Origin of the sequence: Bdellovibrio bacteriovorus, assembly GCF_048286975.1 — a bacterium.
In the GTDB taxonomy this organism is placed as follows: Bacteria; Bdellovibrionota; Bdellovibrionia; order Bdellovibrionales; family Bdellovibrionaceae; genus Bdellovibrio; species Bdellovibrio bacteriovorus_H.
Genome location: NZ_JBLVRT010000004.1, coordinates 55,655 through 113,325, shown reverse-complemented (window position 1 = coordinate 113,325; position 57,671 = coordinate 55,655). Strand labels below are relative to the sequence as shown.

Below are 57,671 nucleotides of genomic sequence, written 5' to 3'. Positions count from 1 at the left end.
TTCCGTGTTCACTGAGCTGGGTGTTTGGTATGTCCTGGTGCTGGAGCTGGGATTTATTTTTTTGCTGTTTGCAAAAAGCAATCGGTGGTTCTATTTCCTTTTTGCGCAGCTGGTGATTTTTCACCTCTATTCGTGGCATCTGACCAGATTCTTTTATCCTTCCGTGATGTTGCTGCTCTTAGGGACTCTACTGGTCACGCGGCCTTTGATTTCTGACTGGAACATCAAAGCCACATTCCAAAAAGTCTTTGCCTTGCGAAGTGCTGTCATTCTGACTGCGATCTTCCTTGCTTTGCAGCTGCCTCAGTACTATCTGCCCGGCGATGCCGCTTTAACGGGTGAAGGACGCATGTATGCGCTGATCATGTATGACGGCCGGGTCCAGTGTGAACCGCATGTGACCCTGTGGAAAAAAGACCAAAGCAAAGAAACCGTGCCACTCCTGCCACCATGGCTGATGACTCGTACGGCTTGTGATCCGTTGGTTTATATGCGGTTGGCTGAACATATCTGCCAGTGGACGGACAGAGATCCAGCGGTTCTTCAGGCGGATCTGACTGTGCCCGTGCGCTATCAAGGCGACAGCGACTGGCAGCCTCTGGTGACCGCCACAAACATTTGCAAAAGGCCACTGAGTTACTCCAGCTTCTTCCCGAACCCGTGGATCGCAAAGTCCCGAAAGGACTTTCAGACAATTGGATCAAAGTGATACACGCCCTCTGAAAAATCACTCAGATCACAACGATATACATTAATCGAAATTGTTAAAAAACCGATAAAGATGTGATGCTTCATGGACGTCTATCTTCAGCATATCTCGGCCTTGTATTGGGAATTACATTCCTGCTGGCCGGCTGTAATCTTACGGCCAACCTTGAAAGTCTCAGCTCACCTTCGGTGGCTTTGGAAGTCAGTCCAAAAATCAAAGGTGGTGAGATTCACCCGATCAAACTGAACATTGGCGGCACCTCCAATTATCAAACTGCAAAGATCTATTACACTCTGGATGGCACAACTTGGAGCCTTTTGGCAGAACTTCCCAAAGGCACCATCGAATACGCGTGGAATGTTCCTGCCGGTGATTATCCTCTGGCCGCCCTTCGCGCCATGCTGACTGACGAGGCCGGCAAAACCATTGAATCCGAAAGTCCCCTGGCTATCGACTCGACTCCTCCGGTTATTCCGCTGATCACAGATGAAACTGCGGCTTTGTCCCGAGATACTATGGCGCTGTTCACTTTGGCTGACTGCAGTGACGCAAAATTCGTAAAAATTACGGACAGTGCCACTGTGCCAGCCTTTGATTCCACCTGGGCAACTTGCTCTACAGCGGCTTCGGCCCTGGCAGCAGCCATGGATACGGACCGTGTTTATCCTTTCCACCTGTGGTTTGCCGATGATGTGGGAAATATCAACACCGCGATTTCCGCTTACAGTAAAACCCGCGACCGCTCGGCACCGGAAGTGGAGCTGACAAGCTTTCTTTCGGCGCAAAACATCAACGGCGGCAGCACTCAGGATATCAGCTGGACCTACACAGATGCACACCCGGCAGCCAATCCTGTTTCGTTTTATTATTCTGTGAACAATGGAAGCACGTGGACCGCGATTGCCGAAGATCAACTCAACACCAGCCCCTATTCCTGGGCTACCGGCGCACTGAATTCAAATCAGCTGCGCATCAAAGTTGTAGGTGAAGATGCATTGGGCAATATCTCTGAAGATATTTCTCCGGTTTCACATTTGATCGACAGCCTGGATCCTGTTGCCAGTCTGACAATCACTCCCGATCACACCGTCGCTCATAAAGGTGGCGATGTTCTTGTCTTTAACTGGCTTGCCACAGATGCCAATTTCGGGACCAATCCTGTCGAGATTGCTTATTCCATCGATGGTGTGATCTGGACCTATGTTGAGTCCGTGATCAGTCACCCCTCCAGCGGAACCATGAACGTGACAGTTCCGCTGGCGATGAACACCTCCACTTTGGTTTTTGCCATCAGAGCCACTGACAAAGTGGGCAGAAATGCGATCATTTACAGTCAGCCCTTCACTATCGATAACACCAACCCGGCGCTGGCCTGGGGCACTCCGGCTGCTGGAGCCAACGGCATCAACGGCCTGACCGTGACAGGAACCTGCGGCGGCCTGACCGGTGATGGTGCCAACGTAGTGCTTACAGGCGACATCAGCGGAGCACCTGTAACCACGGCATGTACGGCTGGATCCTGGAGTACGGCAGTTACCTTCACTTCAGGTTTTGGTGCAAAATCCATCACTGCCACACAAACCGATCACGCCGGAAATTCCACAGCGGTCAGCCGCGCCTTTACACGCAATCAACTGGCGGCAAAAAACTATGACTTGAGCTTTATTGATCCCGTGTACCGCAAATCCGGCGACGTTGTGGCCTTTGACTTCAGCAGCCTTGCTTTGGATTCAGAAGTCGCCTCGTGGAAAGTCTATTTCGTGGATGATGCGGATTCGGCCACCGAGGTTCAGTCTTTGACGGCGCCGACCAACAGCTACAACTACACCTTTACTTCCGGATCACAAAGACATGCCAAAATGCGTGTCACAGTGACAGATGTCCAAGGCAATGTCACAACAACAACCTCCAACCCGTTCCAGGTTCTGACTGAAGTTGTGACCGTTATTGGACAGGAACCGGTCAATGGCAATGCGGCGGATGGTCTGCCGGGAATTGCCAGACTGGATGCCCCTTATGCCTTGACCCGCCTGGGTTCAAATCTAATTCTGGCGGATCGTTATTATATTCGCAGTATCGACACAACGGTTCCGGCAATGCCCATAGTCAGCACTCTGGTGGGTTCCGGTTACACTACGGCAAGCGCAGGTCCGGGCCGTGAGGTTTCCATCGGACATGCTGTTGGCATTGCCACCGATGGCACCTATGTTTATTTCTCCGATCATACGCGCCACTGCATTCTGCGCTACAATCCAAGCCCCATGGTAAAAACCGTGGAGGTTTTGCTGGGTGCCTGTGGAACTGCGGGCCGCCCCGCCGCCAACGAAGACCAAACCAAAGCCACCTCCCGCTTCAGCAGTCCGGGTGACATCAAATACCACAACGGTGCCTTGTACATTTCTGACACCGTCAACAGCTGTATTCGTCGGTTTGACATGAACGACACCGTTTCGGTTATCGCAGGCTTGTGCGGAACTGGCGGTTACACCCTGGGAAATCTGGGGACTAACCGTATCCGAAATATCGGTATTGATATCGATAACTCAGGAAATCTATGGATTGCGGGTAACACCAATGGCACTCTCAGCTATATCTCCCTGACCGCCCCGTACGAAATGAAGTCTTTTGCAGCAGGTCCGATGGTCGGCGCCGACGTTCTGCAACTGGGCACTCCATCACAAACCTCCATTCGATCTCCTTACGGAGTCAAAGCCTACAACAATGGCGCACGAAACAGTCTGTTTGTGTCGGATCAGTATTCCCAGGTCGTCGTTGAGATTCCGTATGACCCCGCGAATCCTCAAAGCTTCATCGGATCCTCGGTCATTGTTGCGGGCCAACCGGGCCTGGCCGGAAATCAAGCCGGAGCTTTGGGCAACAACAAGTTGTTTGTGCCTTCCATGCTCTATATGGAAGGCAACGAATTGTATATATCAAGCACCCTCGGCAGTCAGATCATGAAACTGAATGTGGACACCTATAATCTGACCACGTGGTTCGGCATTCCAGCTGAAGTCACAGACTTCAGAACAGCCGGAGGCATGCCAAGAATATCCAATCCCCGCTTCATGACCTCGGATGGTACCAATATCTATTTATCCTCTGCCAATTCTCTCCGGCAGGTGCACCTGGCAAATCAAACCGTCACGACAATTGCCGGTAACGGCAGCCTGGGCGGTATCACCGACGGGCCCATGGGCACATCGCGCTTTTCGCAGCCTTGGGGCGTTTACAAAGTCCCGGGTGGAATTTACAGCATTGATCGCTCTGCCGCGACCATTCGCTTTACCACCAATGCAGGTGTGACCCGCACTGTGGCGGGAACACCTAATGTGCATGGCTTTATCGAAGCGGCTTCCCCAGGAGACATCTCCAGATTCAACGGTCCGACGGACCTGTGTGCCATCGGAAACTCAATTTATCTGGTGGACAACGACAACGCTCGGGTTCGCCGATTGGACGTGATCGACATCAATGATCCGGTTACAAATCCCGCGACGGCATCCATTGCGGGCGGTACCGTCGGATATCAGGATGGTGCCGGGGCCGCCGCACAATTCACAGAACCCATCGGAATTGGCTGCATCACGGGTGGAGCTCATGAAGGCGTTTACGTCAACGACACCCGCGCTGTTCGCAAAGTCACTCTGGCCGGAAACGTGACAACCATTGCAGGCAGTCTGACCCTGACAGGCGGCAGCGATGGCGTGGGCACCGCATCCCGCTTTGATTCTCTGGTCGGAATGGATGTTGTCGGCAACACTTTGTATCTTGCGGAAAACACGGGCCGCCTGCGAATGATGGATCTGGACTCTGGAGCGGTGACGTCAGTTATCAACAAAGATTTCGCCACTTCAACCCGGGCCGGGCGCATGTGGACTTATGTGAACAAAAGCGGCTTCTATGATGTCGTTATTATTGGGACTTCAGCGTATGTCACGCAGATCAACTTAAACACCCTTCTGCGTATCAGCCTGGTCAATGAAGAGATTGAACAGATGGTCGGCTATGGCCAGATTCGTGACAACTATAAGGCGGACAATGACGGATCCTATGCACGCAATATCGCCTATGCCCGCGGCACCAATCAGGTGAAAGTGGGCGACGATCTTTATGTTGTGGGCTTCTACGACTCTGCTGTTTATAAGGTCGACATCAATGGCGTCGTCAGTCTGTTTGCCGGAAAACCCGGCACCCCCGGCAGCATTGATGGCCCTCGCTTGAGTGCTCGCTTCCACTCGTCTCATTACATCACTCACTACAATGGCAGTCTGATCGTTTCCGACTATGAATTGGGCATCCTGCGCAAAATTGACCTGACCTCGGGAGTTGTTTCCACTCTGGCCGGCACCCTGGGTGAGTCCGGCAGCGTTGACGGGGATGCTTTGACAGTCGCGAGATTGAATCAACCCTATGGAATAGCTGTGCAGGGGAATTATTTGTATTTCGCGGAAAGAACAGCGTCTTTAGTGCGTGCCATGAACCTGACGACAAATGAAATTTTCACAGTGATGGGGACGGCAAATACCAGCGGTGCTGACGATGGCGACAAAACCACGGGACGACTGAACGATCCTTACGCTTTGACTGCGCTTGGCAACTATCTGTATGTCACTAGCAACGATTCAGGAACTTTAAGAAAGATCGATATCACTGATCCGTATAACGCGACAGTCACCACCATTGCGGGCACAGATGGTATTCAGGGCTACGCCAATGGCACCGGAGCCGGAGTGCGCACATTCGCTGGCACGGGACTTACCAATGACGGGAAATATGTGTATTTCACTGAACGAGGCAGCAGCACAGTTCGCCGCCTGAATCCTGCCACCAACGAAGTCACTCTGTGGATGGGGAACCCTGACTTTACAGGCCATCGCGATGGCCCGATGGCAGATGCTCTGCTCTTAAAACCCATCCAGCCGCACTTCACTCCAGAGGGAATGTACATCTCCAGCGGTGACCATTATAATGTGCGTTTGGCTAAATAAGATGCAACTTCCGGTCAAGGAAACTTATCCAGAACATCGTTAGCATTCTAAATACTGTCTGTAACTTGGCAAAACTGAAGAGTTGTGCATAAACTCTTTTATATGCAGTCGTCATCCGGGCTCAGTCGTCATGCACGTTTTAAGATTCTGAGCGAAAACATCAGTGCACTTATTGAAGAAGAAGGACTTCTGGTTCGTCCCTATGGGCACGCCACCCTGCCTTACTTCAATCTCCTCACCGCTGAAGAGCAAGAACAGGTTCTACGAGACATTCTGATTTACTTTCAAGTCTGCACCGACGTGAAATCCCAGAACGGCAGTTTGAAGGACACCCGATTGTTCACGGAAAAAGCCATCCATCGTCTGGGCGTCAGTGTGGATCCGTTTATTCTGGAACAAATTCAGCCCCATCACCTGATTGAAATCTACACTCAGGCGCAAACTCAGATCTTCCGCAGCTTGAAGTTCTTCGAAGTGTGCAGCTATTCACTGGAAGACCTTTATTGTCGCAAGTGGTATCACCTGTACCAGCGCACCACTCAGGATCAGGAGAATCTCGAGGCCGACATTGGCAGGTACTACTCACAAAGTCCTCTGCGAACCATCCAGGCGACTGCTCCGGAACACACCATCCATGCTCTCGGCGCCCTGGAAAGGGATGAAATCATCACGCAAATATTCTGGCTTAGCCCATTGCAGTCTCTGACCAAGGGGGATTCTTACATCCTCACCGTCGCAACAAGCCGGCTGCCCCAATAAAAAACGCCCGTTCCCGGGCGTTGTTGTTATTCTTGATTTTCGTCGTCAGATTCCGGAGTCGGTGTGGACGAACTTTTCAGCTCCTCCATGGCCAGTTCCGCACGGGTTTTGTAACCCTTTTTGCTGTTGCAGTCCTTGCAGGAGGGAACGCAATTGTTCTTATTGGATTTGCCCCCGCGGGCGATGGGGATCAGGTGATCCATTGTGAGATCAGCCGGTTTGAAACGCTCACCGCAGTGATAGCACAGACCTTTGCCCAGCTCCTGCTTCCACCATTGGCTTTGGCGAAGCTCCCGGGCCTTGGCTTTTTCACGTTTTTGATGCTCCGGAGGAGCGGCCGAAAAGAAGTAATCCATCCGCACCGTTATAACGTATGAAACTGGACCTCGCAAGCCCCCGCCCGAACTCAATTTTAGGGCCCTTTCAGCCGATATAACCATGTGATTTCTTTAAGGAGTGGGATTTTATGTCTGTAAAAACCTTTAAAAAAGGCGAAGTGATCTATAAAGACGGCGATAAAATTACGGCCGTTTATCTGATCCAATCCGGTGGTGCGAATCAATGTCTGATCCGCGGGAAAAAGACCATCGACCTTTTCCAGTTGGGTTCTTCTCACATTCTTGGTGATCAGGTGATTCTGGGGCAAGCCACTCACCCCACATCTGCGGTTGCGACCACTGAAACCAAGGTGCTGGAAATTCCGGTTGAAACCCTGAAGCAACAATACGAAGGCGCACCACAGATGCTGAAGGTGATCATCAAGTCCCTGGCAGACCGTCTGCGCCTGGCGATGAATGATGTTCGTTCCAGCAAAATGGAAAAAGACTCGTCCCCTTGTCCTGAAGATCAGGTGGCGAAGGTGTACGGTGCTGTCTTCCACACCGCCAATCACAAAGGCGACAGATCCCAGGCCGGCCGTGTGATCGTGGACTGGAACATGATGAAGCAATATTCCCAGCGCGTGATGGGCGATTCACCGAAACGCATTGAACAAGCCATCAATATTCTTGTGAAACTGAAGCTGGCTTTGTACGAAATGGGCAAAGACCCGACAAACCCTGATGGACCGGAAGAAATCCAAAAAGTTCACTTCCTGGATCTGGGGTTGGTGGAAAGCTTCTTTGAATTCTATCAATACTACTATTTCAAGGGCGGCAGATCCGACCTTTTGAAAGTCGATGAACTGTGCATGCAAATGCTGGGGGCAATCCTGAAGCTGTCAGAAAATGAACAGCCGGACCGCTTCGGCATCGTCGGCGTTGATTTCGCGAAATTCAGCGAATACTGCAAAGAAGAAATCGGCATCAATCTGAACAATGACCACTTTGCCCGTCTGGAGGGCAAAGGTGTCTTCATGAAACGCAAAAATGCCGGCACCGGCGTGGTCCTGCAATTTGAAGTCAAAGAATTCCGCTCGATCCTGCAAAGCTGGAAGATGCTGCGCGAGATTGAAAAATGGAATGAAAAAGGCTTTGTCGACATGGACGAAAAAGAAGAAAAACCAAAGAAAAAATCCAGTGGTCCTGCCTGCCCGGCCTGCAGTGCCGATGTTCAGGCTGGCGCCAAATTCTGCCATGAGTGTGGCCATAAGATGACTGCGGCGGCTTAATATGAGTGAATCCCTGATCGTTTTTAAAGCCATTCACAACGAAGCCGAAAAACAGACGCTGTTACAGCGTCTGGTGAACAGCAATGAATCGATTGTCCTTAGAGACAAATTCGATCGCAGCATCACACTGCGAACCATGGGCGTGAACGACAAATTGCAGATCAAATGTCACCCACCGGAATCCACCGCCATGAACACGGAGGATTCTGCAACGTTTACCGCAAGCTTCTCAATAAGAGGTGAAAAGTACCTGTTTGAAACCCATCCGGTTATCAACGAAAACAACGTCACACTGACGGTGCTAAACCTGTTCCATCTGCAAAAAAGAAAAAATTATCGCTACGTGATCCCGTCGGACTATTCCGCAGAATTCGTGGTGACTTACCTGAATCAATCCGTGTGTTCACACACCTGCCGTCTGCTGGATCTGTCCACCGAAGGCTGCGCTGTGGAAATTCCGCAGACCGAAGCCAGTTTGCATCTTGAAGATCTTGTGGAAGCTGAAATCTTCCTCGGCGATCGCGATCCGATCGTCGTTCAGGGTCTGATTAAAAATATCCGCGTGAAAAATGACGAAATGCTGGTATTAGGCGTGGAGTTCAATCACATGGCCAATGCCAGCGAGGGCAAAATCGTAGCCTCCCTCACTGATTTGCAACGCGATATCTATTTCCGTCGCACCGGCTAGGCAACACCCAGATAAGCCCAAAGGGAAATCCCTGTGCCGAGCATTCCCAAGACACACATGCCTGCAAAAAACACGTTTTGCAGGCTTTCTTTTTTCAGGATCAAGCTCATCGCCCCCAGCACCAGGCACAGCTGGAAGAACAAACTGGACATGTCAAAGCGGTCCCCGGCAACCGACAATGTCGCCAGATGGGATTCCATTTCCTGAGCACCGATGATTTTGCCCATTTCGCCGTTGATATCCTGAACCCAGTTGTCCTGTCCCACCGTCCGGGACCCGCGAAGGATTTCATTCTTTTCTTTTTTATAGCGCAGAATGCGTTTCTGCAAAGTGACCAGATGATTGTCGATGGCCTTTTCAGTTCCCGGCTTCAAAGCTCCGGCCTGCTTCAGGCTTTCCAGCAGGGACTTTTCCCCTTCAACCAGCGTTTCTTTCACGCTTTTCGACTGGTACCACATGTAAGCCGCGGCTTTTTCATTGGTTCCGATGATCTCATCATCCCCGTACTTGCCTGCAACCAGATCACTCACCGCCATGACCGCAGCAAAAACGGCGATCACAACACCACAACGAATTTCAAAATTGGAAGATTTATCGTCTGACATGACGAAAGATTTAAAAGCATTCCATCTGTGTCAGTCAACTTTTTCCTGAGCGCATGAATGACAAAATACACCGCTGCCATTTCAGCAAAAGAAATATCATGAGGACTCAACCAACCAAGGAGTCCCCGATGAAAGTGAAAGACGTCATGCATGAACGCGCAGAATACATCAACCGTGACCGGACAGTGCGTGAAGCCGCCGAGATGATGGCCAAAGGTGATTACGGGTGCCTGCCCATTGAGGAAAATGACCGGATGATTGGTATGATCACCGACCGAGATATCACCCTGCGTGTGGTCGCCAAGGGACTGGATCCCAATGTCACGAAAGTCAGCGAATGCATGAGCAAAGGAATTGAATACTGCTTCGAAGACGACAACCTGCTGGACGTGGGCGAAATGATGGCGTCCCAGAAAATCCGTCGCATGCCGGTGATCAACGAAAGCAAACGACTGGTGGGAATGCTAAGCCTGGGCGACATCGCCAGCAAAGCCCGCGATCAAAGTCTTTCCCACGAGATTCTGTCGAATGTTTCCCACTAAAACAAAAAGGACCTCTGAATGAGGTCCTTTCTTATGTTTCGCTATTTTGATGGATAATAAAGCTTATTGTCCCACATGCCTTCATTGAAGTACTGGATGGTGGCTTTAAGCTTTCTTTCCAAAGCCAGTCTGCGCGGCGAGGTGCCCGGCTGATCGGCCGGGATCTCGTGTTCGGTCGCGCGATCGGCCATGGCAAACATCTGCGGTTCGCCATGCCCCGGGGTCCAACGCAGGAAGTAGTCCTTCGCAAACAGCAGATAACGTCCGTCGATGAAATTCACCGCCGTCTTGTCACCCGGAATGAAGACAGAGCTTCCCAGGTAGTTCTGATCTTTGTCCGAAATCCCCAGGAAATCCAAAACCGTCGGCAGCACATCTATCTGCTGCACGACCATTTTTGTGTCGACCTCAGGAAACTTGTACCCCGGGTGATACATGAACAGCGGGATGCGATAGCTCCCCTGCTCGTTTTCAAATTCGGGACGGTAGTGCATGGAGGCGTGGTCCGCCGTCACAATGAACAGCGTGTTTTTGAACCACGGTTTTTTCTCGGCCTCGGCAAAGAACTTTTCCAGGGCAAAATCGGTGTATTCAACCGTTTTCAGAATCTCAATCGGGCCTTCCTTGAAGCGGTCCTGATACTGAGCCGGAATCTTGTAAGGCTGGTGCGAGCTCAAGGTGAACACCGAAGTCATAAAAGGCTGCGGCAGCTGATCGACCTGGGTCAGCATCCACTGCAGGAACGGCTCATCCCAGATACCCCACACACCGTCGTCATCCGCCCCGTTACCGTATTCGCGCGCACCAAAATATTTTTCAACCCCGGCACTTTGCATGAACGAATCAAAGTACATCGTTCCGTTGTGACCGCCATGGAAGAAGCTCGTCGAATACTTCGCCGGCGTCAGCAGTGTTCCCAAACCCAGGAAATAGTTCGACGTAAAGTGCGAGGAAATAAACGGCTCATTCATCAGCGCCGGAATCCCGCCCATGATCGCCCCCACCCCTTCGATAGAACGGCGGCCATTGGCATAAGCATTTTCAAAGCTAAGTGACTTGGCTTTTAAGGAATCCAAAAACGGCGTGTAAGACTTTCCGTTCACCGGGCCGATGTATTCCTCACCGAAGCTTTCAAGAATGATAATCACCACATTCTGCGGGTCTTTTGGGCGGCGGCCCTCCATCAGGGAGCCACGCAAAGATCCATTCAGCAATGACAGCATTTCATGCTGGTCGTCGAAGTATTTGTCTTTGCTAAGACCTTTGGCTCCGTAACTTTTTATAAAGGTGAAGGTGGAGTTCAGCACCAGATTGTTCAACAAGGGCGCGGTGAAAACATTGGCATTCACAAAGCTGACGGGCTTCGCCTGAAGTCCTCCGCGAATTCCGATCACTGAAATCGCCAGCGCCACAAAACAAAGAAACCCGTGAGCCAGCCACAGTTTGGCTTTGTCTTTCCGGCTGTGCACGGTCCATTGCAGTTTTTCAAAGCCAGCAAGTGTCACCTTGCGCACCAGAAGCACAAACAACAGCACAATCAGGGTGTTTACCAAAAACAGCAGCCAGTAACTGCTGACGAAGTTCCAGACTTTGCCGGGGATCTCGTTCACCACAAACAGGCTGTCAAAAGTGAAGCGACGGCCCACGAAGTTGATAAACTCGGTGTCCCCCAGATTCAGAATCAGGAAAGGCACCTGCAAAACACTGAAAAGCACCCATGTCAGTGTCGCCCAGATCCGGTTCCAAGCTTTCGGCCATGGCACAAAAGCCAGCAACAACAAGGGCGCCGTCAAACTTAGGATGGCGGCCACATCAAAGCGCAACCCCACAATAAAGGACCACAAAATGTCCTGGGCAGGTTTGTTTTTGAATAAACTCCAATTCCAAATAAGGAATTCGGCTCTTGCGAAGAAATAAAAGAGCACAGTCAGCAATACCAGAGAGAATATCTTAATCAGGCGGTAGGACGGTCCAAACATGGGCCTATAGTACATCGACGGCCCGCATCAATCAATCCGCCGTCGCTAAAGCTTTGGCGGACGGGCTCGCCAACTTGCCCGCCGAAGCCTTGGCGAAGGCTGGACAGGGAGGGCGCCCTCTGCTAGTTTCCCCTTCTATGACAGCAGAACAAATGAAAGAACGTTTAGAGAAGAATTATCCTAATTCCACGATCGAAGTTTTCGATCTGACCGGAACTCAGGATCACTGGGAAGTGTTCGTGGAAAGCACTGTATTTGCCGGCATGTCCCGCATTCAGCAGCACCAGAACGTCATGGCTTGCTTTGGTCCAGAATTGAAGACCGGAGAGGTTCATGCCCTGTCAATCAAGACTAAGATTAAATCATAAAAAGGACCGTTAAAATGGCAACGACTCACGAAAGAATTGATCAGATTGTTAAAGGTAATAAAATCGTATTGTTCATGAAAGGGACTCAACAGTTCCCAATGTGCGGATTCTCTGCACGTGCTTGCGCCATCCTTCAGGATATGGGCGTTCAGTTCCACGATGTGAACGTACTTGATGACGACGAAATCCGTCAGGGCATCAAAGAGTACGGCAACTGGCCGACAATTCCACAGCTTTACATCAACCACCAGTTGGTTGGCGGCAGCGACATCATGATGGAAATGTACCAGTCCGGCGAACTTCAGGAACTTCTGAAGTAATATGAGATGCAATGTCGCCCTGTGGGACCGCATTCTAAGATTTCTGTTCGGCGTGGGTTTGACCGCTTACGCTGTGGCAGGCGGTCCTTTCTGGGCGTACATTGGGGTCTATGGTCTTATCACGGCCGCTTGGGGCTTGTGTCCCGTCTATGCTTTCTTTAGAATCAGAACTCTGAAAGATTATCACCGCCCGATCAACGAAGAATAGGATTGTAGCACATGTCCACCACAGCTCTCCGCGACCTTGAAAGCATCTTGAAGAAAGACCAAATCAAAACCGACGAAGAGAGTCTGAAATACTGGGGCCGGGACTGGACAACCTATTTCGACGTCAAAGCCAGCGCCATTGTTTTTCCTCACTCCACCGCTGATGTGGTTGCGCTGGTCCAATGGGCCCGTCAAAACAAAATCGCTCTGATCCCTTCCGGAGGCCGCACCGGTCTTTCCGGCGCCGCAGTCGCCACCAACGGCGAAGTGGTCGTGTCTTTTGATCAAATGAACAAAATCAAAGAGTTCAATTCCGTGGATCAAACCGTGGTGATTGAACCCGGAGTTGTGACAGAGGCTTTGCAGCAGTTCGCACACTCAAAACAGCTTTTCTATCCGGTGGACTTCGCGGCGCGCGGATCTTCCCAGATGGGTGGCAACATTGCGACCAACGCCGGCGGTATCAAAGTCGTTCGTTACGGCCTGACTCGTGACTGGGTTGTCGGACTGACGGTTGTGACCGGTACCGGGGACGTTCTGGAGCTGAACAACGGTCTGGTGAAAAACGCCACCGGCTATGATCTGCGCCACCTGTTCATCGGTTCTGAAGGAACTTTGGGCTTTATCACTGAAGCCACCATCAAGCTTGCTGCCAATCCCCCGCCAATGAATGTTTTGGTGATGGGTGTGACTGGCCTTGATGCCGTGATGAAAATCTTTGCGGAATTCAAAACCAAAACTCCGCTGGTGGCGTTTGAGATGTTCTCGGACAAAGCTTTGCGCAAGGTTTTGGACAGCACGGGCTTGTCGGCTCCGCTGGCGACCGAGTGCCCGTTCTATGTTCTGGCGGAAGTTGAAACCCGTAATGAACAGGATCAGGAACACGCTTTGGGTGTGTTTGAAAAATGCCTGGAAGAAGGCTGGGTTCTGGACGGCGTGATTTCCCAATCGGAAGTTCAAGCCAAGACCTTCTGGAGATACCGCGAGGACATCTCTGAATCTTTGGCAAAATATTCCCCGTACAAAAACGACATCGCTGTGGCGATTTCCAAAGTGCCGCCGTTCATGGAAGACCTGGACCAGGTCCTGTCCAAAGCTTATCCGAACTGGGAAGTGGTCTGGTTCGGCCACATTGGCGACGGGAATCTGCACATCAATATCCTGCGCCCCGAGGGCATGACCAAGGAAGAATTCGTCAAAGAATGCCGCAAGGTCGACGTGATGGTCTTTGATGCGGTTAAAAAGTACAAAGGATCCATCTCTGCCGAACACGGTGTGGGTCTGACCAAAAAGTCCTTCCTGAACTACACTCGTTCTGAAGCTGAAATCCAGCTTATGCGCGGTATTAAGAAAGTCTTCGACCCGGACAACATCATCAATCCGGGCAAAGTTATCTAGACCCACCCTAGGACCTGCTGCCATGGCTCTTTCCCGTCTGCACTGATAGACTGAAAGAGCTGTGCGTAAGTTTATACTTCTTCTATTTTTGTTGTGCGTTTCGTGTACCAAACCGTTAGGTGAAGAGGATCCGTTGGATCAACCTTCCACCGAAGCACCGGGCGCATTCAATCTTGCGACCATTCAGCGTTTTGATTCTCAGCTTTTAGTTTCATGGAGCACCTCCAAGGGCGCCTCTTCTTACGAATTGAAATACGGAACTGCTGCTGGCACTTACACAAACTCCATCAAAGCCAGCAAATCCCCGGTCGTGATTGAAAGCGGTCTTGTGCCGGGAACGACTTACTATTTCCGTGTCACTGCCAGCAATGAAATCGGCACAGTGGATTCCTCCTCTGAAAAAAGCTATCCGTACATGGGGGCTCCGGGCGAATTTGCTCTGCTCACTGTCGTGCCTGGAAATAGTCAGGTGGCGCTGACCTGGGAAGCCAGTCCCGAAGCTTCATCTTACACTGTGATGTATGGCACTAGCGCCGGCAGCATCACCACTTCGGCCGGAAACTCGCTGACCACCGCGAAAACTGTCTCCACACTTGATAACGGTACGACTTACTACTTCTCAGTTATCGCAAAAAACTCGGTTGGCAACGCCACTTCAACAAACACTCTTTCTGCGACGCCAAGCCCCCCACCGACAGCACCGCTAAGCCCCATTACCACCGCGGCCTCTAACAAGTGCACGATCGGCTGGGCACCTCCGGCGACGGGTTCCGCACCTTTGGTGTACACGGTCCGCCGAATCACCAGCCCGACCACTGATGTGGCTGTTTGCTCAAACACGCCTCTGTTAACCTGTGAAGACACCGGGCTTGCTGCCGGGACTTACGAATACACCGTTGAAGCCACGAATGCTTCAGGCACTGGAGCAAAAACCAGTGCCGTGTCTTGCATTGTCGGTCTTCCGGGAGCCTTCCAGATGCTGACTGCAACGGCGGGCAACAGCACCGTCGCACTGACCTGGGAAGCCAGCAATCTGGCAACGGCCTACACCGTTCGTTACGGCACGAGTGTCGGGGATATATCCACTGTCGCTTCGGCGGCAGCCACCTCTCCTTACACCGTGACGGGCCTGACGAACATGGTTCCGTATTACTTCTCGGTGACTGCGACGAATGCACAGGGCTCAAAGCTTTCCACAAACACACTCAGTGCGACACCGAACATTCCACCAACGGTGCCACTGACCCCGACCGTGACTGTGCCTGAAATCGGAAAATGCACCCTGAACTGGATGCCTCCGGCCAGCGGCGCGCCCCCGATCACATACACCGTTCGCCGCATCGTGAATCCGAGTGTGAAAGTCACGATCTGCGAAAACATCTCGGTACGCACCTGTTCGGAAGAAGGTCTTTCCGGCGGCACTTACAACTATACCGTTGAAGCAATCAACTCTGTCGGCACCGGCCCTGCCACTGCCAATATCGCCTGCAACCTGGCGGCTCCAACGGCGGCCACTGTTTCCGCTCCTGTCGCTGGAAACAAAAAAGCCACGGTAACTTGGACTGGAGGAAGTGGTGCGAATTCCTTCACCGTCAAATACGGCACGACGAATCCTCCGACCTCGGTGGCCTCCGCCGCAGCGACCTCCCCCTATATTGTTGAAAATCTGACTAACGGAATTCTTTATAACTTCCGCGTGGAAGCCGTGAATGCCTATGGCACGACCACCTCCACGAACTATACGGCCACACCGACAAGCAATCCGCCGACACTGACTTGGACAGGTCTGCTGACCACGACGATTGCAACCATGAGTGACACCACAACCCGCAACTTCACCATTGCTGATCCGGATCCGGAAGACAGTGTCAGCTGCGCAAGCTCTGTGACGGCAACGACTTCGGACCCTTCGATTGTGCCTCAGGGAAATATCGTTATTGGTGGCAGTGGCATGAACTGCACCATCGCGATCACTCCGGCCGCGGGAACATCCGGCTTTGCCACAGTTTCAATTGTTGTGACCGATGGTCAGGCGCAGTCCACGACAAATCTAAGTGTGTATCGTCTGCCGGCAGCGCAAAGAATCTATTCCTGGAAAAAATACGGATCTTACAGCGGCCCGGCCATTCGGATTCGCCGCACGACTGATAATGCAGAGGCCGACATCTATTTCGACAGCACCGGTGTGGTGAACAAAACAGCCTTTGACACTTTCAGAGCCGGCGGCACGCCGACATTGGTAAAATGGTATGATCAAAGCGGCAATGGTATTGATGCGGTTCAGACTGTCGCGGCAAACCAACCGACCGTATCCATTGCAACTGGTGGGATTTTGAATATCACAACAAGCCTTGCGGCCCATGCTTTGACAGTGCCGAATTTCCCGGCTGCCGCAGCCAACACGGTGTATATGAACTTCAGATACACGCAAGATACCACTCTGAAAGAATTATTCTCTTACGGTACGCATGAAGGCGGTTCCCGTTCAGGCTTCCACCTGACCAAGAACACTGGTAACACCGGCGCTTGGCTGGGTATTACAGCGCTTGACGGGAATACCTGGGAAACCACAACTGGCGCTGCCAGCGTCAATAACACCGAACGCGGTCTTGCGCTTGTGATCAACACCTCCACGATGAAGCGTGATGTAATTACAGCGACGGTCGGGGCTTCGGCAGTGGCGACAAGAGTCACGGGCTCAATGACGGCTTATTCAGCTCCGGCAGGTGGAACGCCTTTGCATGTCTTTGCGGGGGGTACGGCAGGTGCCAGCAATCCGATTCGTGGCATCACGAAAGAGCTCCTGATCTTTAATCAGGAGCTGGCAAACGACCAAATCAAAGCTTTGGCCACTCAGAATAACTAAAACTAGTAAACCACACGTGTGCGGATGGAACGGGACAACTTCTCGATATCCGCCGCCAGCGTGTGCGCCTGGCTTGAATGCAAGTCCATCACCAGATAACCGATCTTTTCATCCGTCGACAGATACTGACCTTCGATATTCGCACCGGCTTTGGAAATCAAGCCGTTGATTTCACCCAAGACACCCGGCTCATTGCGGTGGACGTTCAAAATACGTGATGTCCCCTGCTTTACCGGCAGATCCACATTCGGGAAATTCACCGCACCCGGGGAAGAACCGATTTTCAGGTAGCGACGGAAGCTTTCCGCCACTTCCAGGCCGATGGCATACTGGGCTTCTTCCGTGCTGCCCGCGATATGCGGAGTCAGAATCACGTTGGGAATTCCCTGCAGCGGGGATTTGAATTTTTCTTTGTTCGAAGCCGGTTCTTCCGGGAACACATCGATCGCACAGCCCGCCAGATGTTTTTCCTGAAGGGACTTCACCAGATCTTCAATCACCACCACCGTGCCGCGGCTGGCGTTGATCAGGAAGCTGCCTTTTTTCATCATCGACAGTTCACGGGCGCCAATCATGTCTTTGGTTTCCGGAGTTTCAGGCACGTGCAAGGTCACAAAGTCTGAACTGCGCAAAAGATCTTCCAGCGAGTTCTGTACCATGGCATTCCCCAGTGGAAGTTTCTTCAGCACATCATAGAACAGCACTTTCAAGCCCATGGATTCAGCCAGGATGCTGACCTGACTTCCGATGTGACCGTAACCCACGATCCCCAATGTTTTGCCACGGACTTCTTTCGAGCCCACGGCAGACTTCACCCACTCGCCCAGATGAGCTTGGGTGTTTCGGTCGCCCAGTTGACGGGACAGGGAAATCATTTCCGCGATCACCAATTCTGCCACGGAACGAGTGTTCGAGTGAGGAGCGTTGAACACCGGAATGCCCTGCGCACGCGCGGTCAGAAGATCCACTTGATTTGTTCCAATACAAAAGCAGCCAACAGTGACCAGATGCTTGTTGGAATCCAGAACTTTTTTGGTGATTTCAGTTTTGGAGCGAATGCCCAGCACATCGTAATTCGGCAGAAGTTTCAGCAGTTCGTCTTCGGAAGGAGCATGTGTGATAAGATCGACTTTGTAGCCTTCTTCCTCCAGCCTTTCCTTTGCAACGGTGTGAATGTTTTCAACCAACAAGATTCTTTGAGCGCTCATAGGGCCTCCACTGGAAAATGGTAACTCTGTTCCCGTCCTTCGTCACTATTCACGGTGACGAGGCGTGCTAATGATGGCTAATTAAGGGCCGTCGGGTATGCTAAAGTCCTATGGCAACAACTCGAGTATTCTCTCTACTTATCGTCGATGATGATCCACTGATCCATCAGTCGTTGAAGCTGTCCCTGCCCAACCATTGGAAGGTTTTCTCAGCTCCTACTTTGGAAGCCATTCAGTACGAGCGTTTTTATCATGCGGCTTTCGTCGATATGCATTTGGAGCCGGGCTCTACCAAAGCCGTGGGTCCGACGGTGATCGAAAAGCTGGTCAAGCACAACAATCAACTGGAAGTCGTCGCGATGTCAGGGGACCTGAGCCGTCCCCTGATGGAAAGCTGTCTGAAAGCCGGCGCCCAAAGATTTTTAGCCAAGCCCCTGATGCCGGAAGAAATTCTGCTGGTGCTGGAAAAAATCGAAGCCCTGTGGGATCTGCGCAGTGTGGACCCTGCTGCCAACCGCAAATCCACGCGTTGGGTGGGAACCTCCCAAGCTTCACAAAAAATCAAGAAGCGCATCGCCGATCTGCGGGGTGAAACCAGCCCTGTTCTGATCGAGGGTGAAACCGGCTGCGGTAAGGAAGTTGTTTCCCGCCTGCTGCATGAACAAGAAGGCGAACGCCCGTTCATCGCGGTGAACGTCGCCAGCATCCCTGAAAATCTTTTTGAATCCGAAATGTTTGGTCATATCAAAGGCGCCTTCACGGGTGCGGACCAAAATAAAGTCGGTCTGACAGAAGCGGCCCACGGTGGTGATTTGTTCCTGGATGAAATCGAGGCTCTGCCTCTGACCCAGCAGGCAAAACTTTTGCGCTTCCTGGAAACTGGCGAAGTTCGCAAAGTCGGCGCGAAAGAAACAACACAGGTGAAAACCCGTGTGATCGTAGCCAGCAACAAACCGCTGGAAAAAATGGTCGCCGCCGGAGAATTCCGCGAAGACCTTTTGTACCGTCTGGCGTCCCAGCGCATTCAGCTGACTCCGCTGCGTGATCGTCTTGAAGACATCAACGAACTGGCCGCGCACTTCCTGGATGCTGAACGTCCACGCCGTAACAAGTCTTTCACTGAAGACGGGCTGGAAGCTTTGAAAAAGTACAACTGGCCCGGAAACGTGCGTGAGCTAAAACGCGTGTGCGAACAGCTGAGCCTGACTTCGCCCCTGCCTTTTATTCGCGGCGAAGATGTGGCCGCCTGGCTGAAGCCAGCAGCCACTGCAACCAGTGCCCCGTCTTACACGGTCATTGATTTCAACAAAGGTTTAAACAATCTGGTCGAGGAATTCGAAGCCCACGCCATCAAGACCTGCCTGAAACAGACCAAGGATATTGAAGAGGCTGCACGCATTTTGCAAATCTCGCGTTCCAGCCTTTACAAGAAAATCAAAGACTACAAAATTGAAGAGGAACCTTCGTAATGGATTTTTTTGATCTGGATCTTCCCATCCGCATTGCCATGCCAACGGCCTGGGAAAACCACATTTACCGCCAGACAGTTCTGATCGTTCTGTCGATCATCTTTGCTTCCGGCCTGATCGTCTTTTTCTTCCGTCAGAAGAACTATTACTTCGTTCAATCCTGGGCCAGCATCAAATCCTGGCTGATTGCCGCTCCACTGATGTTCCTTGCCATGGGGATGCCGGAACCTTGGCCCTTGGTGGCCCTGACCGCCTTGGCCATTCTGGGGGCGAAGATTTTCTTCCAGATCATGGGGATGTTCCATCGCAGTTACTTTGTGATGATTTGCTATGCCGGTATTATCGGTCTGGGTGTCTGCGCCTGGTATGACCGTCTGGATGTCTATAATGCCATGCCAATGGTGGTGCTGGGGCTTTCCTGCCTGGTGCCTTTGGTGAAAAACTCTTACAAGCGCATGATTCAGTATATCTCTCTGACCTTGCTGGCATTTATTTTCTTGGGCTGGTCGTTCATGCACTTGGGGTTGATTATGAAAATGCCGAACGGCGTTTTCCAGGTGATGTACCTGGTGATCCTGACTGAGTTCTGCGACAACACCAACTTGGCGGTCAGCCGTTATATTGGTGGCTGGAAAATGTTCCCGGGCATCAATCCGCGCCGTACCGTCGGCAGTACCATTGTGTCAGCCCTGCTGACGCTTTTCCTGGCGGGCTGTATGCGCTTCTTGTTGCCGGATGGCTCTGAGAAGTACTGGTTGGCTTCAGGTTTGGTTGCATCTATGGGTGGTTTCGTCGGGGATTACCTGATGACGGTGGTTCGTCGTGATGCCGGCATGAAAACCGTGGGTCCGTTTATCATTGGCCGTGGTGACTTCCTTCACCGCATGGATCGCCTGATCTTTGTTGCGCCGATTTATTATTACGTGATGACGGTAATTCTATGAAGGATTGGAACTACGAAAACGAACAGTGGACCAAGCTTCCCACTTATCTGAAGCACCTGCCGCTTTTCACCCGCCACATTGACTTGTTCAGTGTGTGCATGCGTTTTCTGTGGTCTGTGATCCTGAAGAACATCCTGTACAAGTTCTATATCCGTCTGGAAGTTCGTGGCACCCCGTTTGCGGAAATTTACAGAACCCAGCCGAAACTGATCATCATCAGCAATCACGCCAGTCACCTGGATGCGGTGTCCATCGCCGCTTCTATCCCAAGACGTTACTGGCTGAATCTGTACATCGCGGCGGCGAAGGATTATTTCTTCAGCAACCCGGTTTTCATGTTCTTTTCCCAGCACTGCTTGGGCGCGATCCCTATCGACCGCAAGGACCGTAAGGGTGAAGCCATCAACCTGATCTTGAAACTTCTGACCGAACTGCCACGCATGTGGCTGATCATCTTCCCTGAAGGCACCCGTTCCAAAGACGGCAAGATTCAGGAATTCAAACGTGGTGTTTCTATCTTTTCAGAGCGCACTCAGACACCTTTGTTGTTCACCTATTTGGATGGCGTGATGGAGCTTTGGCCTAAGGGACAATCCATGCCCCGCCCGGGAAAACTGATCCTGCACGTAGGTCCGGTTCATCCCCCGGGCCCGATCCAAGAGGTGTATGCTGCTTATAAGAGCTGGGTGCTGACGATCAATCCGGATGCTTTCCCTGCCGTTCCCGTGGAGGAAAAACCTCATGAGCCAGACAACGATTCAAATTGAAAACAAGAAGCTGAAAATCGGGCCCTATGAAGTGTGCCCGATCCCCACAGGCCTTTTCGGCCTGGATGGTGGTGCGATGTTCGGCACCGTTCCCAAAGTCCTTTGGGAAAGAAGCAATCCTCCGGATGAAAAGAACCGCATTTCCATGGAAGCCCGCGGGCTGCTGTTAAAGTCCCCGGGTTGTAACATCCTGATCGACACCGGCAACGGTGGCGACTTTGTTGCCAAGTACGGCGACAAAATGGGAAGCAAGTTTGCGGACCTGTTCAATATTCAATCAGACGGTCCGTCCCTGCTGAAGTCTTTGCAATTCCACGGCCTGAAGCCGGAAGACGTTCATCATGTCGTTCTGACTCACCTGCATTTTGATCATGCTGGCGGCGCTACGACCGAAAAAAACGGCAAGCTTGTACCGACATTCCCGAATGCAAAATACTGGGTGCAAAAAGGCAACCTTGAAACCGCCAGCCATCCCAATGTGCGCGAAAAGGCCAGCTACTATGCTGCGAATTTTCAGCCGTTGCTTGATGCGGGTGTTCTGAACATCATGGACGGTGCCAAAGACAACTTCCTGCCGGGCATTTCCGCGATCATCAGCAACGGCCACACGCTGGCACAGCAGGTGGTGAAAGTCACCGACGGCACAACGACATTGCTTTACTGTGGCGACATGGTTCCCACCAGCACTCACGTGAAACTGCCTTGGGTGATGGGTTATGACCTACACCCGCTGATGCTGATCGAAGAAAAACAGAAGTATCTAGGTGAAGCTGCGGACCAATCATGGTATCTTTTCTTTGAGCACGACCCTTACTGCGATGCTGCTCAGATCGAAAGACAAGGAAACGACTTTGCCGTTAAAACGAGATTTTGGCTTTAAAAGACTGTGGAGCGTACTGAAGGACACCGTCCAGCAGATGCGCGATGGCGAGCTGCAACTGGTGGCCGCCTCTCTGTCTTTTTCAACCGCTCTGGCCTTGGTCCCATTCATCGCCGTTGTTCTGGCGACCTTTCAGTCTATCGGCGGCCTTGAGGCCTTTTACCCCAAGGTCGAAGCTTTGTTGCTTTCCAATATGAAGGAAGCTGCGGGCAGCGGATTCACGAAAATGATGAAAGTCGTTTTGAAAAACGTGAACGCCGGCAAACTTGGTACCGCCGGTGCCGTGTTCCTGTTCATCACGTCCATCCGTCTGATCCATGACATGGAAGTCGGCATTCACCGCGTGTGGAACCAGCGCAACACCCGACCGTTCTATAAACGCCTGATCTATCATTGGACTCTGGTGTTGGCGATCCCGGTGTTCCTGGCCATTTACGTGGGCTTTACTTCCCTTGAGCAATTCCAGTTTGTTCACAGCCTTATTCCAGCGAAGGTTTCAAATTCACTGGTGCTGGTCGGAACGCTGTTCCTGGTTTACAAAATGGTTCCGGATGTTCATGTGCGAACCAGGGCTGCGTTTATCAGCGCTTTGTTAGCCTCTGTGACCCTGTTCGGAGTACACAAAGGCTATGTACTTCTGGCTAAAAAATTCTTTGCTTACAACAAGCTGTACGGCTCTTTCGCTGCCCTGCCGTTGTTACTTCTTTGGATTCTGACATTGTGGTACGTGATTCTTGGCGGCGTCGCCTTGTGCGCTAGCCTGCAGAAGCGCCACGTGGCCTAAGGGCATTGGTCTCCCCAAGCTGCCGTCACCCAGCAATGAGGGTTGGCTGATGTTCCACCATCACCCTCTTTGTGGACCTGGCATTTGATGTCTTTCGCCTGATGAAACACATGCCCTGTTGTTGCATCTGGCATCACACCAAGTTCAGACATGGAATCCCACATCGCTTTGGCCGTGATTTTCCCCACCCCGCTTGGAGTCGAACAGGAATAGGCCGGCATCGTATCAGGCAGAATTCCGCGATTGGTCTGCACGCACACCAACTTCTTGATCGACCAGGATACATATTCGCCGTTTGTTTTCTTTTTCGAGAAAGCCGCGTAACGAACATTGTAAGCCATGGTCACCGCTTCATCGCCCACGAACTCTCGAACAGTTTCGTCGCCGCAAGCAGCATGGGAATTTTGAACACCTAACAGTATCATCGAAAGAATAATGATGAGCTTCATACAGAGCCCCCCTTTGCCGATACTTTGAAACAAAGAAATCAGGGGTTCAAACGGACGCGCAAAGAAGCAAATCCCGGACTTAAAATCACAGCATTTTACAGTGTACTTCACAAAAAAGAATTTCAAATTTTTTAACCTTTCCTCTAGCCATAAGTCCTGTAAACCAACTAAAGTTTTAACAGAAAACAAATTTGAGTTAATGATTGAATTGAATGAATACTTTAGATGAATTACTTTTGAAAAAATCTTTAGCTGGTACCTATGATGACCTACCCCCGCGCATTAAGGTACATACCTACACTCACAAACATTTAGATAAAACAATAAAAAGCAAATTTTTTTATATCGAGTTCAAAGGCCATACGCCAAATGTTACCGACTTAGTTAAATTCCTTATTCACAAATTAGTGCAATATTGTATTCCCAAAAGGGAACGCCTAGATGCCCTTGCATACGGAAATGCAACCGGGGACTCCCGCTTAATTAACGAGCTTCATGAAAAAGCAAAGAAACTCTTTATAACAGCAAAGCTGCAGCAAAAAAGAAGTGGCGAACCGGCTGAAGTTCTCTTATTTACCCTCCTTGAAGGCTATCTACAAGCACCACAGGTAGTTGCAAAAATGTATTTAAAAACGGATCCCCAAATGCCCACATACGGTGCTGACGGAATTCATGTCATGTTAACCGAAGACCAAAGGGTCGGAATGATTTGGGGAGAAGCTAAATTATATCAGAACTTGAATGCGGCAATTCCACAAGCTGTGCAATCACTGCATCAAATCATTAAAGAACGACAGAGCGGCGATTGTCGTGATGTTGATTTGGTCAGAGACCACAATACCATACAAAATGAGAACCTCAGGTCGGCAGTAATAGATATTTTTAATCCTTACTCCGATGCCGGCAAAAACATGGTCGATATCTACGCTTCTTTTGTAGGATTTGACTATCAGAAGTTAGTCGATTGCAAAAGCGAAGATGACAGGCAGAATTTTTTTAACGAATACACTGACCTAATAAAAACTGCCTGTGAGTCATTCCAAAATTGCATTAAAGAACAAGGCCTTCAGGAAATCGAGTTTATTTTTTTGCTTTTGCCATTTGATTCGGTGAAAAACTTCAGAGAAGCATTCTTTAAAGAAATTGGGTTAGAAAATGTTCAATGAACTTTGTGAGAAAATTTGCCAAAATGAAAAGTTTCAGAATGAATTTTTAGAAATAAAGAGACTCCATCTAGGAAGTCATCTTGGGCTAAAAGAGAATGTTGGCACTGAAAAGAGCGAGATATTTGAACGCTTATTGACAGTATCCACCCACTTTGCGATGTCCGACAATCCAACGCATAAATCCCTTGCCTTGTCCATCATCACTTACTACCAAAACTATAAACAGCAAAATCAAAGCCTCAAGATTTACGACAAGTTAGCAACTGTCACCTTAACCCGTCTTGGAAACTTCCCAGCCCTCCAGTACTTCTTCGGATCTCAGGAAATTGATCAATTAGATTTTTCACTTTGGACCGAATCACAATCCAAAAAAATGCAAAATACAGTTCATTCATTTGACAGCAAGTATCTATTTACCGACTTTCAAAACAGCTTATGGACACACTTGAATAGGTTGAAAGAAAGATCAGCATTTACAGTCAGCGCCCCTACATCAGCAGGAAAGTCATTTGCCTTAAAAGTTTTTCTAACTGACCTATTTAAAAAGAACCAGGACTCTTGGTTTATCTATATCGTGCCAAGCCGTGCCTTAATCACACAGGTTCTTGAAGAGTTCCAAGCTGATTTACGCGGCAAAATCGCACAGAAATTCATGATTACCTCTGCACCGGTGAGCAAAAGCGAGCTAGGAGATGAAATCAAAGGAGGACTTTATGTTCTTACTCCCGAGCGACTGCAAGCTCTCTTAGATAACGAATCAGACCTTGATGTTACGGCTGTAGTAATTGATGAGGCACAAACAATTGGAGATGAGTCACGGGGAATACTTTTGCAATGGACCTTAGAAAAATTAAAATTACGATGTCCTCAAATAAAATGCATATTCGCGTGCCCATTCGTAGAAAATCCTGAAGTTTTCGAGCGCACATTGTCGTATAAAGAGGTATCAAATCCTATTTTAGAAAGAACTAGCCCCGTAACACAAAATTTAATTTATGCTGACCTTACCGAATCTAAACTAAAATTCAGATTCAAATTCGACAAGAAAGAACAAACAATTGGAGAAATGAGTTTAGACTCATCGGAAATTGACCTAATTAATCAATCTAACGAAGACGCCCCAAAAATCGCAGTCCTCGCACACGTAGTGGGTGGGGAACACAGCAGCATAATTTATGGAAGCAGTCCAAAAAAATGTGAGGATATCACCAAGAACCTTCTCCATTTATTAAAAGAACAGGGAGTGACGCCTTCCGAAGATCCTGATCTAAAAGACTTTTCAAAATTCTTGAAAGAAAATATTCACACGAGGTACTTGCTGGCTGAGTCGATTCTATATGGAGTGGCATTCCATTATGGAAATCTTCCGGCAATCGTCCGCCGAACAATTGAGGAGCTCTTTGAAAGAGGAAAGATTCGGCATTTGATTTGCACTAGCACCTTGTTACAAGGAGTTAATTTACCTGCAAGAAACCTATTCATGATCAATCCCACGAAGGGCAATGGAACATCACTATCTATCCCTGAATTCTGGAACCTTGCAGGACGTGCTGGACGTCTTGGGAAGGAGTTTGAAGGAAATATCTATCTTTTAAACTATTCTGATTGGAACGAACCCCTGGCAGAAGATATCCAACTGCAGGTCGTAGTTCCAGCCTATAAAAATAATTTGGACAAGAAGTATTCGGAAATCATCAAATTCATGGGCAATAATCAGCATGTATCTGGAAATAAAGAAGGTGTTGAGAATACATTTATGAAGGTATTCTCAGACTACAAAGATGGGAATAATCAAAGTTTCTTACCTGAACTTTCATCTGAGAGGCAAAGTGAACTGCTTGCCTCCATTCAAGTTATTGATCAAAAAATCTCAATTCCATCAGAACTCTTTTCCAAGAATCCTTCCGTTTCAGTATTGTGCCAACAAACATTATACGATCTTCTGACCGTCGGAATTATTGATCGCGAAACTGCATCCTCATATATTCCTCCCCATCCCCTTGCTTATAGCTTTCCTAAAAACATGGAATTCTTTACCCGAATGCACGATGTCTTTTTGCAAGGACGCGCTAATTTGCTGAAGTACTTTGCATACAATTCAACAGGGTGGATGTGCGGCAAGCCTATATCGTCAATGATTAGCAATAGGGTGAAGCATTTCGAAGATAAGGGACAAGAGTTTGACATTAATGAAACCGTCAGATGGGTATTTGAACGGATTGAAAAGGATCTGAGATTTACCTACGTGAAGTTCTCTAAATGCTACTATGATATTTTATGTTGGGTTTTCGATGAAAAGAATTTTGGCGATTTAAAGGAGAGCATTCCAACAATACCGCTATATTTGGAGTTCGGAGCTTCTTCTAAAAACATGATCCAACTGATAAGCATTGGGTTATCAAGAACGACAGCTGCCCTACTAGACCCTCACTTACCTAAGCCCGATATGCCAAAGGTTGAGCTAGAGAACTGGTTAGTTGGCAGGAAGTGGTTAGGCATTAACTTACCACTGATATGTGTAAGAGAAATCAAGAGAGTAATGGGGTAAAAATGAAGCTAAAAATAAAACAGATTTCAAAAGATGATACAATACTGTATCAAGTAATTGATCTAAACTTCGACGAAGAAATAGGGACTTTTGCATATCTAGAAGATGCAGAGTCATTTGCGAGAATGAAGGAGAAAAACTACAGTACTCCAGATGATCTAGATGAGAATTTTTTATGATTTAACTCAAGATAACTAAGGAGCTGAAGAACAAGTAAGATTCTGTTTCTTAGCTCCTTAAAAAGTAATTTCTTATTGGCTGATTCTAATATCAAGACGCATCCAGAATCACTAAGTTAGAGCTTAAAAAATGGTGATTCCGGTACGACTCGAACGTACGACCCTCTCCTTAGAAGGGAGATGCTCTATCCAGCTGAGCTACGGAACCACGGTCTCACTTGAAGTGAGGTTCCTTTATAGGGGTTTTACCCCGTGTTTTCAAGCACTTCTTTGGGCTTTCGGACTGTGGGGAATACTTTTATCCCCACTTAAACAAACCCACAACCAGCTTAGAAGCTCTTTTAATGGGCACCACAAACATTAGTAATATCAACAACTTGACGTAAAACCCAAGAATTCTTCTTTTCTGATCAGCGAGCCGCCAACAGACAGATTTTTTCCGCCAGTTCATAGGACTTCACAAAGGACGGAATTGGCAGGAACTCGTATTTGGAGTGAAAATTCAAAGCGCCGGTGAAGAAATTCGGAGTCAAAATTCCCTTCGCGGAAAGTGCCGCCCCATCCGTCCCGCCACGCATGGGGATGACCTTGGGCTCCACGCCGATTTCCTTTAGTCCCGCAAAAATCAGATCAATCGCACGACGGTCCTCACCGATCGCGGAGCTGATATTGCTGTAGGTGTCGGTGATCTTCAGTTGCACCCGGGCTGTCGGGTACTTGGCTTGAATCGATTCCGTGGCCTTTTGCAGTTTCTCTTTTCGTTTCGCAAAAGAGTTCAAATCAAAGTCACGAATCGAGGCTGTCAGTTTGGCCTCCTGCTGGGTGGCGGTCATACCGTTAAACCAGATGTAGCCTTCGCGACCTGCGGTGTTTTCCGGCGTTTCTGCGCGATCAAAAAGGGCCATAAAATCCTGCGCCATCAAAATCGGATTGACCAATACACCCTTGGCCGACATCGGATGGGCTGTCACCCCGGTGAAGGTCATATCAGCCGTCGCAGCGTTGAAGTTCTCATAAACCACCTCGCCCAGTTCGCAACAATCAATGGTATAGGCAAAATCCACATCAAACCGTGAAAGGTCCATCGCCTTAGCTCCCAGCAGGCCGATTTCTTCATCCGGCACAAAGGCCACAACGATGTCACCATACTGCTGATCCTCGCGCAGGTTCGCCAGCAAGGTCATCACCACACTGACGGCGGCCTTGTTATCAGCCCCCAGAACACTGGTGCCATCGCTGAAGATAATGTCCTGCCCTTGATAAGGCTTAATTTCAGGATGCTCGGAAACTTTAAGGTAAATGTTTTCTTTTTTATTCAGGCAAACATCTTCGCCGGTGAATTTTAGAATCTGCGGATGAATGTGCGGACTCAAGCCCACATCCACTGTGTCGATATGAGTGATGAAGCCAATACGCGGGCCGCCCTTTTTGGTCCCCGGCTTCACGGCCGTGACTGTAGCATATTGATCAACCACAATATTCTGCAAGCCAAGGTCTTTCAGCTCCTGCGCAAGAAGCTCTGCCAGCTTTTGCTGGCCCGGGGTGCTTGGCAACGCCAAAGCATTGTCATCACTTTGTGAACTGACTGACAGATAACGAAAGAAACGATCGACCAGTTGTTTTTGAATTTGCATCATAGACATCTACTTTGACACAGGACTCGACCGAGCCGAAGCATTATCTCGACATTTTCCCCAGGTAAATATTGAATCCCTCCGCCGCCTGCTATCAGCTAGTTGCTGAAGAGGTCAGGACGACCCGGGGAGAATCCAATGAATGCAAAAATACTTCTAACCGTATTCTTGTTCACAGGTATGGCGGCGACATCCGCACAAGCGTGCAACGCCCCTGTATCATGTGTGATCAAAACCTATCTTGGAAATTACGTGACTGCCGTCGGTGGTGGAGGACGTGTTACGGATGTCATTCACACGGACGCCACCAAAGTGGGCTCGTGGGAACGCTTCACCCTGGTGGATTCCTGCGACGGAAACTCAGTGATCAACTATGGAATTAAAACCGCGACTGGCAACTATCTGACAGCGGTTGGAGGCGGTGGGCGCATCACTGACGTGATTCACTCCGATGCCACTCAATTGCAGGCATGGGAAAAATTCAAGCTGATTTCTTTGGGTTATGGCGCCTATGCGATCCAGACCATCAGTGGACACTATTTAACTGCCGTGGGTGGCGGCGGACGCATCACCGACACAATTCACAGTGATGCGACGCAAATCCGAAACTGGGAAAAATTTCGAGTTATCTGCCAATAGTGGAGCCATAGCATGAAATTGATACTAATTCTGATCGCGATCGTACTACTCGGATCATCGGGGCATGCAGCTGTATGGACTGACACCAACCAGTGGTCCCCGGAATGGGAAAACCAATACGCGGCCTGGGTGAAAAGTGAATGGAACAGATACTTTTTTTCACGCAGGCTTTTACCCAACGGCCAGTCCAATCCTTATTATGGTCTGCGTGTGGACTGCGCCGACGCGGTTTATTCCATGCGTTTGATATTTTCATATGAACACAGACTTCCTTTTGTCATCAAAGATCCCACTTATTCCGGCGCAAGAATCTCGAACAAAATGAGCCGTTGGGATCGTCAACGCGAAATTGATCGCGTGCGAAGCTTCCTGCTTTATATACATGAAACCACCAGCACCCGGTCTTTACCGGGTGATACCTATCCCGTGGCCATCAGCCGCAAAACCATCCGCTCTGGGGGAATCCTCGCCACCACAGCGGTGAATCACCATTCGTGGACCATCAAAGAGATTCTGCCCATCGGCGTTCCGTACCTGGTTTACAACTCGGTAGTGGGCTCTCACTCGGGGTTCACCATGCAGGAAAGAAAATCATGGCCCAATGCCAACTGGGTTTTTGAGGGGGACTACAGTTCTTCCAGTGGAGCAGGCTTCCGGAATTGGCGCCCGATCTCAAGTCTCAGCCGTCCGGTGTGGGAGGTTCCTGGATACAGCACCGAACAGTTCCAGATTCCTTTGCAAAAATGGACAAAGACCCTTCAATCCCGCTTGGCCACCCAGCAGGAGGACGACACTGACTTGATCAATCGTCTGGTCGATAACGTCTGCGTTGGCTTTAAGGACCGCGTTTCCTATGTCAATGAAGCCCTGTCTTACAAGCGCCAGTACCCGGCTTGCATGTCCTATGAAGCCTTTGACACCTATTCGTCACCCAGCCGGGACGAACGAATTTTCGATGATCTGGTGCTGCTAAGACGTTCATACAAAGAGATCCTTCAGCGCAATGAGGGGCGAGGTCTCACCCCCGAACAGAAGGCTGAACTGGCAAAAGTATTTCCTTTCATAAATCAAAGTACCGCCAGCGAGGCCCGCCAGATGCAGCCGCAAAACATCACGGCTGATTCAGTCTGTGTGGTGAATTATCTCGGCAGTCGCAGCATGGACATGGCGGAATTCAAACGCCGGCTGTTTTTAGGCTGGCTTTCAAACAACCCCAATGAGCGCGGTGAATACCGCTGGGGCGTGCTGCGGGGCCCGTCGGACCACGCCCGCTACTGTCCGTCCTGGGGTGGCTGGTCACCAAGCCTGTGAATGCTAACCTTTGACGGGACCTTTGTGCAAATTGACGTTGAATGAAATCACTTCAGAGTTATAGCTGACATCAACTTCATCTGCAGAGCGAATTGTCTGAAACAGCAGTTCCAGATGCCCCAGCAGGATATCACCTTGACGCGGGGAAATTCGTTTGAAGAAAGAACCGCGCTTCACTTTTTCCAGCTTAAAGAACGCAGCACGTTCCTGATCATATACATCCAGCAGGGTGTAGATCTTTTTAATCGATTCAGTGCCAGCTTTCGGGAAAACAAACTCCGGGAAGGTCGCAGTGAGCTTGTCACCCTCCTCCACCAGCAGCTTTACATCCTGCAAATCCCGCAATGCAGTCTCCAGGTCCGCAAAGTCATAGGTTTCAATCTGCGCTCTGGTCAATGGCGCCCGCGCCAATGTCAGAAGCAAAAAAAGAAAATAGTGATCCCGTGTCCGGCCCACTTTGGAAACCTGCCGTTCAGTCAATTCCTGCTGAAAACCTTTTAGGGAGTTTTTTCCCGTGGCCTTGGAAACCGGCCTCACTTCTGTACTCGGGGAAATAATGCGGTCCATCTGCTTGGGGAAGAGCTGACGGCAATAGGCTGCGACCAATTGATCCCCATCGGCCTGGGGTAACAAGGCCGCCAGCTGATTGATCACCTTATCCGAAGGAGCAATCTGCCCGCCCTCGATCTTCATATAGTAAGAGTAGTTGAAAACAAGGTCGACCCGCCCCTCCAGGGCCATATAAAAAGACCGGGCACTGAGATAGCCCATCTTTTTCCGAATTGATTTAAGGGTTCCACCGACTGTTTCAGCCATGCATCTCTTATCGGTAGAATGTCTACAAATTTGAGAGATGCATTGCCGTCTCATTTTGATATAGAAAATCAACCATCAAAACAAACAGATCCCCCACCGGGATCGAACACATGGGGAATAGCAATGAAAAAAATTATGATTGCAATGGGGCTGCTTCTTTCTGCTCAGAACGTATGGGCTTTACAAGACACCAAAGGGGTTCAATGCGAGGCCCGCGTGGCCCAGATTACCAAGGCCTACTTCAATGTTGTGGACACGTCCAACCGCTTCGACTTTGTATTGAGCAAAAAGGACAAGATCGAAGTGACATCCTATGATGTCCTGACGCCAGGGTCCTACAATCAAGAATATGCCGCAGAGCTGGTCATCAAGTTTGACCGATCCAACCGCTACGCTCCGGAAAAAGATCAAAAGCTGCGCCTGAAACTGACCGGTGAGTTTGACTGTGACTATCTGAGAGTTCGCAGCATCAAATCCCTGGGCGGGGTTGAACGCGTCGACTAAACCCGTAGGACCAAAATAGAAAAAGCCAGATCCCCAAAGATCTGGCTTTTTCTGTTTTTAGGCTTCCCGCTTCTTAATAGAACATCGGGTGACCGAACGTTTCTTCAGACAAGATATTCAGATAGCGCATGGCCACGGCCTGAGGGAACTCGTTGTTCGAGTTGTATTTGGCCTGATACTCTACGATCAACTGATACTTCTGCTCGATATCCATCATTTTGACTTCCACTTTCAAGGCCTGCTCGGCAATCATGAACGCGTAAGCACTCATGTTCTTGTTGGTGTCTTTCAGGAAGTCGCCGTCTTTGCTGCCAACGTACATTTTGTAGTACTTGGTGCCTTCAGCATCAGCTTCACGGAAGGTCATGTTGGCCGCTGCCAATTCCTTACGATACTGATCCGGGGCATAGTCACGCACCTTGGCCATCATTGTTGCGAACAAGGCACGGCCTCTTGCATCCGCAGCCATGGACTGATGCTTCTTCGCAAAATCCGTAGCCATTTTGATCAGCTCTGCACTTGGGAACTTTCTGCATGGCAATTCGTTTTGAATGGACACAATCAGCATGTCATAGGTGCCCGTCAGCAGCGATTTATATGCTGGCTCCGACACTCCACCGCCTCGAACGGCATTGTACTGATCCACGAAGAAATTCATCAGCGTCAGAATATAAGGAGTCGACGTGTACGTGCCCCCCGTATTCATGGTCGCAATAAAGTCCTTCACCTGGTCTCTCAGCTGGTTGCCAGCGAATTTCTCCTGCACAGAGCCCGGTGCTGCGGCCTCTGCCCGCCCCACCCAAAGCTGCACAGGATCCAACTTGTCCTTCAAAAGCGCATCAAGATTGCGCTTGCATGAAAAAGCCGGAATGCGAGAGCCCAGCGCCAATCGTGGCGCTTCTTTGGTTGAGAAGGCTTTGATTTCCAAAGCCGCTTCCCCACCCATGGCTTCAGTCAGAATTTCGATTGCTGTAATGCCGGTTTTGGTCTGGAAGATCTCGGAACTGATCGGAGCCATTGGCTCGTCCAGATTCACCCCCATCAACTGGCGCACAGGAACTTTTTCATTCTTGTCAGTCACCAGCGACACAGAATAGATTTTCATACGCCCCAGTTTCGATTTCGCCTCGATGCGCACCAATGGCAAAGTCTTGATCAGATCCAGACGGTACAGATCTCCGCCCTTTTCACGTGTCACCTGATCAATGCGCCCCACACCCTCATACTGAGTCTCACCTGGAGGAGGTGCAGGCTGAGACGGAGGTGCCGGTGGTTTTGGAAGATCCGGCTTATTACCCGCCTCGGGTGCCGCAAAGCTGAACTGCGCCCCTGCTAAAACGAACAAGAGTACTCTACTCAGTAACATTTCGAACCCCTTTCACTATTGTGATATATCGTTGTTAAGTTTTCCTGCTTCTTTTCGCCCAACCGGGCATGTATTCACCTCTAAAAACGTCCATCCAAATACCGCAGAACCGCATTGTTCTGCCCATAAATATCGTCCACAAAACGCACCACTTCGTCCGAGTTCATCATCGAAGTTAAATACGCCGTATACACCGGCAAGCGCTTGTAAGACGGCACCGGGATCTCTGTGGGTTTAGCCACGACCTCCCCCGGACGAGCCATCATCGATGCGATGGTCTGTCGGTCCCATGGAGTGTCCTCCAAAAGGTATTCCGCCAGATCCAGCGGCTTTTCCAACCGCATGCAGCCCGAACTGAGCTGGCGCATCGGTGTATCAAACAGCTCCCGCTGATTCGTATCATGCAGATAAATCGCAAAGCTGTTGGTCAAATCAAACTTCAGCACCCCCAGAGCATTCCCCAGATGCGGCAACTGGCGAATGATGATGTCAGGATCCACCGTCCCGGCAGCGATCCCCTTCCAGTCAATGGTCGTCGGATCCACTTTGCGGCGGAATCCCCCGACCCAGGCTTCATAGTGGTGAGAATCAAAATATTCACGAATCTGCTCGGGACTCAGCTCCTTCAGGTCATTGACCTTGTCTTCATAAAAGATCGTCGGTGGCACGACCCAGTACGGGTTAATGATCACGTTGGTGATCTCATCACGCATGGTCGGCGACTTGCGTGACGGCCGGCCATTGATCGTACGGAAGCTCATAACCCGGGTCCATTCTGTTGCCTGATCCATCATGATGAAATACGACATCGCCAGGTTCACGAAGATGTACTTTTTCTCGAAGTACTGCGGGAACCAGCGCATCTTTTCCATATCCACCTGAATCTGCCGCACCCGATCCATGCAGGACACACTCAGGAAGGACCACACCTTTCCTTTGGGCGAGATCTCGCCGTCCGGCTTAATCCGCATGTTCCATTGAATATCAGTCACAGCTTTCAGCAGGTCGCCATCAAAACGATCATCCATGCTCTTCATCGGATATCCCAGCAACGCCAGACGGTTTTTGATCTCGCGGATCACCGGATGCACTGAATACAAACGCAGAGGCGTCGTCAGCGGCACAATGTCCTGCCAGGTTCCATCAATACAGTGTGGATAGATCTTCTGCATCGCGGCCTGCACACCTATATAAGGTGCATTTTGCGGTGCCACCAGATCCACAAAGCTGTGGGCATCATTCCCCGCAGCCAAAGCAATCATTTGAAACTGTTTGGGCGTCAAAAAATCCCGTCTGACCAATTTGACGTCCCGACCGGCATTCACCGGATCCACACTGCCAATTTGCAGATCACGCAACATACGCAAAAAAGCCTGATTCGCCTGGGGACGCAGAGTCTTCTCAAGATTCCCCCCGTTGCGATACAAAGTTTCAAGACGATCATTCCAGTAAACTTTCGGGTTCAAACCATGTTTCCAGATTCCCAAAGAGGCCTGGCGCATTTCCGCAAGACTGAGTTGGCTTAATGCCGAGCTATAGTCGACGGCTGCGTTTGCTGTCGTGGAGACAAGCACAAAAAAAGTCAGAACCAGTGACGACAGTGCCACTCGCATGATGTATCCCTCCTTGGATGATCAAGTTGATAGGCTATTGGTGCCGTTTGATTCTGAACGTTTTATTTTTGGTTGCTAAAGAGAATATGTGACAGTTGCCCAAAATCAGTTGGACAACGAATGGATGCGTGGCGCTCAGCACGAGTGGCAAGCGCGGGCGATGTTACTGTTCAGATTTCTTCTGTGGACGCAGATCTTCCACCGAGGTTTTAGTTTCACGACGTACCGGCTTGTGGCGGGGCTCTTTTTCCTCGTAGAAGTCCCCTAACAGACGGCGCATAGGCATTTCATCCATGGCTTTGAGGAAATCGTAAAACTGCACCACGCGATTTTTCAGTTGATTGAGCTTTCGGATCATTCTCACCCCTTCATGGTCAGGAACGTCCTCTCAGTCTAACTGTCGTTGCGCAATTTCAGCGAATTACATCTGGCAAGTCACAGGAACTGGACTGATTTCAGGATCAAAGACCGAAGTAATCAAACACCCGATAAACAAAGAAAAACTCAGTATCTTCAAAGTCCAGTGGGTCTTCGGGCAAATACAAAGCATCTTCTGTTGAGTCGGCATGCATTTTTTGAAGTTTCGTCGCAGCCGTCTGCCAGTACCGATCCTGCCACAGTGGATTCGTGACCCGGGTGAAAAGCTCACTCAATTCAAGACCGCGGCGAACGGCATCTTTGTTCATCTTTTTCTGACCTGGCAGAACATAATCCACGGCTTTGAGAATGTCTTCGGGATTGATCATTTCCAGCAGATAGTAAGTTGAAACAAACATAGCCAGTAAATACTGACGGTATTCCGATTTGGACTTTTGCATCCAGGCATCTTCCCCGCCTGAACGATAAATGACTTTCATGCGCTCGTAAGCCGGTGAAAGCTTTTTACCCAGCTGGTCTCCCAAAGCCAGATCCAAAGTCACCACCAGGCTTTCTGCAAAATTCAGATAGCGGCTGATATCCCGCTGTTCCGCAGGGGCTGGCGGCAACAGACGCCAGATCACACGGTGATTCTGTTCATGGAAAAGCGATATCTCGTTAAAGCGCATCAAGGACTGAATCTCGTTCAGCGGATCGGCCACCTCGTGGTGGAAATCCCGGAACCATACAAGCTCTGGTGCCGTCGGCGTGAACTCGATATTGTCCTTGAAAAGATCCTGCGCACTGAGAGAACGCATCGTTGAACACACACGGGCGCTGAATGTGCCGCCCAACGAAAGATAAAGCTCGCGGCTTTTTCGGTAAACCGCGCTGGCGTTGAGCATCGCCCCATCAAAAGGATAATCTTCCAGCAGCAGTTTTGCATGCTTGCGGGAAACAGGCTGCTCGCCCAGGATTTGCAGATCCTTGACGAAATGATTGACCTCTATTTGCGCCTCGGTCAGAGGCTTTTTGGTGCTTGTGCGTTTTGCCATGAGGCTACAATAATGCAGCCCCCTGTCGTTTTTCAACTTAATGTAGCGGCGGCGTGCGAGAATCCTCGTCACGGTCCCGTTCATAGTGACGGCGATCCACCTTCGTCATCTTGGAACTGTTATAACCCGCTTCACGCAGGTCCTCGCGCACCTCTTTGATAGAAATACCCAGTCCCATGGTGGCAATCCCTGCCGCAACCAAATCCACACCGACCAGCGTCCCAATAGTCCAGAATGCCGACACCGGGAACGTCGCCAGAATCAATCCCCCCAAAAGAAGAGAGATCAATCCACTGCCCGCGAACCAGCCCCAGCCCAGAGCCCGCTCGGTCACGGCACCGATAAACTTCGTCAGCCCGCTGGCGATCAGCAGGAAGCTCACTGCCAAGGTCAGCCCCAGAGTGTTTTCAATCGGGTTTCGAGCAATCAAAGCAGCACACACCAATGCCAGACACCCCAATCCCAAATGAGGCCACAGCTGCCCATCCTTACGCCCTTGAATACCGTACACAATCTGAGCAACCCCGACGCAGAACAAAACCACCCCCAGGACCATCACAGATGCCAAGGTCGCCGCCGAAGCAAACGCCAGGGCCGTGGCCCCGAGAATCAGATACACACATCCCAAAAAAATAAGCTGAGTTGATATTCTTCTCATCGCAGACCTCCCGCTTTTTCCCCAATATAGCAATGGCTGTGAGCGCGGTATTGCAGATTGTTGACACTGTCTCCACGACCAGGACATTCAATTTTCATCAGACGCAGACACTTTTTGGGTGGTTTAGGAAGGATCTTGCAGGCCGCAGAGAGGCCTTCGCGGGGCCTGGATGGCCCTCCGCCGCAGGCGGAAGCGACGAGGCAGGATGCCGTGCCGAACGAAGCGCAGGCAAGAGCCTTCCCCAGCAGCCCTCCCCCAAAATGGAAACGGGCCCCGACCCTTCGGCCAAGTCCCGTCTCGGACGATCCCTTTTGGACTGAAAACTTAAGCTATACAAATTAAGAAAAATCCAAATTTGCGCTTCAACTCCAAAAGTACCGTTTCATTCATAGTATAGCTGAAAACAGTCTTCATAGTGCCTGCGATGCCAACAAGCACTGCTTTTTACCTGAGAAAATTCGGATCAGACTTCATCTACCTTTATACCTTCAGCGGCCATGATTCTTAGGGCGTTGGTCGTAGGACATGGGCCCTGATTCAGATGATAATGGAAGACCATTTTACCGGCGCTGTCGATGTCTTCACGGAAGTGCAGATTCATCACCGACGGACTGCTTTGTTCCAAAACGGTCAGCTCCAGATCGTGAGTGGAAATAAAACCCAGTGAGGTCTTTTCATTGGCCAGGGTTTGAATCACCGCGCGCGATCCAATCTGACGTTCGCGGTTGTTGGTTCCGCGGAAGATTTCGTCAATTAAATACAGCACAGGCGTATCGGTCGCCGCCGTTTGCAAGATGTCGCGCAGGCGACGAACTTCGGCATAGAAATAAGAATACCCGTCACGCAGGGAATCGCTGACTTCAATACAGGTTTCCACTTTCATCGGCACAGTTTGATAGCTGTCAGCAAAAACCGGCGCCCCCATATTGGCCAGGATCTGATTGATCCCCATGGTGCGCAGGAACGTAGACTTGCCTGACATGTTCGATCCCGTCAAAAGCCCCAGTGATTTACTGCGCGGGAATCCGAAGTCATTGGCCACGGCCTTGTTGCGATCCAAAAGAGGATGGAACACCTGCTTGCACTGCAGATTCATCGCCCCACTCAAGACCGGATAAGTTTGTGTCTGGTACTTATCAAAAATCAACAGGGATCCCAACACTTCAAATTCGGAAAGCTCTTCCACACACTGCGGGAAGTCCTTCACCATTTTCTGGCGCAGACGCTCCAGGAAAAACACCGAGGTCACCGTCCACGGCAGCATCGCATTCAGGATGAAATGCAAAATCGGATTGGTCTGCGTTCCCACGAACCCCAGTACAGTGTCGAGCTTTTGGGAAGTTCGCGAAGGGCGAACCTTATAAATTTGTGCGCACAACTGTGCCAGAGCCGGGCTGCTTTCACATTTCTTTTCAATGGATAAAAACAATGGCGCCAAAGCCGACAGATGGTGTGAAAGCCCCGTGCCTTGCATGAAGGCCCCCCCCACCGATCCAAGGCTGAACAAACTGAGCAGTGGGAATGCCGCAAACAGAATTGTCGGCAGTGCGGTTTTCGTGGTGACTGCAAAAACCAGCAACAACACCGTCAGAACCCACAGCACAAGATTGGCCACGAACAGTTTCACAAACTGCGGACCGACGAAAGAGTTTTTCAAAAATTCTTGAATCTGCAGGGTTGAAAGATTCAGTTCGTTGGAATTAGCCTGAATCCCAAGACGGGTAAAGAACCACGATTGCGGGCGCAGAGCCTGAATTTGCTGCTGTCTTTTCTGCAGCAAGTCCGGATTTAGCGGCGCAACACTCATCCAGTGCAAAAGACGGCGCAAGCCACCTTCAGAGAACGTTTCATCCAGCACAGTCCACAGGGAATGAGATCCAACCAAACCCAGATCGCGAATCATGGGATATTCCGCGGAAGCTTCCTGCGCCTGCTTCCAGCTGCGCCCGGACATCTGCCCCTGACAGCGCTTCTTCTGGCGCACCACAAACTGCTGCAATCTTTGTAAATGCTGCAAATGGCGCGCAATATTGCGAGTGCGAATCACCAGATAAATGAAAACCAAAAGAACAACTGCGGGAACCGCAAAACCGACACGAGCCTCGGCATTCATTGACAATGGAATTAAGCTGGCAAAGAACAGTAGTCCAGAAATCAAGCGCCCGCTTTGATGACGTTGCAGTTTCGCCTGCCATCTTGTCAGCAGTAAATTCAAACGCTGCTCTTTACGATGAAGAGCTTGGGCATTATTCAAAGACTTGGTCATGGTGCCGGGAACGGATGCTGTGTCTGTCATGCCCTAATGATGCCGACCCCACTTCATGCAGGCAACTCCAAAAGAAAAAACCCACCTTCCGAAGAAGGTGGGTTCACGCATATTTTTACAAAAGCTGGCCCAGTTCTTCCTCGGTCACAACCGGATAGTCCTCCCCATCGACTATCGGAGTATAATCCCAACCATCGTCCGAAGGATCGTTCTGTTCCGGCTCAGTCACAAGTTCCTCACCCTCAGTAGACTCACCACCGGAGGCATCTCCGCTGCCAGTTTCTTCGCCAACGCCTGGCTCTTCTGGTTGTTCAACAACAGGTTCTTCACCACCGCCACTGCTGCCGTCATCACCGCCTCCGGAATCAACCGGTGTCTCCGGCTGAACGATCGGAGTTTTGAAAGCCGACTTCAGCTTCAAAACAGGCTTCAGCAGACAGCCGCCATTCCCCTGCACAACTACTGATTTAAGCGCGTCGAAGTCCACCACAATATTGTAGTGATGACCGGCCTCAAACTGCACTTTGTTCGTCAGGATGATTTTCACACCCGTTTTCTGGGCGCTGGGCGTTTTCAATTCACAGATGGAATCATCACCCTTCACGGCATAATGTCCGGATGGCTTCAAAACCAGACGAATCTGCTGAATGCGGATTCCGGCTGGCGCTTCCACATCCTGCAAAGGAAGAGTCACTCCATTTTGCAGTTGCAGTAGATCCACCGGCCCCAGGCCCTCTGCCAGAATCAACCTTCCAGCCTTGCCTGCTCCGGCGACCACAACCTCCATGTGATCAATATCGACCACCACGGACTTCAAGTCCTTGTTCGGCGCATCGGTCAGTTTGAAGCTGACTACAGCCTTCTCCGCGTTGCTCTGTCCCAGCCCTGAGGCTGACGAGTCCGACGGGGACTCTGACACTTTCTGACTGCAAGCGGCGATTACCACCATCGCGCCAAGACTTACTGTCTTCATGAACATATTTTTCATACTACCCTCCTGGCAGAATCTTTCCCTCAATGTACACCCCACGGCCAAAAAATCCTAAATTGCCCGAAGTGGTCCATTCATTCTGAGAGCGCTGTCAACGACTTGGACAGTTTTCTTAAGATTTAAGCCTTCCGTAGGAGTGAAGAAAATGCCCCCAATCCCCCCGGTGGATTTCGTAGATCCATTCATATTGCAACCTATCGTTTGCCAAGCGGAAGTTTTAGTCCTACTGTGGCCGCATTCAATGAATCGGAGACGCCATGGCCCTTTTACTCGTGAGCATCTGTCTAGCCGCCGTCATCTTTCTGTATTTCAATAACAACCCTCTGAATCACTCGAAAAAATTTATCTTCAGGCGCTTCGTCAACTGGTTCCCACTGGGCATGAGCTATGCCTTCCTGTACATGGCCCGCTACAATCTGAATGTGTCAAAGAACGCCATGGGCGACATGATGACCAAAGAACAGTTCGGGATCATCTTTGCCGCCGGAACCATCGTTTACGGTTTGTCATTTCTGATCAACGGCCCTCTGGTCGACCGCATCGGCGGAAAAAAGGGCATCATAATAGCCACACTGGGTTCAGCCTTGATGAATCTGTTAATGGGTGGCGCTACGTATCTCTATTTAATGGGCCGGTTGAAAACCAATATGGTCGTGGCTTTCTCGCTTCTGTATGCCTTGAACATGTTCTTCCAAAGCTATGGTGCTGTTTCCATCATCAAAGTGAAAGCCTATTGGTTCCATGTGCGCGAGCGCGGGGTCTTTGGCGCAATCTTCGGCACCTTGATTTCATTCGGTGTCTATTTTGCCTTCGACTGGGGTCAGGCGATTGTTGATGCGTCAAAACTAAATCCCGAGGGCCCACGCACCGCTTTCCAGAATTTTATCCAGCATATCTTTGCCATCGACACCGGAGCAACCGATGCGACTTGGCTGGTCTTCACCATTCCGGCCTTCATCCTGATTGTCTGGGCCCTGATCGACATGGTTCTATTGAAGGATTCCCCGAAAGAAGCCAACTTCGATGAACTCGACACCGCTGATGCGTCCTCGGGTGATGATGAAGATGTCAAAATCACCATGGGCTTGATCTTTAAAAAGGTTTTTGCAAATCCGGTGATGATCACCATCGCTCTGGTGGATTTCACTTCGGGGGTTTTGCGCAACGGGATCATGCAGTGGTACCTTATCTTTGCAAATGAAACCAAACAGACCAACCCGGCGTTCTATGCGGGGTCTGAGTTCTTTATCAAGAACTGGGGTCTTTTACTGTGCCTGACCGGAGTTCTGGGTGGCTTTATCGCGGGCCTTGTTTCAGACCGGATGTTCCAGTCCCGTCGCGGGCCTCCGGCCGCGATCAACAACTTCATCATGATCTTCCTTTTGATCGCAATGTGTTTCTTCCTGACGAAAAATCCAACCATGTTCGGCCTGGCAGCCGTACTGATGACCCTGGCGGTGATCGGTGTGCATTCCCTGATGTCCGGGACAGCGGCCGCGGATTTTGGTGGCAAAAAAATGACGGCGACGGCTTCAGGTATTGTTGATGGTTGCGTGTACCTGGGTTCAGGTCTGCAATCACTTTCCATTGGTTATCTGTCGGCGAAGAACTGGCACTACTGGCCTCTGTTCCTGATCCCGTTTGCCGTGCTGGGGTTGATCCTGGCCTTACGCATGTGGAAAGAGCTGCCTGAAGCCACCAAGAAATACATTCTGGAGGTCGAAAAGGCCGAAGCCCAGAAACAGCATTGACTCTCTGGTCCAAAGACGCTTTTTGTTACCTTTGTGCTAGTGATTGTGAAGCCCGTCTCTGGTAAAAAGCTCTGAATTGTTCTATATTAAAGGCAGCAAAAGGAGTTTTATCATGGAATTATGGTTTGTACTTGGATTTTTGGCAGTTGCCGGAATCTCCGTGATCATCTACTTCTGCCTTATGGTGTTCTTCCCTGAATGGGTTGGTATCACAGGCAAGATCGCCCTGCGTGCCGAACAAAGCCATCGCGAAGGTGAATCAGAAGACACTGGCAACACTCCTATCAAAGGCTAGGTCGCAATTCTTGCGACCTAGTTGTTTTTATCCCTGAAGGCCCCCGGACTATATCCCGTTTTCGCCTTAAAAAACCGACTGAAATAATTCGGATCCTGAAACCCCAAAGTAAGACCCACTTCGGCCACCGGCATGGATGTGTATCCCAGATAGCGTTGCGCCTCGAGCAAACAGCGATCGTGAATCATTTCGCGCGCTGACTTTCCCAACAAGCGATGCACCCGCATGGTCAGGGCTTTGGGCGAAAGCCCCAGTGCCTTGGCGTAAAATTCAACGTTGTGCTGTCGATTGAAATTCAATTCAATCAATCTTTCAAAATCGCCGAGGAAAGCCCCTTCACTTTTTTTGACCGCTGTTCTGCCGGAAAGACGGAACAGTGACAGAATCAGAATATTCAAATGACTCTTCAAAGCACTGCTGTACCCGCGATCACGCGAAGCAAACTCGCCGCACATCTTTTCACAATGGAAATAGAATTCCTTCTGCTGCGATGCTGAAGACATCTTCAGGTGTTCAGGCAGTTCATGCAGGTTCTGGAACAACTCCCGGTCCATGGCATCCAGACTTAAGGATTCGACGTAAAACTCAATCACATAACCCTTGGCGCCCTGCAGATCCCAACGGTGCACCTGCCCCGGCTTTACAACAAAGACGGCCCCGGCCTTGATAGGATAGGTTTCAAAGTCGATCTCATGCTGACCTCGGCCACCAGCCACAACAACGACCTGAAAAAAATCATGACGATGAGGAAAAGGTACCGCCGGTTTCACGCGGCCTTCCAGACGCTCGGCGCGAATGTCACCGCGTTCAGCTTTGACCACTCCCAAAGACTTCATGGGGTAAAGTGTGGTTACCATGTCAAATCACTCCTCATTGTAAAACCTCACAGAACCGGGTTTTATTTTGTCCGACTTATCATAACCCCGGTATAAATTCTCATCAACCAATGGAGGGTATCACAATGAAAAAGTATTTTTTATCTGCAGCAATGATCCTAAGCGCCGCAAGCCCCGCTTGGGCCGCCGAACTGACACCGGGAAATCTGGTGGGACGCTACAAAGTGGAGGCCCGCGCCGGGTTCCAGAAAGTTTATGCGAATTTCCGCGTCGTCAACACAACCGAATTCGAAGTTCAAAGAACTTATCCCAATGGAAATGCGGATGAGGTCTGCAACGGCACTTTCAATCTTCTCAGCAGCGTCAGCTGGGATGAAGAGTTCCTGATCCTGGCGGCGAAAAAGAACTTCAAAGGCTCTTTCACCTGCCCAAGTGACCGTTCCAAGGAAATCAGTTTCAATATCGACTTTGGCACCACCACCACGGACGATCTGGCTCGCGGCACAAGCGTCAGCCTGACCAGCTCTATCGCTCCGGGCATGCGCTTGAATGCTTACGTGAAAAAGCAGTAGTTTCGACAATCCATCAAATAAAAAAGGCGCCCTCTTTCGAGCGGCGCCTTTTTAGTTTAAGCCCGTCTTAATTTAGATAGGCTCTACTTCCGGCTCAGAGATCGCTTCGATATAAAGCTTATCCACACCGACTTGCACGCCGATACCTTTCAGCAGTTGCAAAGAGATATTCATCGCCAGCTGCGGCAGGCCCACTTTCACGGCTGTGAATGCACCCACCCCACCGATGATCGCGGCTTCACCCTGCGCCACCAGGTATTTACCCAGAATCACATCCGGATTCGAGTTGAACAGACTGATTTCAGAAGAAGCACCCTTAAGTTTGAAATAGCCGATTCCCGCAGTTGCGCCAATCCAATGATGTCCGATCGTCACCATCACATCCTGTGTATAGCGAGTTCCCTTGATGCTTTTGCAGTGAAGTGTTCCATAGGCCACAGTTTTGAAATGGCCGACAATAACTTTGATACCTTTGGATGTCCCTTTAAAGGTCATGCCGCAACCCCACAGGCGATTCCCCATGATGCTGGCATCATTGTCCAAGGTCACCGCATCCGTGTTGGCCTGAGCAAATGCTCCTGTCAGACCGATCGCCAAAAACAGAATCAACTTTTTCATACTTTCTTCCTCCTTGTTTCGTACAATGAATTGTCCGTGTTCTCTATTCGGAGGTAATTCGTGGAACTAGGCAAGTCGTCGGACGAAACACATATCTTTACCGGCAAACCCCTGCATTTTCCCACACTTCCTGTGGTAACAGCGGGCTGGACTCCTGTTGTCAGACAGGATATTGTGGACTCTCACATCTAGCTTTATTCCGAGGTACTTATGGTTGAAAACTGCAAGAACTGGCTTTCAAAAGACGTCCTTCCTCTTTGGCTGAACAAAGGGGTTGATTGGGAACGCGGCGGCTTTGTTGAGTCCTTCTCTTTGGAAGGCGAACCTCAGGATGTTCCACGTCGCTCGATGGTTCAGGCGCGCCAGATCTACAGTCTGCGCCTGGGCATGGAGCTGGGTCTTTGTGATCAGGAAAAATCACGCAAAGCCATCGACATCGGCGCAGCCGCTTTGATCCGCAATTACTCACTGCCTTCCGGCGGCTTCATTCACTCGGCAACCAAAGAGGGCGAAGCCAAAAACACCACGCCGGATCTGTATGCCCAGGCCTTTGCGCTGTTCGGACTGGCGCATGCTTATGCCGTAAATCCACTTCCAGAGTACAAAGAGCGTTCCCGCCAGTTGGTTCAGTATCTATACAGTGAACGTCACCTGTCCCAGGGTGGCTTCACCGAACTGACCGACAAAGGTGTGCAGTACGAAGCCAACCCCCACATGCATATGTTTGAGTCTGCCGTTGCGTGGATGGCCGTAGACAGCGATCCCCTTTGGAAAAAATTAGCCGACGAAATTCTGAATCTGTGTCTGACAAAATTCATTGATCCTAAATCCGGCACCTTGGCTGAACACTTCAACGCCGACTGGTCCCCGATTTTGGAAAATGGCAAGTTTGTGTTTGAACCAGGTCATCAGTATGAGTGGGCATGGTTGATGGGACTTTACCAGGGCCTGACCGGCAAGGATCTGACGGCCGTGCGTGAAAATCTGATCGTACTGAGTGAAAAGCATGGTATCTGGAACGAGCGTAAATCCGTGATCGATGAAGTGTGGAGTGACCTGTCTGCAAAAACGAAAACATCCCGCTTCTGGCCTCAATGTGAGCGCATCAAAGCGGTTCTGCAGATGGGTCTGGAAAAGAAAGACCAGCGTGCGCAGTATGCCCAAGCGGCGGATGAAGCGATGGCCACTTTGTTTAAGTTCTTTGAGACTCCACAAAAAGGTCTGTGGTTTGATACCTGGCAGGAAAGCGGTGAGTTCCGAATTCAGCCGGCCAAAGCCAGCTCGCTTTATCACATTATCGGCGCCATCAACGAGTACGTGCGCTATCGCCCAAAACTGTAAGTCAAAACGCAAACCGCCCTTTCTAAGGGCGGTCGATTCTGATCAAAATATCGTCGACGATACTTTCCACCGTCGATCCCCGGGTCATGCCCATGCGGTTTAAAACCACGATACTGAGTCGGTTTTCAGGACAAAGACGCATACAAGAAACAGTGCTCAGATTCCACTCCACATCCGGACGGCGCACTTTCAGCGCCTCTTGAACTTCAGCCAGAAAAAGCTTGCGGGACTCAACAGCGCTTTCAGCTCTGGATTCCGTGGATCTGGCGATGCACCCTGAACAAATTTCAATATTCTGTTTCAAAAAAATCGTCCCCTTTTCCTGAGTTTCTGGCTATAGTGCGTCCCATGCAAGATCTTCTTATTATCCAGCACGAAAATGACACTCCTCCGGGCACTGTTCTGCTTTGGGCGAAACAACAGGGGCTGAAACCCCACGTCTGGAATATCTCCACCGAACCAGCTCCTTTCAAACCTGAAGACATCAAAGCTTTGGTGATTTGCGGTGGCACGATGGACACGTTTGAAGAGGGCAAGCACCCCTGGCTGATTGACGAAAAAGTCTTTATCAAAAAATGTGTGAAACTGGGCATGCCCGTCTTCGGTCTTTGCCTGGGCAGCCAGTTGCTGGCGGAAGTTCTGGGCGGACGAGTGTACGCTGCCGGAAAATGGGAAGTTGGCTTTGTGCCGGTGACCATGAAAGATCAGACCACTCCGTACACACTGAATGTCTTCCACTGGCATCAATGCACTTTCGATCTGCCTCCAGGTGGCGAACTGATGGCGACGAACGACTTCTTCCCAAATCAGGCTTTCCGTTGGGGCACCCATGTGGTGGCCACTCAGTTCCACCCCGAATCCACTTTGGAATGGATCCACGAGTGTGCTGATTCCGTAACGCCGGAACATACAGGAATGGTGCAAACAAAAAAGGAGATGCTCGAAAGCATCTCCTTGCAACAGCCCATGCAGGACTGGTTCTTTAAAACTTTGACTCAATGGTACCAAGTCTAGTGATTGAACACGCGGCCGCACAGACGTGCCGCGCCGACTTCGCGCTGTTGATCCATGGACACCATTTTCAGGAATCCGTTATCCACTGACAGCAATTTGTAATCACGCGTGAAGTAACCCATCTTGTGCTTCACTTTGGTTTCTGGATCTTCGTAAATGCTGCGATCAATCACTGTGCGCGCCGGAATATCCACACCCGTCTGGCGTTTCACTTCCGATTCAAATTCTGCAAAGAAGTCACGGCCCCACTTATCATAGCTGTCCGCAGAAGACTTGTCGTTGCGATAGTCGATCCAGCTTGGCGGCTTGTTTCCGTGCAGGATACCCACGGTCATACCCATGTCGCCTTTCATGATATTGCCCTTTTCCCAGATATCAATGATATCGGTGCGCTTGATCGCCTTGAAGAACTTTTCGTACAGATACGAATCACCGAAGTCGCGCAGAACAATTTTGCCGGTAGGCTTGTTACGCTCATCCAGCTCCACCAGGAAGTTCTGAGAGTGCGGGGAATCATAGCGAATCCCAGTTGCCACAAAGAACTCTGCCAGCGCGCGCGCCAGAGGCTTATTGTAGTTTTCGTTCCAATAAGACGCCGGATCTGAAGAACCGTTGGCTTTTGCCAGCTCGCGGCCCAGGTTTTCGTGCATGATCGAGAAGCCCGGAACATAGCGCTTGCCTGTGCCCGGAAGCTCTTCATAAGAGCGCACGATCATACCCATATCAAAACGTTTGATACCAAAAGCAATCGGTTCATCCAATACGATAGAGTGCTGCAAAGGCGGCTGAGACTTCAGACGCTCAATCACGTAATCAGAAATCTTACGGATCTGGGAAGCATCATCCCAGGTCTGCTTCTTGTCCGCCCAGTAGCCACCGGTGCGGTTCGTGGAGGTCTTCAAAGAAAACTCTGCACCCGTCACCGGGTCCACCAGGATATAGCTGCGTGAAGCGGTCATATAACCTTCGAAATAGGCTTTCTTAACCGGCTCAATGCCATTGCGAAGCAGGAATACGCGCACGGCTTTTTCCCAGCGTGTGTCCTCCGGATTCAAAACCCAGCGCACATACTTTTCGCCGTCACGCTCAAAGGTCAAAGCTTTGACGTAACCGGCATTGGCGTCGATCTTCAGGTCGGATTCCAGAATTTTCAGTGGAATTTCGTAATGATGGATAACTTTCTTTTCATTACTTCGTGTGGCCACCGCATTGGCCTTGGTCTCATACAGAACCAAGTCACGCATCTCGTCGGTGATGGCCAGCGCAATTTGAGACCACAGCATCGATGCAACGACAGCCGAGCCAACAAAAGTCTTGAATACTTTCATCTCAAAATCCTCCACGAAGGTGTTCATGGGGAAGGATTTCAAGTGTTGTTCCAACTCAAGCCTCAAAAAAATGGGGGAACAGCTTGCGCCATCCCCCCATGGAAGTTTTTTGCTTTACAGATGTCAGATTCCTGACAGTCTCAGAATGAGACTATCGCATTTTTGGCATCGTGGCTTTGATCCAGTCAGCATAGTAAACGGCGTTGGTGTAAACACCCACACTGTCACACAAGGCGCTGCCTCGGCTGGTAACACCGAACAAATATAGCTGCCCATCCTGCTCAACGTAAGCCGGACCGCCGGAGTCTCCAGAACAAGTTCCGTGACCTTTGGATTCATCCAGACGCACTTCCGTTTCCTGTACAGAGGAAATCGGTGCATCCGTTTCACGCAAGATCCCGTCACCAAACATCTCAACTTTCAGACAATGTTTCAGGTTCTCATCACAGATCACTTCGCCGTATTCCAGAGCCTCATCCAGGTTTTTAACCTTTTTCGCATCCACAGGCTCTGTCACAACCTCATTTACACCGTAACCAGCCAGATGAACCTTTAGGCCGCGACGAAGAACGCTGTCATCTTTCAAAAGCTGCACTGGCTTGTAGCCCGGCGGCAAATCGCCGCGGAATTTGATCAATGCAATGTCAGCATAATCGGTTTCTTTTTCTTCCTGCTCTTCAGGTTTATAACCACCGTGAATTTTATAGTCCGTCACAGAGCGAGTATAAAGCTGAACGATATCCTGCTCTCGTGCACCCATCAGTTCATCGGCATTAACCCCGAAAACCAAACGAATTTTACCGGGCTTAAGATCCAGCACACAATGAGCTGCCGTCAGGACATAGTTTTCAGCGATGATAGAGCCTGTGCAGATCGCATTGTTCTGCAGATCCATAACGGCAACAATCCCGGACGCCACTTTAGAACCTTCAGAGACCAAAGTTCCGCCCATAATGCCTGAAGAATCTTTGGAATCCACCTGAGGACGAGTAGAAAGTCCACAGGAAGCCAAAACAACGGCCACCAATGCCAATAGAATACGATTCAAATGTGCCTCCCCCAAAAGAGCGGCTCTTATATGTAGAACCTTACGTGACGGCAACACTTTTTTAAAAAAAGGCGAGTTCGCTGACATGTTCTTGAGTTCTCCCTATGAAAGAATAAAATTCAGGGTATGAAAAACTTTTATCAAGACGGTCCACAGCTTTCGAACACGTTCCGCTCCGATGAAACTCTTCAGAAGATTCTGAAGCACCTGCTGCCAGCTGACGCTCAGAAAACAGCGTTGCCTCACCTTGAACATCTTGGCGAACGCGCGGTCACCGACATGCTGGTATGGGCAAAGGAAGCAGAATCTCTGCCGCCAGTTCACGTGCCTTTTGACCCATGGGGTCGAAGAATTGATGACATTCAAACCTCCCAGGGCTGGAAAGCCCTTGAAAAAGTCGCCGCCGAAGAAGGCATCGTCGCCACCGCCTATGACCGTCGCTTTGGCGCGGCTTCTCGCGTTTACCAGATGGCGCTGCTGTATCTGTATTCCCCAAGCTCTGCGATCTTTTCCTGCCCACTGGCGATGACCGATGGGGCGGCACGGGCACTGGAGCTTTACGCCGATGATGACCTGAAAGCCAGAGTGCTGCCTCACCTGCTGTCCCGTGATCCCAAGACATTCTGGACGGCCGGGCAATGGATGACGGAAAGAACCGGCGGATCTGACGTCAGCGGGACTTCCACTGACGCTCACCCGTTCACTGGCACCAGCCAGTTTGGCGCGACCCATTCCCTGCATGGAACCAAATGGTTTACTTCCGCAACGACCTCACAAATGGCGCTGACCCTGGCCCGCCCCGATGGAGCGGCCGCGGGTTCCCGCGGTTTAAGTTTGTTTTTCCTGGAGCTTCGTAACGACAAGGGTGAGCTGAATCACATTCAGATTCACCGCCTGAAAGACAAGCTGGGCACCAAGGCCCTGCCGACGGCCGAGCTGAGCCTGCAAGGAACTCCGGCCCGCATGATTGGCGGAGTGGGCGAAGGCGTGAAACGCATCGCCAGCGTCTTGAATATCACCCGTATTTACAATTCCATTTGCGCTGTCGGCCACATGCGACGAGCCCTGGATCTGGCTCAGGACTATTCCGGCAAACGTCAGGCTTTTGGCAAACTGCTGAAAGATCATCCTTTGCACAAGTCCACTTTGGATTCTTTAGAAACGGACTTCCGCAAATGCATCGCCTTTAGCTTCTTTGTCGCGAATCTTTTAGGGAAAGAAGAAGTCGGAGAAGCTTCCGCTTCCGAAAAAATCCTGCTGCGGGTTCTGACGCCGATTCTGAAGCTTTATACAGCGAAAAAATCCATCCATATTTCCAGCGAGGTCGTCGAGATGTTCGGAGGTGCAGGATACGTGGAAGACACCGGGATACCTCGCCTGCTGCGTGATGCGCAGGTGTTCTCGATCTGGGAAGGCACCACGAACGTGCTGTCGCTGGATATGTTGCGGGCATTCGAAAGAGATCAGGCCGGACAGATTCTGGAGCAGTTCCTGGTTCAGAACGCCGCCGGTTCTGATGAGCTTGCCCGCTTGCAAAAGCTTCAGACCTTGAGTTTGGAGGAGAAAGAAATCCACGCGCGTGAAATCGCGTTCCTGATCGGCAATGCCGTGACCGGCATCGCTATGAAAAAATATTCAATCTAAATACCAGCTGTCCTTAGCCTATGATTGTTAAGGACAACTGCCAAGTTTACACACGCGGATCTTGCCAGTAAAGTTGCCAAAGGAATGCCTTGGATCGCGCTTCAGATTCGCCCCGTTTTTTTCGCGGAACTTAAATTCAAAGACACAGAATCTCGGCACCTGAGAAGTGAACTGATTCAGAATCAGTTCGTCCTTCACAAATCGCACTGAGTCCGCGCTGTTGCCAGTCCCATAGAAAGTGGTTTCATAGCCGCTGTCTTCTTCAACACGTCCAGAGGGAGGGGCGACATCGTTCTTTTTTCGGGGTTGGACATGATTTCCACGATCTCGGTGATCGCAGACATAACGAAAACCGACTTCATCCAGAGCCCTGCCATAATTCATCCCAGCCAGAGAAACATCCAGGCGGTATTTTCCTTCGGACAGATCCTGATCCTGTTCGTCTTTGCTGGTTTTCTTTTTAAGCAGCTCTTCCGGGCCGGCATAGCAAAAGGTCACTGCATACTCTGCGCCCAGCGACTCGCTTCCCAATGACACATCGATACTGCGAAGCTGATTGCCGAAAGATTCAGTGCTGGGCACCAGACTGTCCCATTCAGGCCCCGCTGCCACAGTTTGATATTTTCCATTCTTAGTTTCGGCCGAAAGCACATCGCCATAATTGTTTTTACTGCGACAAACGCAGGCAGCATCGCCAGGCTTTACATTTTCCGGATTGCACACTTCCCCAGTTGAAAGACTGAAGCATTCCTGGTCATTGCCAGTGGAAGCATGACGGATGCGGGCGTTGCAGGCATACAGCTGCTCACCCGTCGTCATATCCACCACTGTCTGTATATCGGTGGTTGTCGCCGCGACCGTCGCACTGACCAGTATACTGAATAAAAACACCAGCAGTTTCATTTCTTACCTTTCACAGCGCAGGATGGGAAAGTCCCCGGACTGCATCGGATAGCTTTTAAAAACCGGGGAATTCTTTTGCATGCGAACATTTGCCAGTTCGACATCGCCACCGGATGGATCCATGTCCGCTGTGAATTCCAAAATCAGACGCTGGTGGAATTTACGTTTTCCCATGCGCATGCAACTTTCAGAACCCGCACAGGCACGGTCATAGTATGGCGGCCACACTGTGGAAGCGATGATGCCTTCCAAGCCTTCCATTGTCTGAGCCAGACTGACGGTCTGGTTGTTACTGTGCAACCCGCCCATGCCATTAATGCCAGGAATAATTCCCAGGTCTCCCAAAGTGGAGATAGCAGGAAGAGTATCCACGCCTACTGTCGCCCCTTCCGTGTCGAAAAGGCGCACCAACATCTGCTTCAGGCCATTTAAATAAATAGCGTAGTCATCTGTTGGGTCCTGAAACGTCGCCACAAGACGGTACTTGCCACCTGGAGTGAACAAGCGATCCGGCACTCTATAACTGATACCGTTCATGACACCCTGCCAGTTTGGTGGAACCAGGCCCCCGTCCCACCATTCTTCGATCAGCTCTGGGCGAGCGGCATCGCGCAGACGGAACAGTTCTACCTGACCGACAAAGGGCTGCATGAAATTTGATGAGCTGGAACAGCTGCTGCCCTCACAAGAGCGGTCAGCGATATTGGACACCAAGAACGAAAGGTCAATCTGTGTACGGTCCTGGCGGGAACGAATAGAAACCGGCCCCCAGTCACCGTCCACCGTATAGGTTGTGGTGAAACGAGGTATACCCGCGCCAAAGTCCTCGGACAAAGGCAATAAACCGGATTTTGGAGTGATATTGATATGGAACGGTCTGCTACCGACGTGTCGAACATCTGTGGAGCTTCCGGATTCATCACCGGTCACCAAAGTGTCGAGGTTGGCATAGATATCCTGAGCCTCGATGCCCATGGCATCAAGATAGGATGGATCCAGACATTCCTTTTTAAGAATAGGTTGAACTGCATAATCATTCTGCGCGCGAATTTTGATAAAACACATGCTTCCACGCATCAGGACGGCACTGTTGTCAATTCGAGTCACATCACAGAAAGGCTGCTTTTCATTCACAACCAAAGCGCCGCCCCGTGTATCAGCCACACGCAGATCGATGCAACTGCGAAGAAATTTATATTGGCGCTCGAAGTTTGCTTTGGTCACCTGCGGTAAATAAGAGGAAATGGATCTGGAATTTTCCAGACTGCAGGTGCCCGGATCAAAGGAATTGAAAATATAGCTGTCTTTGACTTCAGAAGATGAACCCCACTGGACAGCCCCCAAGGACAGCATCAGGAAGCGACCTGCTTCCTCCTGGCATTTTACGATACGGGAACCATCGATGGTTTCCTGCCCGCGATAATCCCCCCAAGACTTGGTCTCGGGGGAAATATTGATTTGAACTTTTTCTTCGTTTTCCACGATGCAGGCGGCATGAGCCAATGGCCCTGCCAGCATCAAAGTCAGACCGAAAAGGAGAGACAGATGTCCCCTGCTTCCATGGCGTTTTCGCGCGTTTACTTCCACATTCAACATATCTATCTTCCTTTTTATTCAAATCCTATGACGACTTAGTGACAGTCTTTGCAACCGTTTTCCATGTGAGCCATCTCAACTTTGGTGTGCGTGCAGATGTCAGCTCCGTGTTTTTGCCATTTTCTGTGTTTGCCATACTTGGACAAACCGTCTTTTTCTTCAAACACGTAACGAATTTTGCAGTACTTAGCCGCGCCACCTTTGTAGTCCAGCTCTTTGTATTGCTTGTCGATGATCTTTTTGAATGTGGAGGAATTCGCAGTCCACCAGTCAGACGCATACTCATAGTCTGAATTTGTTGGATTGAAGTTCGTCAGGAAGTAGTCGTTAAACTGAGGCACATAGTGCAGTTTATCGTCTTCATCTTTACAGTAGCCTTCTTCGCAAGATCTGTCTTGTGTATTACAGATGATGTAAGCTTTCATTTTCAGATCCGCAAGATCGCTGTAACCATCGCCTTGAACTTTCAGACCGTAGTCTGTCACAGAAGCTTCAGCAAGAAGGTTCCATTTAGTTTCAAAGTGGCTGTAGTCAATCTGAGATCCGCGATAGCAGATATCAACAAAGTATTTGGCGTTGTACAGCTCGGAACCCAGGTTGAAGGAAAGAGATTCCAAAACCTTGTGGTAAGCTGTTTTTTCGTCAAACAATTTGGCGAAGTTCGTGCCAGAGCCAGAAACTACGTCAACATGTGGATCAACTGTGTCGCCCCATGGTCTCCAGTTCGCATGGAAGTAGTTTCCATTTTTGCGACCTTTGGAAGTCGTGCACACACAGTTGTTTTTGTCGTCTTCCTTCTGAGGGCCACCATGGCCGGGACCGCCGTGACCGGGACCGCCACCGGACCAAGTCATGAATTCAGGAAGTACATTTTTTGGCTTAGGACCCTGGTGGTGATCATCTTCTTCTTCACCTTTACAGTCCAAACCAACGCAGTCACCAGAGCACTTCTCGTGAGTGATTGCAGTGTAACACGCTACTTTGTCACCTTCGTGAGCATCATAAGTGGTCAAACCGGCATTACACGGATAGATACTAGGACCCGAGCTGTTGACTCGGAAACTATATGTAACCTGGATGGCGTTTGCCTGCATTGCCATCAGGGTGACGGCTGTCGTTGCCATCGCTGTTAACAAACGTTTCATGTTGTCTCCTTCCCAATTAAGGGTGTTGTTGTAATAAACTGAAAAATCAGTTCAGTTTAAAAATTAAAGGCGCAGTCAAAGGACGATTCCCCATGCCCGGTTGTCGAGGCTGAACCTCGAAGGCAGAGGTTTGTCCGATATTATTACGGCAAAGAACGTAGCTCAGTGCCATGGGCTGATGAACTTCATCCAGCTTCACGGCTAACAAAGCAGTCTCGGCAGCATCCCCGCAGAAGGCACGAAGCTCGTTTCCGAAGACTTCACCTCCCACAGGTGTGTAATAGTTAAAAACACTCTTGATATCCAAAAGGACGTACTTTTCAGTTCCCAGATACTTCACCAAAACCTGACGATCATTCTGTTCCTGCTTGATCGCATAGGTTTTAGATATCTCTGTGAACAACTGACGCAACAGTGGCGATGTTGTACCCGCACAGTTACGGCAATAAGGCTCTGGACGCTGGCAGGCTGTCGGATTCTGGCAAAGGCTTTGACAATGCATGGAAGACGCAGTGTCGCAAGTGACCTTGGTCACCTTTGCATACTGCCCGCCCGGCTGCTTCAAATAGCCACTTTCCACCAGAAAAGCTGAAGCTTGCACCGAAACCATCAAAACTGAGGTCAATAAAACACCGATCCACTTTTTCACTAGAAGCCCCAGAAGTTATGGCCGATGGTCTGACGGCAGTCTTTGCTCATGCCGTACATGCCACCGAACTTTTCATAAGTTTTGAATTTCTTGCCGTCCTCGGAACAGCTGTACTTCACACGCACCTTGCCATTGCAATAGTCAGACTGGATGATGACGGCGGAAGAAGGCGTCGTGTTGCCGTTGGCATCTGTCAGCTCTTCCATCTCAAGGTTCTTAACCTTGTGTCCTGTATAGCGCTCAAAATAATCGGCAGCTTTCGCGGCACAGACATTCTGATAGCAACCCACACCTGCTGCGAGCTGATCCACACAGTGGTCCGGAATGCCACCATAGCGTTTATAGACCTCCACCACGCGGTTCACATCCACTTCCTGCAAGCGAGGAACGTTGACCTTGTCTTTTTTAGCCGTGATATAGCGGTGAATACTGCGGAACAGATACACACCCAATTTGATCGGATTCAAAGGCATCCCACCGCTGGAAACTGCAGCACCGCCCGCCACTCCGACAAAGTTGATGGAACATCCTCCACAATAGGATTTGCTGTTAGGAGGCGTGCTGACCATGTCCCCAGGGGAGCGACCAATCACATCGCCACCATCACGAATTTTGCAATAGTTCACAGAAATGCCGTTAAAGGCATAGAAGCTGAAATTCTTGGCGCTATTGGGTGCGATTGACACCGCACACGGAGCCCCTAGCAATGGACCGAAGTCTGCCAGCAGGGCCACTTCCATCTTTTCTTTCTGAATCTTCGGATCAAACTTCACATTTCCGTTTTTGATCATGGCATTCAAGCTGGTCACCTTAGGTGGTTTGAAGTCCACGTCGATATAAAGAGGCAAAGCATTCCAGCCAAACAAAGCCGTGCTAGCCAGATCAGCCATCAGTCGCTTGTTCGCACGACGGGTCTGGAACCAAGGGTCATAGACCTTGCAAGCCTTCAGATCCGCATATGGATTGAATACATCCGGAGTCGACACGGTAGAGTTCACGGGCAAAAATGCATCTGCATACTTCGCCACCGCGTATAGATCGACCATGGATTTGATCAGCTTGCGGGAACAATCAATCGCCGAAACACAGATGGAATTGCCGGGATCTGTCACACGGGTCGCATCCCATACCAAAAGTGGTGCTCCAAACTTCAGCGGCTGAATATCAGCGGGAGCGATTGTCGCCGGTGGAGCAATTTGCAGCAGTTCGCGTGCCCAGGCGTTGAAACCGTTTCTGTTCACAGTGTAGCCAGCCACATTCCAGATCTTCTCGCGTTCCAGGCTGTCACAGAAGGACACGATGTTTTCTGCAACTTTATCGAAATAGCGAGTCGCATCTGCCAGCTGCACCTGTGAGCCCTGGAAAGAGCGCTGCATGACTTCCAGCTGCTGAACCTTGTCTATCCCCGTTTTCATAAAGTCCAGACGCTGGTCCCCGGCCAGACGGGCTTCAGTACAAAGATAATAAAGCTCATCTCGATGCTGGTTGGAGTACGTTTTGGCAAATGCCAGGGGTTTTACAAAGTCAGTCAGTTCCATCGGGGTCATCGCCCCGCCGATGATATTCAGGAACTGAATGGCGCTCTGAACACGGTTCTTCATAGAACCGCGGGCAGAAACATAGTTCTTTCGAAAGTTTTCAACCCAGTCGGACGCATCGTCATAGCTGCGCGTCCCAAGAAAATCATCATTCACATCACGCGGACCACGGTTGACAACATCATCTTCAGGACCACGGGGCACCTCCTTACGATGCTCTGTATTGTCTCCATCCGGGCGCGCTAGCTCCCGGATGCTGTTCATGGATAATGTAGCTGCGTCACATTCAGGCTTTTCGATGCTTTTGCAGCCATTGGGAATCATCATGATGGATTCTTCAAGCGCGATAGAGCGGAACATCTGTCCATACTCAGGCGCAACCTCAAGAGGAATATTTGAATATCTCCAGGCAAAAGACAGATAGATCTTAACGCTGTTCCAGAAATCAAAACCCACAGCCCCGAATTCAACAGCACGAGGGATTTTCAGATCGAGCTGGATAATGGAGTTACGCGAATCCAGGGTCGCATCGGCACTTTCACAGTCCGTGATGTATTTATCCTTGGCAATTGCCGCCTGGGCCACAGACAGAAGAACAGATTTATCGACCTCGACAGAGTTCAACTGCTCCTGCAAAGCCGAGAATCTTTTTACATAGAAGCAAGCCACACGATCCGTTTTCTTCATCGACATAAAGTGGCTGCCATTGAACTTATCCAAACTTTCCCAGCGCAGACCCGCGCCTTCG

At 50.2% G+C, this 57,671-nt stretch carries 52 protein-coding genes and 1 tRNA gene (2 of these 53 running past the window's edge); 28 read left to right on the top strand and 25 right to left on the bottom strand.

Going from position 1 to position 57,671, the window contains the following annotated elements; all coding sequences use genetic code 11:
* The 3 genes from ACNQKP_RS13415 to ACNQKP_RS13405 form a co-directional block, all read left to right on the top strand.
* Positions 1-709 carry the 3' portion of a hypothetical protein gene (locus tag ACNQKP_RS13415; protein ID WP_417865146.1) on the top strand. 515 nt of this gene lie to the left of the window's left edge, so only the last 709 of its 1,224 coding nucleotides appear in the window; its start codon lies off the left edge, out of view; the stop codon is at positions 707-709.
* A gap of 77 nt (positions 710-786) precedes the next feature.
* Entirely contained in the window at positions 787-5,700 is a 4,914-nt protein-coding gene (locus ACNQKP_RS13410; protein ID WP_417865145.1) for a hypothetical protein, read from the top strand.
* 102 nt (positions 5,701-5,802) lie between these two features.
* Entirely contained in the window at positions 5,803-6,459 is a 657-nt protein-coding gene (locus ACNQKP_RS13405) for a hypothetical protein (RefSeq protein WP_038450124.1), read from the top strand.
* A gap of 26 nt (positions 6,460-6,485) precedes the next feature.
* On the opposite strand, the gene ACNQKP_RS13400 is transcribed toward ACNQKP_RS13405, so the two are convergent.
* Positions 6,486-6,815 (bottom strand): HNH endonuclease, encoded by a 330-nt coding sequence (locus ACNQKP_RS13400; RefSeq protein ID WP_038450126.1) that lies wholly within the window; start codon positions 6,813-6,815, stop codon positions 6,486-6,488.
* A gap of 110 nt (positions 6,816-6,925) precedes the next feature.
* Here ACNQKP_RS13400 and ACNQKP_RS13395 point away from each other — a divergent pair, with 110 nt between their 5' ends.
* Together ACNQKP_RS13395 and ACNQKP_RS13390 are read left to right on the top strand one after the other, a co-directional pair.
* Positions 6,926-8,068 carry a cyclic nucleotide-binding domain-containing protein gene (locus tag ACNQKP_RS13395; protein WP_417865144.1) on the top strand — a complete coding sequence of 381 codons (1,143 nt, stop codon included), beginning with the start codon at positions 6,926-6,928 and terminating at the stop codon, positions 8,066-8,068.
* Position 8,069: 1 nt separating this feature from the next.
* Positions 8,070-8,756, top strand: coding sequence for a PilZ domain-containing protein (locus tag ACNQKP_RS13390; RefSeq protein WP_417865143.1), 687 nt, complete (start codon positions 8,070-8,072; stop codon positions 8,754-8,756).
* Here the strand turns inward: ACNQKP_RS13390 and ACNQKP_RS13385 are convergent.
* A complete protein-coding gene (locus tag ACNQKP_RS13385) occupies positions 8,753-9,361 on the bottom strand; it encodes a DUF4337 domain-containing protein (protein ID WP_417865142.1) in 609 nt (202 codons plus the stop codon). The two genes, ACNQKP_RS13390 and ACNQKP_RS13385, sit on opposite strands and share 4 nt — an antisense overlap.
* A 128-nt stretch (positions 9,362-9,489) precedes the next feature.
* Here ACNQKP_RS13385 and ACNQKP_RS13380 point away from each other — a divergent pair, with 128 nt between their 5' ends.
* On the top strand, positions 9,490-9,903 hold the full coding sequence (locus ACNQKP_RS13380; protein WP_417865141.1) for a CBS domain-containing protein: 414 nt from the start codon (positions 9,490-9,492) through the stop codon (positions 9,901-9,903).
* 41 nt (positions 9,904-9,944) lie between these two features.
* Here ACNQKP_RS13380 and ACNQKP_RS13375 read toward each other — a convergent pair whose 3' ends face one another.
* Entirely contained in the window at positions 9,945-11,882 is a 1,938-nt protein-coding gene (locus ACNQKP_RS13375; RefSeq protein WP_417865140.1) for an LTA synthase family protein, read from the bottom strand.
* A 152-nt stretch (positions 11,883-12,034) separates the two neighbouring features.
* Here ACNQKP_RS13375 and ACNQKP_RS13370 point away from each other — a divergent pair, with 152 nt between their 5' ends.
* The 5 genes from ACNQKP_RS13370 to ACNQKP_RS13350 all read left to right on the top strand — a co-directional run bounded on the left by ACNQKP_RS13370 (position 12,035) and on the right by ACNQKP_RS13350 (position 17,041).
* The gene (locus tag ACNQKP_RS13370) at positions 12,035-12,250 is read left to right on the top strand and encodes a BolA/IbaG family iron-sulfur metabolism protein (RefSeq protein WP_417865139.1); all 216 of its coding nucleotides are present in this window, start codon (positions 12,035-12,037) and stop codon (positions 12,248-12,250) included.
* A 14-nt stretch (positions 12,251-12,264) separates the two neighbouring features.
* Positions 12,265-12,570 carry a Grx4 family monothiol glutaredoxin gene (gene grxD, locus ACNQKP_RS13365; protein WP_011165269.1) on the top strand — a complete coding sequence of 102 codons (306 nt, stop codon included), beginning with the start codon at positions 12,265-12,267 and terminating at the stop codon, positions 12,568-12,570.
* A gap of 1 nt (position 12,571) precedes the next feature.
* Positions 12,572-12,778, top strand: coding sequence for a YgaP family membrane protein (locus tag ACNQKP_RS13360; RefSeq protein WP_011165270.1), 207 nt, complete (start codon positions 12,572-12,574; stop codon positions 12,776-12,778).
* 11 nt (positions 12,779-12,789) lie between these two features.
* Positions 12,790-14,175: an FAD-binding oxidoreductase gene (locus tag ACNQKP_RS13355; RefSeq protein WP_417865138.1), complete on the top strand. Its 1,386-nt coding sequence runs from the start codon at positions 12,790-12,792 to the stop codon at positions 14,173-14,175.
* 133 nt (positions 14,176-14,308) lie between these two features.
* The gene (locus tag ACNQKP_RS13350; protein ID WP_417865137.1) at positions 14,309-17,041 is read left to right on the top strand and encodes a fibronectin type III domain-containing protein; all 2,733 of its coding nucleotides are present in this window, start codon (positions 14,309-14,311) and stop codon (positions 17,039-17,041) included.
* 2 nt (positions 17,042-17,043) lie between these two features.
* On the opposite strand, the gene serA is transcribed toward ACNQKP_RS13350, so the two are convergent.
* A complete protein-coding gene (serA, locus tag ACNQKP_RS13345; RefSeq protein WP_417865136.1) occupies positions 17,044-18,249 on the bottom strand; it encodes a phosphoglycerate dehydrogenase in 1,206 nt (401 codons plus the stop codon).
* 110 nt (positions 18,250-18,359) lie between these two features.
* On the opposite strand from serA, the gene ACNQKP_RS13340 reads away from it, so the two are divergent.
* The 5 genes from ACNQKP_RS13340 to ACNQKP_RS13320 are packed head-to-tail and all read left to right on the top strand — an operon-like array spanning position 18,360 to position 23,093.
* Positions 18,360-19,718, top strand: a complete 1,359-nt coding sequence (locus ACNQKP_RS13340; RefSeq protein ID WP_417865135.1) for a sigma-54-dependent transcriptional regulator — start codon at positions 18,360-18,362, stop codon at positions 19,716-19,718.
* A complete protein-coding gene (locus tag ACNQKP_RS13335) occupies positions 19,718-20,662 on the top strand; it encodes a phosphatidate cytidylyltransferase (RefSeq protein ID WP_417865134.1) in 945 nt (314 codons plus the stop codon). Before ACNQKP_RS13340 ends, ACNQKP_RS13335 begins: the two co-directional genes overlap by 1 nt.
* A complete protein-coding gene (locus ACNQKP_RS13330) occupies positions 20,659-21,429 on the top strand; it encodes a lysophospholipid acyltransferase family protein (protein ID WP_011165276.1) in 771 nt (256 codons plus the stop codon). Before ACNQKP_RS13335 ends, ACNQKP_RS13330 begins: the two co-directional genes overlap by 4 nt.
* Entirely contained in the window at positions 21,404-22,309 is a 906-nt protein-coding gene (locus tag ACNQKP_RS13325; protein WP_417865133.1) for an MBL fold metallo-hydrolase, read from the top strand. Before ACNQKP_RS13330 ends, ACNQKP_RS13325 begins: the two co-directional genes overlap by 26 nt.
* Complete coding sequence (locus tag ACNQKP_RS13320; RefSeq protein ID WP_417865132.1) at positions 22,281-23,093, top strand: YihY/virulence factor BrkB family protein; 813 nt, start codon at positions 22,281-22,283, stop codon at positions 23,091-23,093. Before ACNQKP_RS13325 ends, ACNQKP_RS13320 begins: the two co-directional genes overlap by 29 nt.
* Here ACNQKP_RS13320 and ACNQKP_RS13315 read toward each other — a convergent pair.
* The gene (locus tag ACNQKP_RS13315) at positions 23,090-23,542 is read right to left on the bottom strand and encodes a hypothetical protein (RefSeq protein ID WP_417865131.1); all 453 of its coding nucleotides are present in this window, start codon (positions 23,540-23,542) and stop codon (positions 23,090-23,092) included. The genes ACNQKP_RS13320 and ACNQKP_RS13315 overlap by 4 nt on opposite strands.
* A 212-nt stretch (positions 23,543-23,754) precedes the next feature.
* On the opposite strand from ACNQKP_RS13315, the gene ACNQKP_RS13310 reads away from it, so the two are divergent.
* Genes ACNQKP_RS13310 through ACNQKP_RS13300 form a run of 3 tightly spaced genes read left to right on the top strand, consistent with a single transcriptional unit; the run spans position 23,755 to position 27,435 of the window.
* Positions 23,755-24,708: a DUF1837 domain-containing protein gene (locus ACNQKP_RS13310; protein ID WP_417865130.1), complete on the top strand. Its 954-nt coding sequence runs from the start codon at positions 23,755-23,757 to the stop codon at positions 24,706-24,708.
* Positions 24,698-27,256, top strand: coding sequence for a DEAD/DEAH box helicase (locus tag ACNQKP_RS13305; RefSeq protein WP_417865129.1), 2,559 nt, complete (start codon positions 24,698-24,700; stop codon positions 27,254-27,256). Before ACNQKP_RS13310 ends, ACNQKP_RS13305 begins: the two co-directional genes overlap by 11 nt.
* A gap of 2 nt (positions 27,257-27,258) precedes the next feature.
* Complete coding sequence (locus ACNQKP_RS13300) at positions 27,259-27,435, top strand: hypothetical protein (RefSeq protein WP_417865128.1); 177 nt, start codon at positions 27,259-27,261, stop codon at positions 27,433-27,435.
* A 131-nt stretch (positions 27,436-27,566) separates the two neighbouring features.
* Here ACNQKP_RS13300 and ACNQKP_RS13295 read toward each other — a convergent pair.
* Positions 27,567-27,643 (bottom strand) — tRNA-Arg (locus ACNQKP_RS13295).
* Positions 27,644-27,845: 202 nt separating this feature from the next.
* A complete protein-coding gene (gene pepT / locus ACNQKP_RS13290; RefSeq protein ID WP_417865127.1) occupies positions 27,846-29,072 on the bottom strand; it encodes a peptidase T in 1,227 nt (408 codons plus the stop codon).
* 135 nt (positions 29,073-29,207) lie between these two features.
* Here pepT and ACNQKP_RS13285 point away from each other — a divergent pair, with 135 nt between their 5' ends.
* Together ACNQKP_RS13285 and ACNQKP_RS13280 are read left to right on the top strand one after the other, a co-directional pair.
* On the top strand, positions 29,208-29,708 hold the full coding sequence (locus ACNQKP_RS13285) for a fascin domain-containing protein (protein WP_417865126.1): 501 nt from the start codon (positions 29,208-29,210) through the stop codon (positions 29,706-29,708).
* 12 nt (positions 29,709-29,720) lie between these two features.
* Positions 29,721-31,019, top strand: coding sequence for a hypothetical protein (locus ACNQKP_RS13280; RefSeq protein ID WP_417865125.1), 1,299 nt, complete (start codon positions 29,721-29,723; stop codon positions 31,017-31,019).
* A 3-nt stretch (positions 31,020-31,022) separates the two neighbouring features.
* Here the strand turns inward: ACNQKP_RS13280 and ACNQKP_RS13275 are convergent, their stop codons facing one another.
* Positions 31,023-31,835, bottom strand: coding sequence for a hypothetical protein (locus tag ACNQKP_RS13275; protein WP_417865124.1), 813 nt, complete (start codon positions 31,833-31,835; stop codon positions 31,023-31,025).
* 123 nt (positions 31,836-31,958) lie between these two features.
* On the opposite strand from ACNQKP_RS13275, the gene ACNQKP_RS13270 reads away from it, so the two are divergent.
* On the top strand, positions 31,959-32,339 hold the full coding sequence (locus ACNQKP_RS13270; protein ID WP_417865123.1) for a hypothetical protein: 381 nt from the start codon (positions 31,959-31,961) through the stop codon (positions 32,337-32,339).
* Between the two features lie 73 nt (positions 32,340-32,412).
* On the opposite strand, the gene ACNQKP_RS13265 is transcribed toward ACNQKP_RS13270, so the two are convergent.
* From ACNQKP_RS13265 to ACNQKP_RS13235, 7 genes are all read right to left on the bottom strand, one after another.
* Positions 32,413-33,705, bottom strand: coding sequence for a beta-sandwich domain-containing protein (locus ACNQKP_RS13265; RefSeq protein WP_417865122.1), 1,293 nt, complete (start codon positions 33,703-33,705; stop codon positions 32,413-32,415).
* 80 nt (positions 33,706-33,785) lie between these two features.
* Positions 33,786-35,318, bottom strand: a complete 1,533-nt coding sequence (locus tag ACNQKP_RS13260; protein WP_417865121.1) for a L,D-transpeptidase family protein — start codon at positions 35,316-35,318, stop codon at positions 33,786-33,788.
* Positions 35,319-35,481: 163 nt separating this feature from the next.
* Positions 35,482-35,676 (bottom strand): hypothetical protein, encoded by a 195-nt coding sequence (locus tag ACNQKP_RS13255; RefSeq protein WP_417865120.1) that lies wholly within the window; start codon positions 35,674-35,676, stop codon positions 35,482-35,484.
* 103 nt (positions 35,677-35,779) lie between these two features.
* Positions 35,780-36,730: a hypothetical protein gene (locus ACNQKP_RS13250; protein WP_417865119.1), complete on the bottom strand. Its 951-nt coding sequence runs from the start codon at positions 36,728-36,730 to the stop codon at positions 35,780-35,782.
* Between the two features lie 37 nt (positions 36,731-36,767).
* On the bottom strand, positions 36,768-37,388 hold the full coding sequence (locus ACNQKP_RS13245; RefSeq protein ID WP_417865118.1) for an HdeD family acid-resistance protein: 621 nt from the start codon (positions 37,386-37,388) through the stop codon (positions 36,768-36,770).
* A gap of 463 nt (positions 37,389-37,851) precedes the next feature.
* Positions 37,852-39,684: a MutS family DNA mismatch repair protein gene (locus ACNQKP_RS13240; RefSeq protein ID WP_417865117.1), complete on the bottom strand. Its 1,833-nt coding sequence runs from the start codon at positions 39,682-39,684 to the stop codon at positions 37,852-37,854.
* 85 nt (positions 39,685-39,769) lie between these two features.
* On the bottom strand, positions 39,770-40,642 hold the full coding sequence (locus ACNQKP_RS13235) for a DUF4382 domain-containing protein (protein ID WP_417865116.1): 873 nt from the start codon (positions 40,640-40,642) through the stop codon (positions 39,770-39,772).
* A 260-nt stretch (positions 40,643-40,902) separates the two neighbouring features.
* Between ACNQKP_RS13235 and ACNQKP_RS13230 the strand changes: the two genes are divergently transcribed.
* Together ACNQKP_RS13230 and ACNQKP_RS13225 are read left to right on the top strand one after the other, a co-directional pair.
* The gene (locus ACNQKP_RS13230) at positions 40,903-42,396 is read left to right on the top strand and encodes an MFS transporter (RefSeq protein ID WP_417865115.1); all 1,494 of its coding nucleotides are present in this window, start codon (positions 40,903-40,905) and stop codon (positions 42,394-42,396) included.
* A gap of 112 nt (positions 42,397-42,508) precedes the next feature.
* Positions 42,509-42,691 carry a hypothetical protein gene (locus ACNQKP_RS13225; RefSeq protein WP_011165296.1) on the top strand — a complete coding sequence of 61 codons (183 nt, stop codon included), beginning with the start codon at positions 42,509-42,511 and terminating at the stop codon, positions 42,689-42,691.
* Positions 42,692-42,708: 17 nt separating this feature from the next.
* Here ACNQKP_RS13225 and ACNQKP_RS13220 read toward each other — a convergent pair whose 3' ends face one another.
* The gene (locus ACNQKP_RS13220; RefSeq protein WP_417865114.1) at positions 42,709-43,548 is read right to left on the bottom strand and encodes a helix-turn-helix domain-containing protein; all 840 of its coding nucleotides are present in this window, start codon (positions 43,546-43,548) and stop codon (positions 42,709-42,711) included.
* A gap of 104 nt (positions 43,549-43,652) precedes the next feature.
* On the opposite strand from ACNQKP_RS13220, the gene ACNQKP_RS13215 reads away from it, so the two are divergent.
* A complete protein-coding gene (locus tag ACNQKP_RS13215; RefSeq protein WP_417865113.1) occupies positions 43,653-44,099 on the top strand; it encodes a hypothetical protein in 447 nt (148 codons plus the stop codon).
* 72 nt (positions 44,100-44,171) lie between these two features.
* On the opposite strand, the gene ACNQKP_RS13210 is transcribed toward ACNQKP_RS13215, so the two are convergent.
* Positions 44,172-44,717 (bottom strand): hypothetical protein, encoded by a 546-nt coding sequence (locus ACNQKP_RS13210; protein WP_417865112.1) that lies wholly within the window; start codon positions 44,715-44,717, stop codon positions 44,172-44,174.
* A gap of 210 nt (positions 44,718-44,927) precedes the next feature.
* Between ACNQKP_RS13210 and ACNQKP_RS13205 the strand changes: the two genes are divergently transcribed.
* Positions 44,928-46,058, top strand: coding sequence for an AGE family epimerase/isomerase (locus tag ACNQKP_RS13205; protein WP_417865111.1), 1,131 nt, complete (start codon positions 44,928-44,930; stop codon positions 46,056-46,058).
* A 22-nt stretch (positions 46,059-46,080) separates the two neighbouring features.
* Here the strand turns inward: ACNQKP_RS13205 and ACNQKP_RS13200 are convergent, their stop codons facing one another.
* Entirely contained in the window at positions 46,081-46,362 is a 282-nt protein-coding gene (locus ACNQKP_RS13200; RefSeq protein ID WP_417865110.1) for a hypothetical protein, read from the bottom strand.
* 44 nt (positions 46,363-46,406) lie between these two features.
* Between ACNQKP_RS13200 and ACNQKP_RS13195 the strand changes: the two genes are divergently transcribed.
* A complete protein-coding gene (locus ACNQKP_RS13195; protein WP_417865109.1) occupies positions 46,407-47,072 on the top strand; it encodes a type 1 glutamine amidotransferase in 666 nt (221 codons plus the stop codon).
* Here ACNQKP_RS13195 and ACNQKP_RS13190 read toward each other — a convergent pair.
* Together ACNQKP_RS13190 and ACNQKP_RS13185 are read right to left on the bottom strand one after the other, a co-directional pair.
* Complete coding sequence (locus ACNQKP_RS13190; RefSeq protein ID WP_417865108.1) at positions 47,069-48,400, bottom strand: hypothetical protein; 1,332 nt, start codon at positions 48,398-48,400, stop codon at positions 47,069-47,071. The two genes, ACNQKP_RS13195 and ACNQKP_RS13190, sit on opposite strands and share 4 nt — an antisense overlap.
* A 151-nt stretch (positions 48,401-48,551) precedes the next feature.
* Entirely contained in the window at positions 48,552-49,448 is an 897-nt protein-coding gene (locus ACNQKP_RS13185) for a S1 family peptidase (protein WP_417865107.1), read from the bottom strand.
* Positions 49,449-49,574: 126 nt separating this feature from the next.
* Here ACNQKP_RS13185 and ACNQKP_RS13180 point away from each other — a divergent pair, with 126 nt between their 5' ends.
* Positions 49,575-51,092: an acyl-CoA dehydrogenase family protein gene (locus tag ACNQKP_RS13180; RefSeq protein ID WP_417865106.1), complete on the top strand. Its 1,518-nt coding sequence runs from the start codon at positions 49,575-49,577 to the stop codon at positions 51,090-51,092.
* Positions 51,093-51,119: 27 nt separating this feature from the next.
* On the opposite strand, the gene ACNQKP_RS13175 is transcribed toward ACNQKP_RS13180, so the two are convergent.
* The 5 genes in view from ACNQKP_RS13175 to ACNQKP_RS13155 are tightly spaced (at most 46 nt apart) and all read right to left on the bottom strand, a layout consistent with a single transcriptional unit that may run on beyond the window.
* Positions 51,120-51,995 carry a hypothetical protein gene (locus ACNQKP_RS13175; RefSeq protein ID WP_417865105.1) on the bottom strand — a complete coding sequence of 292 codons (876 nt, stop codon included), beginning with the start codon at positions 51,993-51,995 and terminating at the stop codon, positions 51,120-51,122.
* Between the two features lie 3 nt (positions 51,996-51,998).
* Positions 51,999-53,591, bottom strand: a complete 1,593-nt coding sequence (locus ACNQKP_RS13170) for a hypothetical protein (RefSeq protein WP_417865104.1) — start codon at positions 53,589-53,591, stop codon at positions 51,999-52,001.
* Between the two features lie 35 nt (positions 53,592-53,626).
* A complete protein-coding gene (locus tag ACNQKP_RS13165; RefSeq protein WP_417865103.1) occupies positions 53,627-54,736 on the bottom strand; it encodes a hypothetical protein in 1,110 nt (369 codons plus the stop codon).
* A gap of 46 nt (positions 54,737-54,782) precedes the next feature.
* Positions 54,783-55,385 (bottom strand): hypothetical protein, encoded by a 603-nt coding sequence (locus tag ACNQKP_RS13160; protein WP_417865102.1) that lies wholly within the window; start codon positions 55,383-55,385, stop codon positions 54,783-54,785.
* Positions 55,385-57,671, bottom strand: the 3' portion of a protein-coding gene (locus tag ACNQKP_RS13155; protein ID WP_417865101.1) for a hypothetical protein. It continues 443 nt past the right edge of the window; the window shows 2,287 of its 2,730 coding nt (coding positions 444-2,730); its start codon lies off the right edge, out of view — the gene reads right to left on this strand; its stop codon occupies positions 55,385-55,387. The genes ACNQKP_RS13160 and ACNQKP_RS13155 overlap by 1 nt, the downstream gene beginning before the upstream one ends.

Bases quoted from the DNA above. Each gene is read 5' to 3' on its own strand.
- ACNQKP_RS13410 (WP_417865145.1), top strand. From the start codon at position 787: ATGCTTCATGGACGTCTATCTTCAGCATATCTCGGCCTTGTATTGGGA.
- ACNQKP_RS13405 (WP_038450124.1), top strand. From the start codon at position 5,803: ATGCAGTCGTCATCCGGGCTCAGTCGTCATGCACGTTTTAAGATTCTG.
- ACNQKP_RS13400 (WP_038450126.1), bottom strand. From the start codon at position 6,815: ATGGATTACTTCTTTTCGGCCGCTCCTCCGGAGCATCAAAAACGTGAA.
- ACNQKP_RS13395 (WP_417865144.1), top strand. From the start codon at position 6,926: ATGTCTGTAAAAACCTTTAAAAAAGGCGAAGTGATCTATAAAGACGGC.
- ACNQKP_RS13390 (WP_417865143.1), top strand. From the start codon at position 8,070: ATGAGTGAATCCCTGATCGTTTTTAAAGCCATTCACAACGAAGCCGAA.
- ACNQKP_RS13385 (WP_417865142.1), bottom strand. From the start codon at position 9,361: ATGTCAGACGATAAATCTTCCAATTTTGAAATTCGTTGTGGTGTTGTG.
- ACNQKP_RS13380 (WP_417865141.1), top strand. From the start codon at position 9,490: ATGAAAGTGAAAGACGTCATGCATGAACGCGCAGAATACATCAACCGT.
- ACNQKP_RS13375 (WP_417865140.1), bottom strand. From the start codon at position 11,882: ATGTTTGGACCGTCCTACCGCCTGATTAAGATATTCTCTCTGGTATTG.
- ACNQKP_RS13370 (WP_417865139.1), top strand. From the start codon at position 12,035: ATGAAAGAACGTTTAGAGAAGAATTATCCTAATTCCACGATCGAAGTT.
- grxD (WP_011165269.1), top strand. From the start codon at position 12,265: ATGGCAACGACTCACGAAAGAATTGATCAGATTGTTAAAGGTAATAAA.
- ACNQKP_RS13360 (WP_011165270.1), top strand. From the start codon at position 12,572: ATGAGATGCAATGTCGCCCTGTGGGACCGCATTCTAAGATTTCTGTTC.
- ACNQKP_RS13355 (WP_417865138.1), top strand. From the start codon at position 12,790: ATGTCCACCACAGCTCTCCGCGACCTTGAAAGCATCTTGAAGAAAGAC.
- serA (WP_417865136.1), bottom strand. From the start codon at position 18,249: ATGAGCGCTCAAAGAATCTTGTTGGTTGAAAACATTCACACCGTTGCA.
- ACNQKP_RS13340 (WP_417865135.1), top strand. From the start codon at position 18,360: ATGGCAACAACTCGAGTATTCTCTCTACTTATCGTCGATGATGATCCA.
- ACNQKP_RS13335 (WP_417865134.1), top strand. From the start codon at position 19,718: ATGGATTTTTTTGATCTGGATCTTCCCATCCGCATTGCCATGCCAACG.
- ACNQKP_RS13330 (WP_011165276.1), top strand. From the start codon at position 20,659: ATGAAGGATTGGAACTACGAAAACGAACAGTGGACCAAGCTTCCCACT.
- ACNQKP_RS13325 (WP_417865133.1), top strand. From the start codon at position 21,404: ATGAGCCAGACAACGATTCAAATTGAAAACAAGAAGCTGAAAATCGGG.
- ACNQKP_RS13315 (WP_417865131.1), bottom strand. From the start codon at position 23,542: ATGAAGCTCATCATTATTCTTTCGATGATACTGTTAGGTGTTCAAAAT.
- ACNQKP_RS13310 (WP_417865130.1), top strand. From the start codon at position 23,755: ATGAATACTTTAGATGAATTACTTTTGAAAAAATCTTTAGCTGGTACC.
- ACNQKP_RS13305 (WP_417865129.1), top strand. From the start codon at position 24,698: ATGTTCAATGAACTTTGTGAGAAAATTTGCCAAAATGAAAAGTTTCAG.
- ACNQKP_RS13300 (WP_417865128.1), top strand. From the start codon at position 27,259: ATGAAGCTAAAAATAAAACAGATTTCAAAAGATGATACAATACTGTAT.
- pepT (WP_417865127.1), bottom strand. From the start codon at position 29,072: ATGATGCAAATTCAAAAACAACTGGTCGATCGTTTCTTTCGTTATCTG.
- ACNQKP_RS13285 (WP_417865126.1), top strand. From the start codon at position 29,208: ATGAATGCAAAAATACTTCTAACCGTATTCTTGTTCACAGGTATGGCG.
- ACNQKP_RS13280 (WP_417865125.1), top strand. From the start codon at position 29,721: ATGAAATTGATACTAATTCTGATCGCGATCGTACTACTCGGATCATCG.
- ACNQKP_RS13275 (WP_417865124.1), bottom strand. From the start codon at position 31,835: ATGGCTGAAACAGTCGGTGGAACCCTTAAATCAATTCGGAAAAAGATG.
- ACNQKP_RS13270 (WP_417865123.1), top strand. From the start codon at position 31,959: ATGAAAAAAATTATGATTGCAATGGGGCTGCTTCTTTCTGCTCAGAAC.
- ACNQKP_RS13265 (WP_417865122.1), bottom strand. From the start codon at position 33,705: ATGTTACTGAGTAGAGTACTCTTGTTCGTTTTAGCAGGGGCGCAGTTC.
- ACNQKP_RS13260 (WP_417865121.1), bottom strand. From the start codon at position 35,318: ATGCGAGTGGCACTGTCGTCACTGGTTCTGACTTTTTTTGTGCTTGTC.
- ACNQKP_RS13255 (WP_417865120.1), bottom strand. From the start codon at position 35,676: ATGATCCGAAAGCTCAATCAACTGAAAAATCGCGTGGTGCAGTTTTAC.
- ACNQKP_RS13250 (WP_417865119.1), bottom strand. From the start codon at position 36,730: ATGGCAAAACGCACAAGCACCAAAAAGCCTCTGACCGAGGCGCAAATA.
- ACNQKP_RS13245 (WP_417865118.1), bottom strand. From the start codon at position 37,388: ATGAGAAGAATATCAACTCAGCTTATTTTTTTGGGATGTGTGTATCTG.
- ACNQKP_RS13240 (WP_417865117.1), bottom strand. From the start codon at position 39,684: ATGACAGACACAGCATCCGTTCCCGGCACCATGACCAAGTCTTTGAAT.
- ACNQKP_RS13235 (WP_417865116.1), bottom strand. From the start codon at position 40,642: ATGAAAAATATGTTCATGAAGACAGTAAGTCTTGGCGCGATGGTGGTA.
- ACNQKP_RS13230 (WP_417865115.1), top strand. From the start codon at position 40,903: ATGGCCCTTTTACTCGTGAGCATCTGTCTAGCCGCCGTCATCTTTCTG.
- ACNQKP_RS13225 (WP_011165296.1), top strand. From the start codon at position 42,509: ATGGAATTATGGTTTGTACTTGGATTTTTGGCAGTTGCCGGAATCTCC.
- ACNQKP_RS13220 (WP_417865114.1), bottom strand. From the start codon at position 43,548: ATGGTAACCACACTTTACCCCATGAAGTCTTTGGGAGTGGTCAAAGCT.
- ACNQKP_RS13215 (WP_417865113.1), top strand. From the start codon at position 43,653: ATGAAAAAGTATTTTTTATCTGCAGCAATGATCCTAAGCGCCGCAAGC.
- ACNQKP_RS13210 (WP_417865112.1), bottom strand. From the start codon at position 44,717: ATGAAAAAGTTGATTCTGTTTTTGGCGATCGGTCTGACAGGAGCATTT.
- ACNQKP_RS13205 (WP_417865111.1), top strand. From the start codon at position 44,928: ATGGTTGAAAACTGCAAGAACTGGCTTTCAAAAGACGTCCTTCCTCTT.
- ACNQKP_RS13195 (WP_417865109.1), top strand. From the start codon at position 46,407: ATGCAAGATCTTCTTATTATCCAGCACGAAAATGACACTCCTCCGGGC.
- ACNQKP_RS13190 (WP_417865108.1), bottom strand. From the start codon at position 48,400: ATGAAAGTATTCAAGACTTTTGTTGGCTCGGCTGTCGTTGCATCGATG.
- ACNQKP_RS13180 (WP_417865106.1), top strand. From the start codon at position 49,575: ATGAAAAACTTTTATCAAGACGGTCCACAGCTTTCGAACACGTTCCGC.
- ACNQKP_RS13175 (WP_417865105.1), bottom strand. From the start codon at position 51,995: ATGAAACTGCTGGTGTTTTTATTCAGTATACTGGTCAGTGCGACGGTC.
- ACNQKP_RS13170 (WP_417865104.1), bottom strand. From the start codon at position 53,591: ATGTTGAATGTGGAAGTAAACGCGCGAAAACGCCATGGAAGCAGGGGA.
- ACNQKP_RS13165 (WP_417865103.1), bottom strand. From the start codon at position 54,736: ATGAAACGTTTGTTAACAGCGATGGCAACGACAGCCGTCACCCTGATG.